This window comes from Mesorhizobium sp. B2-8-9 (genome assembly GCF_006439475.1).
Taxonomy (GTDB): domain Bacteria; phylum Pseudomonadota; class Alphaproteobacteria; order Rhizobiales; family Rhizobiaceae; genus Mesorhizobium.
In genome coordinates, this window is sequence record NZ_VFTQ01000023.1 from 57466 (window position 1) to 103175 (window position 45710).

Consider the following 45710-nt stretch of genomic DNA (forward strand, 5'->3'; position numbering starts at 1 on the left):
GCGCTTTTGACCGGCAGGCCGTCCTCGCGGTTCAAAATCTTGAAATGGACTTTCCCGGCTTCGGTGGTCGCTCCAACCAGCTTCACGCCGCAAGTGACCGAACCAACTTTCAGGAAGCCCTTCCAAACCGCGCGCGGCGCCGCCATGTCCGTACCTCGCCAACCAAGTCACAAGGGGAACAGCTAGCGCCCGGCATGGTTACCCGCCGACCATTGGCGAAAAGGGCGTTGACCGCTGCGGAGGGTCTTACACTCTCCCAACTGTTGCTATGAAGCAGGCATGAAGACGATAGCGACTTACGATTCGGGTGCCAGCTCCTTCACCCTGGAGAAAGGCGTCTGGCGAGGAACGTTCCCGATTGCGGACCTGCCGAAGTGGGTGACTTTCTATCGCCAGCAGATGGAGCGGTATCCTGCACAGGTGGCATCCTACGCAGAGGACGCGAAAGCCCTTGAGGCGCTCGCGACGGAATTGCGTGGGCGGCAATGAAAGAGCCCGCACCGGGGGGGAACGATGCGGGCTCATGTCGGGAAAGGGCCAGCGCCCCGACGCGACGCCGTGGGATGCTCGGGGGACGCGTCGCAGCTACCCAACATCGGCGTGAGGAGAATGTTCCGTAGGGATCAATGCGCTCGCTTCAGGAAGCGCGCTTCTCGCAGGAGCGATGCCCAGTCAGTGCTGATCATCTCGATAAGCTTGTCGTCTCTTGCCTTGCGACACATCGGAAACTCCATAAATCACGCCGAACTGGATGTGAGCGGGAAGGTTTCCGGTGCGGATCAGGCGTAACAGAAAGTGAAAAAAGCCCGCCGACCGAAGCCGACGGGCCCTCTTCCCTCAAACTAGCTTGTGCTCCGCTTCCCGGATGGTGCGCCGAATCCAGAAACCCCGCACAAGGCTTTTCCTAATGCAGTTCTGACCGGGCTGTAGCCCGGGAGCAACGACGAGGGGAATTCACCGCCCGCACTGAGTAAGGACACTGTCTAGCGCCCGAGCGGAAGTTTTGAAACTGACAGCAGTTCAGCCTCGTCCCTGATCCCCGCCAGGTAGTTGGCCAGAACGCGAGACGCGAGAGCTTCGCGTCGCTCGGGGGACCGATGTTTATCTTTCAATCTGTCGAACACGCGACCGAGTAGTGCGACTTCTGACGAACTGAAGATGCCTGCTCCTCTGGCTCTCGCAATAATTGGCATGAAGTCCCTCCCTAAATAGGTCGATCCCTCAAACCCCGCAAATCTGGGCTTCATCAACGTTAGTTGTCAACAAAAAGTCCGCCGGCAGAGCCGCGCTTGCCTAGTGTACCGTCGCATTCGGCCGGCACGCCATCGTTCTGTCAATCCTGTTCTGGTCGGCCGATGTCTCACTCTGCCGCTCCCACCAGGCTATTACCCGAAGGCTCGAGCGACGGGCTGGCACACTGTTGACGCCGGAAGCCGTAAACGTCCCCCAGTGCGGATGCGGCCCGATTTCACCGCGCCGTCGAAAACGACATGGTCGACGCCGGCCGGCAGTTGGTCGCCCTTCACGGCGTCCCAACACTGGCGCTCGTAGATTTCGAAGAGTTGGTCGCTCGAAATGCCCTTCACCGAACCCTGGCCTGGTATTTGCTCTTCCGACACGCGTCACAAATCCGCTAGGTCACCCTCTTCATAGTGGCGCCGCCCGGATCGGCCGGATGATTGCCGCAGCTGCCCTCATGCGCGAGCACGCAGGCGAGCGATTCCTGCATGCGATCATCGAATTTTGCTTTCGCTTGGGAACTTTCCGGCCCGTCGGCGATTGATGGCCGCGGCAGGGGGAACTTCAGATTTGGATTGCTTCAACAAGCTTGAGCAGCTGATCGACGCCGGCAGCGCCAACCTGGTCGCGGAGTCGCGCGCGCTGCTTGCCCAAATCCAAGGCAAGTCGCACGAACTGACTCAAGCCGTGGATGAATTCCTGCTCGACATCATGGCGCTTGAATTCCTGCTCGAAGCCGAGCGGGAAGCATTCCATAGTCCGGCACGAAGACTGGCACGCATGCGCCTGACGATGGTGAAACTGCACTCGACTTAACGGCTGTTCGCCCCGGCCAGCTGCCGTCGACGCCGCCCCGCAGGTCTATGATAGCCGTGCCTTCCGGCTCGAGATTGGCGCCGGTCACGACCTTTTCGATGATCTGCTTGGGCACTGTGCAAGTCGGACCAGCGGATAGCGACTTGCGATCCGGATTCCGGCACCTTCCTTGGAGAAGGGCGTCTGGCGAGGAACGTTCCCGGTCGCGCAGTTGCCAAAGGGCTGAAGTTCTATCGCCAGCGATGGAGCGGTATCAAGCGCATGCAGCCAATTGGAAACAGCGCGTCCCGCCGCGGCTGTCCAGGGGGAACGAATTGCCCTACATCGCGTTTTAACGGGTTAAGCAAAGAGGGTTGGGGATGAGTGAACTGCCGGTGGGCACAGTTATCGCCGAGGGAAATTCCGGTGTTGACTGGGACTTTGATTATCGGGATTTCTTCGAGAATGGTGCCGTCGCATTGCACCTGGTCAGCGCAGATGGCGTGATTCTTCATGCCAACAAGGCTGAACTCGACCTGATGGGTTGTCCCGCGGAGGAATATGTCGGGCGCCACATTGCCGAGTTCTATCCTGACCACGAGGTGATTGAAGATATTTTGGGGCGCCTTGGGCGTGGCGAAAAGATCGTGAGGTATCCGGCCCGCGTGCGAGCCTCCGACGGATCGATCAAGCACGTCGAAATCACGTCTAGCGGCCATTTCCGCGATGGCAAGCTGATCAACACACGATGCTTCACCGTCGATGTCAGCGACCTCGAGCTAACCCGCAGCGAGTTGAGGCGCAAGGAGAGCACTTATCACCAAATCCTGGATGCGCTACCCGTCGCTATCTACACGACTGACGCGGACGGGACGATCACTTACTACAACCGCGCGGCCGCGGACCTGGCTGGCCGCAAGCCCGAACTCGGCAAGGACAAATGGTGCGTCACTTTCAAGCTGTTCACGCCCGACGGCAACGAACTGCCTCACGACCAATGCCCGATGGGGATTGCGCTCAAGGAGAACCGACCCGTATACAACCAGCGGGCCATAGCCCAACGCCCGGATGGGTCATTCTTCCCGTTCCAGCCTTATCCAACGCCTATCCGAGACGAGACCGGCAACCTGATTGGTGCGGTCAATATGTTGCTTGACCTGACCGAGCGGGACCGGGCCGAGGACGTTCGCAATCATCTGTCGGCCATCGTGGAATCCTCGTTCGATGCGATCGTCAGCAAGGATCTGAACACGATGATCAAGAGCTGGAATCACGGTGCCGAACGGCTGTTCGGCTACACAGCCGAGGAGGCCATCGGACGATCCGTGACGATGCTGATCCCCGATGACCGTCAGGACGAGGAGCCCCGCATCATTGAACGCATCCGCCGCGGCGAGCGGGTGGAGAGCTATGAAACGATCCGGCGGCGAAAGGATGGCAGCCTCGTCCCTGTCTCGCTGACGATATCGCCGGTGCGCAATGCTGCCGGGCAGATCATCGGCGCTTCGAAGATCGCCCGGGATATCACCGGAACAAAGGAGAGCGAGCAACGTATCCGCATGCTGATGCGCGAGGTCAACCATCGGGTAAAAAACCAATATTCGGTTATTCTGTCGATGATCAGAGAAACCAACAAGCGCGCAGATAATCCCTTAGCTTTCGAACGGCAGGTTCGTGAGCGGATCATGGCTCTGTCACGCTCGCACGATCTCCTTGTTAGCGGCGACTGGAAGGGAGTGACGGTCTTCGAACTCCTGTTGTCGCAGGCCGAACCGTTTGGCAGCGGGGAACGAATCTCCATGTCTGGACCGACCATTGTTCTCAACCCCAATGCGGTTCAGCACCTCGGGATCGCCTTTCACGAACTGGCCACCAATTCAGCCAAATATGGGGTGCTTTCGGGAGACGAGGGAGCGATTTCGGTAAGCTGGGGGATTTCCGGGTCAGGAGCTAAGCGGCTATTCCAGCTTACGTGGAGTGAACGAGATGGCCCAAAGGTTCAGACCGTTGGACAGGGTGGATTTGGATCGGTGGTGCTGAAGCGGGTTGCTCCCGAGGCAGTCCTGGGCAAGGGCAATCTAGACTACGACGAACGCGGCATCGTCTGGACGCTAACGACGCCTCTGGCTGCCGTGGAGGCTTCGCTTGGCAGTGCGGATTAGCCCTGGATCCTCGGCAGGCTGCCCATAGGCAGGCCGCGCCGGGTTAAGCGCGAAAACCCCGCGTGCAGCCCGGCTGCTCGACAAGCGTCTGACGACGTTTTTGGGCGGGAAGCAGCGCGCGGCTGTCGAAATCGACGCGCCAATATTTGCGCGATTTCTTAAATGGGCCAAATCATCATGGCGCCTTGAGGGGGGTTCATCGGAAACGCCGATAGCACTCGTCCTCGAAGGCGCGCCAAGGCCATTATCGAAGATTGAGCGCTCCGGCAAACTGTTGTGGCGCTCTCCGGCTCCAACCGGTTAGGTAGCCCGCTGCGGCGTGCCCCGCTCGGCATAGGTTTTGGCGACCATGTCCGCATGAGCTTGCGGTAGTGACGGGCGAGCAGCGCGACAGCGTCGTGCCTTCCGCTCCGACGATAAAGGTCTCGGTCACGGGTTCGCAGTTTCAAGGTCCAGGACTTCGGTGTGCGCGCCAAATGAGACGATGGGGCGGGTCTCGGCGCGGCTTTGCAGTTCGCGCAGAACAAGCATCCGCAGCACCATTTGGGCGCCGGCCGGCGGCGCGTCGTTGCCCAGCCGGGTTTCGAGCGCTTTCAACTTGTAGTCTTCGAGCTTTGAGACACGATCGCTCAGGGCGTCGATCACGTCGCGAAGCCTGCTCATCAACTCCAAAGACACCAGCATTAAAGCGCTCCATACATAAGCCATTTCTAATATATACCCACGACCGGTTTACAAATGTTGAGTTGGGGCGACTGTCGCCTCCGCAACCAGCGAGAACAGCGACAAGAAGAAATCAGCCGGCACGACAGCGCCGCCTTCCGTCTTGACCGCGACGGCGGTCTCTCCAGGCTTGCGGTCGGAGTATTTTAGCTGACTGGGATAAGCCGCTGCTCGTTAAGCAGCGTGGCCAAAGCCGTTATGACCTGCGGCATGAAAAATGGCTTCGAGATCATAATGCTGTCGGGCACACCTTTGACCGGCCATTCGTGGGCGCTGTCGCCGCTCATGTAAATAACAGGCATGATCGGGTTGACTGCGCGCACGTACCGGGCCAAATCCCACCCCGATTTGCCGGGACCCAGTCGGATGTCGGCGATGAGAGCTCTAAACCTTTCGGGTTCTGCGTCGAAAGCGGCCAGTGCGCGCTCGGCATTGCTTTCCGAGCAGACCTTGAACCCTGCTTCCTCTAAACCCGCTTCGATTTCGAGGAGGATGAGAACCTCGTCTTCAACGATCAGAATCTCGCCCTCGCCCATGGTTGGCCGGTCCCCATTTGATCCAATACGCGTTTGATACGCTCTCGGTTCCAGATAAGTAATCGTTTTTTTCTGCGGACTCGCGGCCCCAACGATGTGAACGGACCGACTTCAGCCCGGCAACGAGAACAGCGAGGCGAAGAACTCGTCCCGGTGCCGGAGCGGGCGACTTCTACAGCTTGACGGCAATATCGGACCAGCTGACCGACGCCGACGCGGTTGAGGCAAGCGCGTTCGTCGCTGACTGACTGAATGACATTGAAGCCGAAGACGCTGCCGTCGTTACGGATGACGGGCTACGGCGCACTGGCAGATTGAGCGCCGCGCGAGGACGTTGCGTGCCGAGGCCGCCGAGCTTGGCGGCAGCAAGCGTATCTTGGATGAGACGGCGATCGTCAGCCGTTTCCGGCTGGTCCATGTTCTGGCCCGACCGTAGAGCTTGACCAATTGCGAGAGCCAGACATAGCGCCGCTCCTCAAACTTCTCTCATTCCGCCCCACCCACACAGCAGAAAACCGACGGCATTCCCACCTTTCCGACCGCCGTCGGATTATCGTGCGACTGACGCGCAGGATGTAACCATCGCAGAAGAGCATCCTATCGGCGTCTCGGCTCAACGCTCGCCGGTCCTGGGCCATCGGAAAGCTCGGTTAGGCCTGCTCCTTCTTCGCTTTCGCAAAGCCGCGGTCGGTTGCGATGAACCGTTCAAGCATCGGAGCGATCAAGCGCGATGGATCGGCAGATGGCCGCCCGGTCTCGCGCCCGAGGATCTCTGCGTATTTCACCAGATCGCGATGCAGGGGCGCCGGGAGTTCCACCGTAATCTTGACTGGCTTGTCGTCGGCAATCGTTGCGAGTTTCAACTTGGCCATGTCAGCCTCCGTATGGTTCAAGAGCAAGGTCGCGGGTAACGAGGACGCGAACGGGAAACCCCGGCCGGATCGTGAGCGTCGGCGCGATACCGAGTTGGCGCTGAACGACCTGTTGGCCCACCTGGCTGACGCTATCGGAAGCGCCGCTTCGCAGGGCGCGCACGATATCGCTGTCTTGATCGGAAGAACCGGCCTGTGCGCCAACGCTCAGAACGGTCGACAACGCCGCGGCCTTGAACAACTCGCCCCAGTGATAGTCGACGGCATCCTCCAGGCCGGCATAGCCCTGAGCGTCCGCGCCAGGCTGCCGCTCCAGCACGATGGAGCGTCCGTCGGGGAAGATCAGCCTGTTCCAGACAAGCAGCACGCGGCGCTGCCCGGAACCAATTCCGCTGTCGTACTGCCCAATGATACGAGTGCCTTGCGGGATGAGCAATGAGCGCCCGGTGGGACTGTCATAGACATTTTCGGTCACCTGAGCGCTGATCTGCCCGGGAAGGTCCGAGCGGATGCCGGTAATGAGCGCGGCCGGGATCACGGCACCGGCTTGAAGCACATAGGGTGACGCGGGCGGCGTGATGTGATCCGGGGCCACGGTCCGCCGGTTAGCGGCGGCGGACAGGAAGGAAAGCTGGCGATCCTGCGCACTTGGCTGACCGTACTGACCGGCAAAGTCGTTAACAGCAGGAGCCGACGCTTCGGCGGGCCTGGGATCTCCTTGCCCTGTCTGGAAGAAGACGCGCGAGGTTCTGGCCGCTTCCTCATCGGCTCGTCGGCGCTGCTCGGCTTCGTCAATCGCGGGGCTTGCGATTGAGGGCGGCACGACCGCCTGCCCGTTGTTCTGAGCATCGAGGATCGGCCTGCCGAGATCGCCAGGGAGCGGCGGCCCAAGGATCGGGCCGGCATAGTCGCGCGGCAGTGTTGCCAGTCCATCGGCGGGCGGCCGATTGGAGGTTGGGTAGAGCTCCTCGCCCTGCTTGAGCGTGTTGGCATCCTGCAGAGCGTAAATCAGCGCACCGCCGACACCGAGCGAGGCGACGAAGCCGATGCCTGCGAGCATCTTGCGCGACAGACGCGTCACACGCGGCGGGTCGGCGCGAAGCCGCATGGGTTCGACGGCCATGTTCTTCTCGTTCATGGCTGCGGCGCTCCCGTGTGCGTTGCGTTCGGCAGCTTTGACGCGGCGCTGTCGGTTGGGCCCCGCCGCAGCCCATCGGTTCTTCTATCGACACGCACGATCCTGACCGCCTGCTGCCGTTTGCCGGCGCCAAGACGCAGTTCGGCCGCACCAAAAAGGCGATCGACGATGAGGATGTTTTGATAGACGCGGCTGTTGGTGATTTCAGCCTCGCCGTCCGCGCCGATAACGAAAATCGGCGGCATCTCGCCTTGCACGATGCCGCGTGGAAACTCGATGTATACCCTGCGGCCGTCGTCGTAGGCGTTCACCGGCTTCCAGGGCGGGCTGTCGCCGGTGAGGCCGTAGCGATAGTTTCGGACTGTAACGTCCGGTATGACCGGTGTTGTGGCGACCGTTTGCAGAAGGCTCTCTTTCAGAGCTGGGTAGGACCACGCAACGGCGGGCATGTAGGGCTTCACGCCTGCCCGTAACTCAAGCATATAGCTGCGCCGGTCCGTGGCGATGATAAGGTTCGTTGTGATGTCCGCCCGCGAGGGTTTCACCAGGACGTGGACGCGTCGGGCAATGCCGGACCCGCTTTCGGTGTCGCCGATGATCCAGCGCGCGGTATCACCAGCCGCGATCGGACCGTCTCCGGTCAGGCTCTCGCCCGGCTCAAGCGCGATGTCCGTTATCTGGCCAGGTGACGCGTAGACCTGATAGAGCGCTCCTTCGCTCCATGGGTAGATCTGAATCGCGTTATAGTAGCCCTCACGGCGCGGTTCCACGCGCGCCGCGGCGTTTGCGTTCTCGACACGGGCTGCCGGCGTTTGCCCGATGGCGCCGCCCCGCGCGGGCGCCCAGCCTGGTGGCACGCGAAGAGGTTTCGGCCTTTGGTCGGTCGCGGCGGCCGGAGCCGGCGGCAACGGCGGAACATAGGTATCGTAGCTGAATTTCGGCGGCTTCTTCGCAGGCGTGGCGCAAGCCGCAAGCAGCGTCGTCCCCGAGACCAGCATGGCCGATAGAAGATGTCTCGAGAAAGTCGTGCCGGAAACAAGACGCGATGTCGGGCTCATTGGCTCATCTCCCGCGACCAGTTGATGGCGTTGACGTAAATGCCGAGGGGATTGGCGCGAAGCCGTTCGGCGTCGCTTGGCATCTGCGTCACGATTGTTAGGATCGCGGTCCAGCGCTCGGTGCCTGAAAGCTGACCGTTTTCGTAGTGGTGCTCCATCCAGGCGACACGAAAGGAGCCCGGCGAGGCTCTGATCACCGAAGAAATGTCCACCGCGACCTGCTTATTGCCGACCTTGGAGAAAGGATCCGCAGCGCGAGCATAGTCGTTGAGCGCCGCAGCACCCTGGTCGGTGGTCCAATCATAGGCGCGCAGCCAGTCCTGGCGCAGGATGATCGGGTCAGCGGGGATGGAGCGTACCTGCTCGATAAAGCGGGCGAGATGCCACGCGATCTGCGGATCGGTCGGCTTATAGTCGGCGGTTGCGGGCTCAATCGCTTGAGCCTGGCCGAGCTTATCGACCTGCACGACCCAGGGCACGACAGTGCCGCGGCCCGACTCCCAGACCAGTGAAGTGGCGAGCCCCGCCGACAGGATGAGCGACCCGAACGCCATGGCGCGCCAGTTGCGTGCCTGCACGCGTGCGGAGCCGATGCGTTCATCCCAGATCTGCTGCGCCTTTTGGTAAGGTGTTTCCGGTCGAGGGCTCTTGCCGTAGTGGACGGCGGGGCGCCTAAAGATGTTCATGGGTCATTCGCCTTCAGAAAGAGAAATCGAGGCTCCGCCGCCATGGCTGTCACCGGCGCGCACCGCGTGGGCGGCGGTCTGGGCGCCGTGGGCGAGGCGTTGGGAGCGATGCAAGCGTCTGGCCCATTCGGGCTCGCCTTGAGCGCTGGGTGGCTTGCCCGCGCTGGATGGCTCCGCCGCTGTTGGCGCAGCGGCGCCGCCAATCGTTCCCATGGTCGACGAACCGCCGGTGATTTCAGCGGCCGAACGGGCGCCAGTGGCGAAGTTCGAATTAAGTGCTTGAGCGGTGCTTGCGGCGGCGCGCCTGAGTGGAGAGGCTGCCGCCGAAGCGCCAGCGCGCGCAATGCCGCCGAGACCGGAGGCGACGCCTGCCGCGCCAGACTGGCCGGCGGCGCCAAGCCTATAAGCGGCCGAACCGCCGCCAGCGAGTGACGTCCCGCCACGCGCGGCCGACGCCGCTCCCTCCAATGCGGCTGCCCCGCCTCGCGTCGCGAGGCTGGCTGCTCCGTAGCCTGCAACTGCGATGCCACCCGCGGCCAGGCCAGTCCCGACTGCCGCACCGGCGCCGAGCTGCGGTCCACCCGCGACGAGGCCGTTGGCGATGCCGGGACCGAAGATGCCGAGGCCAAGCAGCGACAGCGCCGCCAGCACGATCGCCATCGCCTGGTCGATGGTGGGGTTCTCGCCGCCGAAGCCTTGGGTGAATTCGCCGAAGAGCGTGGATCCGATGCCGATGACCACGGCAAGCACCAGAACCTTGATGCCGGACGAGATGACGTTGCCGAGCACGCGTTCGGCCATGAAGGCCGTCTTGCCGAAGAGGCCGAAGGGGATCAGCACGAAGCCTGCCAGCGTCGCCAGCTTGAACTCGACCAGCGTCACAAAGAGCTGCACCGCCAGGATGAAGAAGGCGAGCAGGACGAGCGCCCAGGCAAAGAGCAGGCAAGCGATCTGGATGAAGTTTTCAAAGAAGGAGATGTAGCCCATCAAACCGGAGATCGCCTCAAGCAATGGTCGTCCGGCGTCGAGGCCGGTTTGCGCCACCTTGCCCGGGTGCAGCAGGTCCTGTGCCGAGAAGCCGGTTCCACTCGCCTTGAGACCGAGGCCGGAGAAACTCTCGAAGACGATTTGGGCGAGGCCATTCCAGTTCGAAATCAGATAAGCGAAGACACCGACGAAGAGCGTCTTCTTGACGAGCCGCGCGAGGATGTCGTCATCGGCGCCCCAGCTCCAGAAGAGCGCGGCAAGCGTCACGTCGATGACGATCAGCGTGGTCGCGACAAAGGCGACCTCGCCGCCGAGCAGGCCGAAACCGCTGTCGATATAGCGGGCGAAGGTGGCCAGGAATTGGTCGATGACGCCGGTATTGCCCATGTCTAGCGGGCCCCGTGCAGGGCAGGATCTGGCGACGGCGAAGCGGCCGGCTCGCTTGTCGAACGCCCCAATGGCTTTTCGAGACCGAGAAAGCGGTCACGCTGTTCGGCCCACAGCCGCGCGCATCCATCGTCACGCAAGGCAGCCTCGCCGAGGACCTGGCAGCGGCGCAGGCCATCGCGAAGCGGAGTAGGCACAGAGGCCGCCGGTGGGTGCTGGCCCTCCCCCACCGGCTTGTCTTCCTTCCGGCTCATCTCGAGCGCCGTCGCCGTCATGGCGACGGCGACGAAGACGACGGCCACGACGCGAGCGAGGGTTTTGCCGTCCATGGCGATCGACCTCAGCGGTTGAACATCTGGACGGAGCCTGCCTGGTAGCCGGATCCAGGCGTCAGGAAGCGTCGGCGTTGCTCGCGACCCTGGTCGACGGCCGCGGCACGTTCGGCTGCGGTCAGCGCCTGGGCGCGACCGTTGGTGGCTATCAGGGCGGTCAGGTCTGCAAGCTGCTGGCCCTGAAGCGCAAGCAACTGGTTGCCGGCTTGCGTCGCCTGCAGCGCACCGGTCGCCGACTGGCTGGCGCCGACCAACGCCGACATCTGCGCGCGGCCGGTGTCGATGTTTGAGACGACACCCGCCTGGACGCGCATTGCGTCCTGGAGGCCGCCCACCGTGTTTTGCCAGCGCGAGCGCGCATCCGCGACGAGTTGCTGGTCGGAAGCAGTGAGCGAGATGCTGCTGTATTGCTGCTGAAATGCCTTGTCGACCTGCTGGACGTCGAAGGCGATGTTCTGTGCTTCGCCGAGAAGCTGTTGCGTGCGCTGCACCGACTGTTGCAGTTGCTGCAGCGAGTACAAAGGCAGGCTCGCCAGGTTGCGCGCCTGGTTGATCAGCATCTGGGCCTGGTTCTGCAGGGAGGTGATCTGGTTCGTGATCTGCTGCAGCGAACGCGCGGCCGTCAGGATATTCTGGGAATAGTTCGATGGATCAAACACGATGAAAGCATGCGCTGGCGCAGTTATCATCGGCGAGATCGCAACCGGCGTGGCGAGCGTCGCTGCGACCACAAGAAGGACACGCCGGCGGCTTTGACGAACAGTCATGGTTTGGAATCCTTTTCAGGTTTGGGAATGAGGTCGGCGGCCCAGCCGACGTCGCGGGCACGCAGCCACGCCGACAGGAATCCGTCGCGGCCGTGCTCGGCGATGATGCTGCCGATCAGGGCCTGATCGCTCTTTGAGGACGCGGCGCAAAGCGCAAGCCCGATCTCGGACAGGCCGAGCTCGAAGAGACGATTGCCGCGACGGGACTGGCAGTAATAGTCGCGCTTGGGTGTGGCTCGCGCCAGGATCTCGATCTGGCGGTCGTTCAGGCCGAAGCGGCGATAGATGGCGGTAATTTGCGGCTCGATCGCGCGTTCATTGGGCAACAGCAGCCGGGTTGGACAGCTTTCGATGATCGCCGGCGCGATAGCGGAATTGTCGATGTCGGAGAGTGACTGGGTGGCGAAGACGACGCTGGCATTCTTCTTGCGAAGCGTCTTCAGCCATTCGCGCAACTGCCCGGCGAACGCGTCATCGTCGAGGGCAAGCCAGCCTTCGTCGATAATGAGCAGGGTCGGACGACCGTCGAGCCGGTCGCCGATGCGATGAAACAGATAGGACAGGACGGCCGGCGCGGCCTGCGTGCCCACCAGACCTTCGATTTCGAACGCCTGCACGGATGCCTGGCCGAGGTGTTCGGCCTCTGCGTCGAGCAGCCGGCCGTTCGGGCCACCGACACAATAGGGACGAAGCGCCTGTTTCAGGTCGTTGGCCTGCAGAAGCACGCTGAGCCCGGTGATGGTGCGCTCCTCGACCGGCGCCGAGGCGAGCGACGTCAGCGCCGCCCAGATATGCTCCTTCGCCTCCGGCGTGATCTGGATGCCCTCGCGCGTCAGGATCGCGACGATCCAGTCGGCCGCCCAGGCGCGCTCGTAGGTTTCGTGAATGCGGGCGAGCGGCTGCAGCGAAACGGACGCGTCCATGCCTTCGGTGAGATGACCGCCGAGATCGTGCCAGTCGCCGCCCATGGCGAGCGTCGCCGCGCGGATCGAGCCGCCGAAATCGAAAGCGAAGATCTGAGCATTGCGGTAGCGGCAGAATTGCAGCGCCATCGCCGCCAGCAGCACCGATTTGCCGGCGCCGGTCGGGCCTACGACCAGCGTGTGACCGACATCGCCGACATGAAGAACCAACCGGAACGGGGTCGAGCCTTCGGTCTTGCCGTAAAGCAAGGGAGGACCGACCAGATGCTCGTCCCGTTCCGGCCCCGCCCACACGGCAGAGAGGGGGATCATGTGGGCGAGATTGAGCGTCGAGATAGGCGGCTGGCGGACATTGGCATAGGCATGCCCGGGCAACGAGCCGAGCCAGGCATCAACAGCGTTGACGGTCTCGACAATGGCCGTGAAGTCTCGGCCCTGGATGACCTTCTCGACGAGCCGCAGTTTCTCGTCGGCCACGCGCGGGTCGCTATCCCATATGGCGACGGTCGCGGTGACATAGGCTATGCCCGCCATGTCGGCGCCGAGCTCCTGCAATGCGGTGTCGGCGTCAGCCGCCTTGTTGGCGGCGTCGGTGTCGAGGAGTGCCGATGCCTCGTTGGTCATCACCTCCTTCAGGATCGAGGCGATGCTCTTGCGCTTGGCGAACCATTGCCGCCGTATCCGGGTCAGAAGGCGGACAGCCTCGACCTTATCGAGCAGGATCGCGCGGGTCGACCAGCGGTACGGGAAGGCCAGGCTGTTGAGGTCGTCAAGCAGGCCAGGTGTGGTGGCGGTCGGGAAGCCGAGGATGGTAAGCACGCGGAGATGCTTGTCGCCAAGCCGCGGTTCGAGCCCGCCGGCGAGCGGCTCGTCGGCCAGCAGCGCATCGAGATAGATCGGGATCTCGGGGACGCGCACCGAATGACGCTTGGTCGAGATGGTCGAATGCAGGTAGGTGAGCGTTTGGCCGTCGTCGAGCCAGTGGCATTCAGGCATGAAGCCGTCGAGCAGAGAGAGCACACGCTCAGTCCGGTCGACAAAGGCGCGGACGATCTCGCCAGGATCCGCGCGCGACTGGTCGCGACCCTCATAAAGCCAGCCCTCGGCGCGCGTGGCGTCTTCGGGCGGCGGCAGGAGCAGGAATGTGAGAAAGTAGCTCGATACGAAATGAACCCCCTCCTCGTCGAAGTCGGCTTTGCGCTCGGCATCGAGCAGGCCGGAGGCCGCATTGGGAAACTGGGTTTCCGGGTACGACGCCGCTTCGTGGCGCTGCGCTTCGACGAAGATGCTCCAGCCCGAGCCGAGACGACGAAGGGCATTGTTGATGCGCGCTGCCACCGCGACAAGTTCCGCCGCTACGGCGGAGTCGAGATCGGGTCCGCGAAATCTCGCGGTGCGCTGAAGGCTGCCGTCCTTGTTGAGCACGACCCCGGGGGCGACGAGTGCCGCCCAAGGCAGAAAGTCGGCAAGGCGAGCAGCAGTCCGGCGGTATTCGGCAAGGCTCATCATAGCGGCACCCTCAAACCGACAGATGTCCAGGCAGCCGCAGGTGCCGGCGTCCGACTTCGAAAAAAAGCGGATCGCGCCTGGCAGCCCATACCGCCGTAAAATGTCCGATTGCCCATATGAGAAGACCGACCAGCCAGAGCCGCAGCCCAAGACCGACAGCGCCCGCCAGCGTGCCATTCAGGATCGCGATTGCACGCGGCGCGCCTCCGAGCAGGATCTGCTCGGTGAGCGCCCGGTGCACGGGCACCGTCCACCCCGGCACGGCGTCGAGCTGTTCGAAAGCGGTTGTCATCAGATCAGCGCTCCGCCGCCGAACGAGAAGAACGAAAGGAAAAAGCTTGACGCCGCGAAGGCGATCGAAAGGCCGAAAACGATCTGGATCAGCCGCCTGAAGCCACCCGAACTGTCGCCGAAGGCCAGCGTCAGGCCGGTGACGATGATGATGATGACGGCGATGATCTTGGATACCGGTCCTTCGACCGACTGCAGGATCTTCTCGAGCGGCTGTTCCCACGGCATCGAGGAGCCCGACGCAAGGGCGACCGGCGCAACCATGAGGTTGAAGGCAATGGCGGCGCCGACCGCGGCCAGGCTGGCCTGGCAGCGCGAAAGCAGGCGGATCATGAAATGTCTCCTGTGTTGATCGGTGTGGCTTCAGCGATGCGATAGTCGCCATCGGGGGCCAGACCCTCGACCCTGACCAGTTCGATAAGCCGTCGCGCCGCGCCGCGTCCGGCGAGCACGGCGACAAGGCCGATCGTTTCGGCGATCAGCGCACGCGGCACAGTGACGACGGCCTCCTGGATCAGCTGCTCAAGTCGGCGCAGAGCGCCAATACCGGAGCCCGCATGAAGGGTGCCGATGCCACCGGGATGCCCGGTGCCCCACGCCTTCAAGAGGTCCAGCGCTTCGGCGCCGCGCACCTCGCCGATGGGAATGCGATCGGGCCGCAGGCGCAGCGAGGAACGAACCAGGTCGGAAAGCGTGGCAACGCCATCCTTGGTGCGCATCGCGACGAGGTTGGGGGCGGCGCATTGCAGTTCGCGGGTGTCCTCGATGATGACGACCCGGTCCGTCCCTTTCGCCACTTCGGCGAGCAGCGCGTTGGTCAGGGTGGTCTTGCCCGTCGACGTGCCGCCGGCAACGAGGATGTTTGCCCGGCCCGCAACCGCGGCGCGCAACACAGCGGCGTGGCCACAAGTCATGATGCCCGCCGCGACATAGTCATCGAGCGTAAAGACGGCGACCGCAGGCTTGCGGATCGCGAAGGCCGGCGCGGCGACCACGGGCGGCAGCAGGCCTTCGAACCGCTCGCCGGTTTGCGGCAACTCGGCCGAGACGCGCGGGGAACGGGAATGGACCTCGGCGCCGACATGATGGGCGACCAGGCGCACAATCCGCTCGCCAGCGGCAGGCGCGAGCGTTTGCCCCGTATCGGCCAGGCCCTCCGTGAGCCGATCCACCCAGATGCGGCCATCCGGATTCAGCATGACCTCGACGATCGCGGCGTCGTCCAGGAACCGGGCGATGGCGGGCCCGAGCGCGGTGCGCAGCATACGCGAGCTGCGCGAACGTGCTTCGGTATCATTGTGCAAGGTAGCCATGCTGTCCCCGTTTGGCCCGGGAACTCATCGAGCAGTTCCCGGTCGGATGAGCAAAAGAGGCCTGGAGCAGTCCGATTCAACAGCTTTCGACCGCCGTCGTAGCACAGCGAGCAAAAACCGGCGAACGGCGGCGCAGAGCTCAGGAAGCTTTAGGGCCAGCGTATCGCGGCGTTCCAACATCGGCAGAATGTGAACTGACGCAATGATACGTACATGTTTATTGACACATGACTCCGACCGGGTTTATGAAATGGCCTGGCAGTGGCGGCGATCGTCCTTTCCACGGCGCGGAGGATTGTCATGCGGTTCGGTCCCGAGGGCTCGGTTTCGCGGCGCCAGAAAGGCGCTTCCAAATATGCTCGAAACGCCCCGACGCTCGCTTCGCCGCGCCCCTTGACGGCAGGGGGCGGCGAAGCTTCATGAGCATGCTCGACATCTGGCTGGGGATCCTGCAAGGGCTGCACATAACGGCAGCGGTCACCGCCTATGGCTTGGTCTTCGCGGTGCCCTTCGCGCTTGTTTTCGGCGTCGCGCAGTTTGTGACGACCGGCTTGACACGTTTTCTGGTCACGGCAGTGATCGAATTCTGGCGCAGTTCGGCGGTCGTCGTCCTGCTCTTCGTCTTCTACTACGTTCTGCCGGTCATGGGGATCACTCTGTCGGCGATGACCGTCAGTGCGTTGGTGCTCGGCCTCAATAGCGGCGGCTACGCCAGCCAAGCGGTGCGGGCCGGGCTCCAATCTCTTCCTGCCGGCCAACGCGAGGCTGGAATGGCGCTCGGCCTCTCGCGCCCGGCGATCCTGCTTCTGATCGAGCTGCCCCAGGCGTTGGTCGCCATGAGTCCCACATTCGTCAACAACCTTATTCAGCTCGTCAAGGCGACTTCCCTTGTCTCGTTGGTCACGTTGACGGACATGACTTTCCGCGCCAAGGAAATCTCGCAGACCGAATACGACCCGGTCGCGATATATTCGGCGTTGCTGCTAGCCTTCTTCGTCGTCTGTTATCCGATCGCGCTCGCCGGCCGCTGGCTCGAGGCGCGGGTCAATCCCGAAAGAGGAGCGCCTCGTGGGATTTAACCTCGACTTCGCGCTCTCGACCATCCCGATCATAATCGGTGCGATCGGGACTACCCTGCTCGCCACGGTCGTGAGTTGCCTCGGTGCGTCGGCGCTTGGCTTCACTTTCGAAATGATCCGCCGCGGGGGTGGTGCGCCCGGCCTCGCTGTGCGCTTCCTGATCGACTTCATCCGCTCGACGCCGGTCTTGGCCTGGCTCTATTTCCTGTATTTCGTCCTGCCCTTCTACGGGATCCGGCTTGGCGCCATGACGGTGGGCATATTGGGGCTAAGCCTGTATTACAGCGGTTATCTGGCGGAGGTGTTCAAGGCGGGCATCGACGCTATTCCGAGGGGCCAGCAGGAAGCAGCCAGAGCCTTGTCGCTCAACCGTCGCGACACGGTCATCTTCGTCATCGCACCCCAAATGCTGCGCAACATCGCCGCGCCCCTGGGCAACTACCTGGTTTCGATCCTAAAGGCGACGCCTTATCTCGCGATCCTGGCCGTGCCGGAAATGCTCGGGCGTGCCTTCGATATCGCTTCCGAGACCTATCGCTACGCGGAGCCGCTGACCGTCGCCGGCGTTCTGTTCCTCGCCCTGGCGCTGATCGTTTCTTATGGAGTGAAGCGCATCGAGAAGCTCCTGCTTGCGAGCGGGCGCCGCTGATGCTCGCCCGGCACGCGCCTGCGACCTCGACGCTTCAGCCCTCCCCGCTCGTGCGGATCGACGGTCTCAACAAGTGGTTCGGTGCCCTGCACGTTTTGAAAGACATAGATCTGACCTTACGGCCGGGTGCGCGCGTCGTCGTCTGCGGACCGTCCGGGTCCGGCAAGTCGACCTTGATCCGCTGCATCAACGGTCTCGAGCGTTTCCAAAAAGGGATTATAGAGTTTGAAGGCAGAAGTCTGGGAAAAAGCGATCGCGATGCCGCGACGGCGCGCCGGCTGACAGGCATGGTGTTCCAAAGCTTCAATCTCTTTCCTCACCTCACCGTGCTTGCCAACTGCACGCTGGCGCTGCGCCGGGTCCTCTTGAAGTCGGCGCATGAGGCCGAAGAGATCGCCATGCGGCATCTGACGGCGGTGCACATCCCCGAAAAGGCGCGCGCCTATCCGGCCCAGCTGTCGGGCGGCCAACAACAGCGGGCGGCGATAGCGCGCGCTCTGTGCCTAGATCCCCGTATCATGCTTTTCGATGAACCCACCTCGGCGCTCGACCCGGAAATGATCAAGGAAGTGCTCGACGTCATGATCGTGCTCGCGAAAACCGGCGTGACCATGGTCTGCGTAACGCATGAAATGGGTTTTGCACGCGAAGTCGCGGATGAGATCGTTTTCATGGACCAAGGCAGCATCGTCGAGCACGCGTCTTCCAGCGATTTTTTCTCTGGAGCCGCTCATCCGCGCGCCCGGCTGTTCCTGGATACCGTCCTGAGCCATTGAGAGCTGATACCTCTAACGTCGCGCACGCAACCGCGGCGCGATCGTCAACATGACGATCAGACCGGTGCCGGCATCGCCGCGCGGACTACCAGTCCGGCGCGAATGCGTAACCGGCAGAGCGGACGGTCCGGATCACATCGCTTCCCACAGATGCCCGAAGCCTTTTGCGCAACCTGGCAATATGAACGTCAACACCCCGTATATCGGTTGCGGCGGCGTGTTCAGGCCATGCGGTCGCGACCAGTTCCTCCCGGCTGAAGACCTTGCCAGGTTGCGCCAGAAGGCTGCGCAACAGCTTGAATTCGATCGGCGGCATAACGATTTCTTTTTGCCTGAAGAAGGTCCGGTGCGTCTGTCGGTCCAAGCGGAAATCGCCCTGCACCAGATCGCCTGTCTTGGTTTCGCGCGCGAGCTTCGCGACACCTGCTCTGCCATGCAGCCAGGTCAAAAGCTGCTCGGGCGCAAACGGACGCGAAAATATCTCGTCGACGCCCGCCTTGATAAGGTCCAGGTGCAGTTTACCGGAACGAGGCGCGACCAAACCTGCAAGAGGCGTTGCTCTTGTCGCTTCGGACGACTTCAGCGACAGGCATTGCTTGGCGATTGCGCGGTCGCCCGGCTGACAGTCCAGGATAACGGCAAGCGGCATGTCGACCTTGATGGCACGCGCAATCTCCTTGTCTGCCGTGATCAGGCGGGTTTCAAAGCCGGCTACTGAAAGGATATGCCCGAAAACCAGAAAGAAATCCGGGTCCTTCGAAGCCATCAGGACCAGCGGCATCATGAGTCCATCAACCGAATTCGGTGCACCATAGCGCTGACTACCGCGCAAATGGGCGCGATGACAATATCCCCTGGCGGGCAAGCTTCAGCTGCCGGTGCAATCAGCCTAACTTTTATCCGCCAAAATGACGCCGTTGATGCCGTAAGCGCGGCGCGTCTGCTCAATCGCCTCAGGCGTGACATCGATCAGCAGCGCGATGATATCGCCATCCGGATGCTCGAGAGCATTGCCGAGTTCGTAAAGCGTCCAGCCAAGCGCACGCAGGCGTTTCGGCCAGAATGTTTCGCACACCACGCTGATCTGTCGAATCCCCAGACTTTGCGCCGTCTCGAGAAGGCCGCACAGAACAAAGCCGGCGATCGGCGACGAGGCCCCGTGCGTGCGAAGCGATGGGACGACAAAAAACCGCGTCCATTCGAAGATATCAGCCGCTCGCGGAGGCGTGCCGCCGGCGAGAACCGGGAAGACCTCGCTCATGAGATGCGGCTGCAGGGTCGGTACAAGACGCGAGCCGCCGACGATCCTGCCGTTGGTATCGAGCGCCAGAACATAAAGGGCGTGCTCGTTGTCGAAGGCGTCGATCTCGATGTTGATGGGCCGGGCGACGGCGCGCCAGCGTCTATGCTTGACGTAAATGTCGTACCGGATACGAAAATAGCGCTCCAGCACTTTTCTATACTGCTTCCTGTTTTCCCAGGTGACCAGATGAATACGGACCATGACGCCTCCAAAAGTGGAGGTCGTAGGAAAACACGCTTCATGCCCGTATGATGGTATTCAGGTATTGCTAAATCTGGATTTCCTGTCGCCGCAGAGCTTTGACGATGGCATGCGAGACGTTGGCTGCATCGAGCTTGCCTCGAATGTTGCGCTGATGGCTCTCAACCGTGTTCCTTGTGACGCCCAGGATGCAGGCGATGTCTTCGTTCGATTTGCCTTCGGCGCTCCACTCCAGGAGTTCGCGCTCGCGCGGCGTCAAGGGCGCGGCCTCAACGGACTGGCCCGGTTCTTCCAGCCCTGACAGGCGTCGGAACGTATGCACGCAAAGCGTCTCGATGAACGGCACGACGCTCGGCGCTATTTCAATCCGATCGCCCGCTGCCGTGACGACGCCTGGGCCCGCCAGCGGCACGTGGACGGGAACACAGAGGCCTTGGCCCATTCCGAAATCCGCCGCTTCGTCCATCACCAGCTTTGCGCGCGCAACAAGCTTTGCCGGCGGCAGTTCCTCCCACAGGAACGGCTTCGACGAATGCCGGCACTGCGCGACGCAGGGATCATGCGAAAAGTAATCCTCTGACATGTAGCGAAGATACCATTCGGGCGGCCAACCATCGACCAGGATCTCTCGCTTCCAGTCGGTGTCGTGCGGCACCGGCAGGCCGGTGATCAGAAAATAACGCAGGCCGTAACGCTCGATGGCAGAGCGGAACTCTTGGAGGATACCATCCACCGAGCACGCGGCATCGATCCTCGAGATCGCTGCAAACAACCCGACAAGACTATCGATCTCCATCGGCAGACCTCGACAAGAGTCAGGCCCCGTCCCGGCCAGAAACTTACGGTCACAGATGCGATATATTCAATGGGACTTGCGCCGAATGTACACTTCAGGAGTCAATTAGCTGGCACAAAGATAAAGAGCCTGAAAGCCGTATCAATGCTGGCTGAACAGACCGCGCTTCATTCCGCTGACTTTGGGGTCGTCTGCTTTGTCCCGCGGACTGCTCGCCGATTCGATGGAACGGCCGCGATCAACTCTTGCGGCTCGACATCCAAAGCCTTCGCCAGGATCTCGACTGTATCCAGCGTGGCGTTTCGCCGACCGGCCTCGACGCTGCTGATATAGGCTCGCGTGCGGCCCGAAACGAAAGACAACTGCTCCTGAGACAGTTTTCTTTCTCTCCGTAGCCGCTGCACGTTCAAACCAAAAACGCCGCGAAGTTTCATCAAACAACGGATGCTACGACGCGCACTATGGTGCGACACACTATAGTGCACATTCCGCATTGACAGCGGTGCTGTTGGCTGTTTGAAACAACCAGCGAATTCATCGTTTCCTGACACAGGAATAGCCATGCCGAGCCGGCCGTTTCGCGACCTCGCGCACAACAGTTCCGTGCATTCCTCAAGCGACATTAGCCGACCCGGAAGGGAAGAAAGCCGGGTTCTGGAATTCGTCTGCATCCGATGCGGTGCCGCCTACCCCGCCGATATCACCATCGACTCCAAAGGGTGCGCGCGGTGTCAGGAGACCGCACCCGCAAATCTTCGGCCGGTTTATCCGGATCCTCCCCCTCATCCTCTGGACGGCGCCACCGCCTCGCGCTCGCTATGGCGTTTTGCGCATATGCTGCCTTGCACAGCCGCGGATGCAGTGAGCCTTGGCGAGGGTTTGACACCCTTGCTTGCCGCGCCTCGCATCGGCGCGCTTCTCGGCGTGCCCAACCTCGCAATCAAGGACGAAGGCCGGAACCCGACCTGGTCGCATAAGGATCGCTTCTCGACCGTCGCGGTGAGCGTGGCGCGCGCACGTGGCGCGAAGGTCGTCGCGACCGCGTCTTCTGGCAACGCCGGCGCTTCGCTGGCGGCCTACGCTTCCAGAGCCGGGCTGAAGTGCGTTGTCACTACTTTCGCCGGGTCGGCCGGCGCGATGCTGGCGCAGATCCGAAAATATGGCGCGACGGTGCTGCCCTTGGTCAACAAAATGGACCGATGGTCGCTGCTGGAACAGGCGGCTGGCCGCTATGACTGGTTCGTCGCCTCGCCCTATCACGGCCCGGTCGTCGGCAGCCATCCGCTCGGCATCGAGGGCTACAAGACGATCGCCTACGAGATCGTCGAGCAATCGGATGGCGCGGCGCCGGACTGGTGCGTCCTGCCGGTCTGCTATGGCGATGCGTTGTCCGGCCTGTGGGCGGGTTTTTGCGAGTTGTACGCCCAAAGGACCATCACGCAGCTGCCCCGTCTCGTCGCCGCGGAGGTGCACGGGTCGTTGGCGGACGCCCTTGCCAGCGGTGCCGATGCCTTGAGTGAGCGCAAGATGCTCTTCGACAGTCTTGCCGTATCGATCGGCACGCCGCGCAGCACGTTCCAGGCTTTGAAGGCTCTGCGCGAATCCGGCGGGCACGCGGTCCCCGTCGACAATCATGGCCTGATCGCGATGCAGGAACGCCTTGCGCGCGACGAAGGAATCTTTGCCGAACTGGCGTCGGTCACGCCGCTGATCGCCATATCGACGTTGAAGGACCAAGGGGTCATCGCAGCCACCGACCGCGTCGTGGCCGTCGTGACCGCCAGCGGTCTCAAGGACCTCGATCGGTCCACTGGATCGAACGAACACGATCGGATCTTCCGGACGACCCAAGACGCCTGGGGCTGGCTCGACAAAAGCGGGCTGGATCTCGCCTCATAGATTCTCCACCGCACCGATAGCCGAGGGCACTGCACTTGCTGCCTGGGTTTTGAGCACATCGTCGAGACTGCGCCGCAGCCAAAGAAAGCGCGTCCATTGCGTCTCTGCCGCCGGTGCGATTGTCGTCAGCGTCCTCGGCTCAGACGGTTCCTTGCAGGGCCAGCCAGGCAAGGTTGCAAGCCAGTCGTCATTGTAGACGGTCTCGGCATGGCGATGGCCTTCGTCAGGCATGATGACCGCGACCTGTGCGTCCGGAAGGGTCGTTGCAGCCCACCGCGCCACCAACGCAGCGGCGCCGCTGGTCGGCCCCATGAAGATGCCGTGCTCGCGCAACAAACGGTGCGCGCTCAGATACGCCGGATAGGCGCCGACCCAATGGATCTCGTCGACAAGCTCATGCCTGACGTTTTTCGGCAGAACGCTGTTGCCCAGGCCCCGCAGCATGCGTTTGCCGATGGGCTGCCCAAACAGAATGCTGCAATGGGTATCGACGGCAAATACCGTCAGATGGGGAAAGACCGTACGCAGAAAGGACGCGGTGCCGCATAGCGAACCGCCCGTCCCGACGCAGCCGACCAGACAATCGACCTTTCCCATTGCCCGGATGAAAAGTTCAGCCAGCCGCGCATAGGCAAGCCAGTTCCCCGGACTGTCGTATTGGCGGGTCCAGAAGCCGTCCGGCTCCGTGGCCAGGATTTCCTGCAGGCGCTCGAGCCGACCAGGCTGATTGCCGTCGCCGCGTGGATCGTCGAGCGCTATGACCGTGGCGCCGATGCGCTCCAGCCGGGCTTTGTATTTGGCATCGATAAGCGTCGAAGCGGTGACGAGGGTAAGGCGATAGCCACGCGCCGCCGCGAGCAGCGCCACCGCCATGCCGAACGTGCCGGACGTCGTCTCGACGATGTGGGAGCCTGCCTTCAATTCGCCATTCGACGCAGCCCAATCCAGAATGTAGCGGGCCGGCATCAGCTTCATCAACGGAAAAGCCGCCGCCACCAGATTTGGCGCCAGGCGAGCAAGGCGTGGGGTCTCAAGGTCCCTGAAATAGTCGACTGCGAGGGTCACCATGTCCAGCCCTCCGCATTGACCAGATGGACCTCGACGTCCTTGAAGCCGGCGCGTCTTATCTGTTGTGCGGTCAAAGCTGCCCGTCGCTTCAGGTTCGATGCGAAAAGATCGAAAATCAGACCAAACAACGAGCCGCTATGGGCGACTTGCACCCCGCAGGCCCCGGCTCGCCTGGCGATTTCGGCGATCTCGTCGAACCGTTGTTTCGGCAAGTGCCGTTGACTGATCACGGCGCTGGCCGAGGCGGCGCGTCCGAGAAGATTTGGATCCTGACGGTAAACCGCGCGCGCCACCAGCGCCCGAAGCACGCCGAATTCCTGGATTTCGGCACTGTCGTAGCGCGCCGGCGGCAGCTGCAATGTGTCGACCGGGACGCCGCCATTCGCCTTGAACCCGACCAGTAGCAGCGGCGGCAGCGAGCCGCCGAAATTCTCGATCACCGTGCCCTCGCGTTGCGCGAACAAGACCGCATGCTCATCGAATGCGATCGCGTCGCTGGCGCGCTCGGCGGCAACGGCGAGACGCCCGATGCTCGAGGGCCGCAACTGGACCTTGAGGGCTGCAGCCACAGCGCGAATGGAAGCGACGACGTCCGCGGTCGATGAGCCATAGCCGTGCCCCACGGGAATCGAGCTTTGAAGTGTCAGCACGCCACCACTGGTCACATTCAAGAAATCGAGCGTGAGCCGCGCCGCTGCCGACGCCTTGATCTTATGATCGGGGTGGACAATGACCGCATCGCCATCGGTTCTGGCAAAGGTCGCCTCGGACCTCAAACCGGCGATCGGCAGCGTGACCAGCCCGCGATGAAGGCGCCCGCCATCATCCTTGAAGACGCCTTGGATGAGCTCGCCGTGATGCGCGATCGCCGCTCCCGTCCCGATCGCAGAGCGCAGCGTTTCACGGCTCATAGGATCGCCGCCAGCCATTTCCATTCCCCCCATGGTTTTCTCGCAGCGGAGGAGAATGGCGCCGACGGCTGATGCCCGCCCTCAAGGAATTCCGGTATTGACGGCTTCCTGTCGAAGGAGCCGGCCGGGAGGCGGGTGATCGATGGTCAGGCGGCGGAGCCGAGGTGCCTCAGCGGCCGGCCAACCGAAACCGCCTGCGCTGCAGCCATGATACCTTGCGCATCGATCGCGTAATGCCGGTAGAGATCGGCGATCGTGCCGGTCTGGCCGAAATGCTCGACGCCCAAAGCGCGTGTACGGTGGCCATGGACCGACCCCAGCCAGGCGAGCGTCGCGGGGTGCCCGTCCAACACCGTCACGATGGCGCAGGACGCCGGAAGACCGGCAAAAAGGCGCTCGACATGACTTGAAGCGCGCGGATGGCCGTACTGGCGCGCCCGGGCCGCGGCTGACCAGCCGGCGTTCAGCCGATCGGCCGAGGTCACGGCCAGAAGCCCGACATCGCGCCGATCGCCGGCCATCAATCCCAGCGCCTGTACCGCTTCCGGCCCGACTGCGCCGGAATAAGCTATCACCAGGTCGGCGTTTGGCCCGGGCGGGCGCAGCCAGTAGGCGCCATCGACGATGTCGCGCGCCAGCTTACTTTCCATCGGGCGTGTCGGCTGCTCGATCAAGCGCGTCGAGAGCCTCAAGTAGACCGAACCTCCAGTCTGATCTCGCAGCCAGGTATGGTCGTCAGGCTCGGCTTCGCCGGTACGCTGCATGTAGTCGAATGCCCAACGCAGGATGATTGCCAGTTCATCGACATAGGCAGGCTCGAACGTCGCCAGACCGTCCTGCGCCATGCCGATCAGCGGCGTGGCGATCGACTGATGCGCTCCGCCTTCTGGAGCCAGCGTCACGCCGGAGGGCGTCGCCGCCAGGATAAAGCGGGCGTCCTGGTAACAGGCATAGTTGAGCGCATCGAGACCGCGCTCGATGAAGGGATCGTAGAGCGTGCCGACGGGAAGCAGGCGCTCGCCGTGAAGCGAGTGCGATAGCCCGAGCGCCGAAAGCATCGTGAAAAGGTTCATCTCCGAAATGCCCAGTTCGATATGCTGTCCCGACGGCGCAAACGTCCAGTTGAAGGTGGAGGGAATGCGCTCCTGGCGGAAAATGTCCGCCTGGTCGCCGCGCGCGAACAGACCCCGCTTGTTTACCCAGGCGCCGAGATTGGTCGAGACGGTGACGTCGGGGGATGTCGTGACGACACGGCTTGCAAACTCGCTGTCCGATTTTGCGATCTCGTGCATCAAAAGCCCGAAACCTTGTTGTGTCGACATGGCCGGCTGAGCGCCGAAGCCGATGCGCGCTGGCACCGGAACAGCTGGGGCTTTGTGACGACGCGGGGCTGGCTGCGCAAAAGGCGACGACGCGAGGAAGGATCGTATCGCAGCCTCGTCATAGGCAAGGCCCTCGAACATGTCCCATTCGCGGCCCTCGCGGACTCCCATGCCTTGCCGCAGCACGTCGACCTGCGTCGGTGTCATCAGTCCGGCGTGATTGTCTTTGTGGCCGGCCAGCGGCAGGCCGAAGCCCTTGATCGTATAGGCGATGAAGCAGGTCGGACGATCATGTCCGCGCGCTTCCTCGAACGCATCGATGATGCTCGCCAGATCGTGGCCGCCGAGGTTTGCCATCAGGGCCGCAAGGTCGTCGTCGCTGCGCTTCTCGATCAGGCGCGTGACCGGACCCTGATCGCCCAGATCGTCCAGCAGGCGTCTGCGCCAGGCAGCGCCGCCCTGGAAGGTCAGCGCGGAATAGAGCTGATTGGGGCATGCATCGATCCAGGTCCGCAGCTTTTCGCCGCCCTCTTCCTCGAAGGCTGCCTGTTGCAACGTCCCATGTTTCAGGATCACCACATCCCAGCCGAAGTTGCGAAAGATGGATTCGAAACGCTGCCACAGGCCTTCGCGCACTACCGCGTCGAGGCTCTGCCTGTTGTAATCGACGATCCACCACGTGTTGCGCAGGCCGTGCTTCCAGCCCTCGAGAAGCGCCTCGAAGATATTGCCTTCGTCCATTTCGGCGTCGCCGAGCAGGGCGACCATCCGGCCTTCCGGCTGGTCAGTCTTCCAGCCTTTTGCCCTGACATAATCCTGGACCAGGGAGGAGAACAGGGTCTGCGCCACGCCCAGTCCAACCGACCCGGTCGAGAAATCGACATCGTCAATGTCCTTGGTTCGGGACGGATAGGATTGCGCGCCGCGATAGCCACGAAAATCCTGCAGCTGCTCGAGCGTCTGCTTGCCGAACAGATATTGGATGGCATGGAACACCGGGCTGGCATGCGGCTTGACGGCGACGCGGTCCTGCGGCCTCAGGATCTGGAAATAGAGCGCCGTCATCAAGGTCGACGCGGACGCCGACGACGCCTGGTGGCCACCGACCTTGAGGCCGTCCGTCGACGCCCGAAGATGATTGGCGTGATGGATCATCCAGACGGCCAGCCAGAGAACCTTGCGCTCAAGCTCGGAAAGGATCGTCATCGTCGGCTCCTGTGAAATCGCGGCTCAACGATACCTGCGTCGATCTTCCGAATGTGACTATTCTTGCGCAAACCGATCGATGATATTGGCTGATCCAGCCAATAACGGCGCCCGAACGAGGCAAGCATGCCAAATCCAGCGCTCGACGCAATTGACCTGAAGATCATCGCCGCGCTGCAGAAGAACGCCAAGGCGACTTCGAACGACCTCGCCGAAGCCGTCGGTCTGTCGCCCTCGCCTTGCGCGCGGCGCGTCAGGCTCCTGGAGAGCGCCGGCGTCATCAAGGGCTACACCGTGGTCGTCGACCAGAAGAAGCTCGGCCTGCCGATCAGCGCTTTCGCGTCGATTAAGCTTGAACGGCAACGCGAGGACGATCTCGACCGTTTCTCGCAGGCCGTGCTGCGCTGGCCGGAGGTTGTCGACTGCTATCTGATGACCGGCCAGCGCGATTACCTGATGCGCATCGTGGTGCGCGACCTCGAGGCCTATGAGCGGTTCATCAAGGACAAGCTGACGCGGCTGGACAACATCGCTTCGATCGAAAGCAGCTTTGCCCTGGGCCAGGTCAAGCGCTCGGAAGTGCTGCCCATTTGAACGAGCAAGTATTCTGCGACGGCCCTGGCGGCGGCAACTGAAGCGAGGCTGGGCACCCGTCACCTACCAGGGTGGCATTTCACCCACAGATGCATTCCCCTCGTGCCACACGCGAGAGCTACGGCAATCCCTATTTCGGCCTTGCCGACACATGTCAAACAAATTTGCCAAGTGCCGACAGGTACTCCGTTATCCGACGTTCAGCTACGCTGGGCACCATCAAGATTCCGGCTGCCGTGGCTGTAAGGGACGTCGGCCAAGCAAGCTTTATTTCGCTGCTCGATAAGAACGGGAAAGCGCTTCTTCACTTGGACGTAGGCTTCCAATCGACTCACGTTTCCGAAACTCTTCCGATCTGATTCATCGGAGAAGCCGGTGCAAGTGTTGTCCCACAGGGACCGGGATCATGTCCACGCCGCTTTGTTCTCCGCCACCGCGGGTTGTACAGGAATGCAAAGCAATCCAAGCGCTTTCCAAATTGACAAGCGGTCGAATTGCTTTGCTTGCGGTGATGCCGACTGTCAATTTCTGGCGTCGCGATATGCTCATTACGGGCGACATAGGCGGTCAGCGATCATCAAGAGTCTGCGTCCAAGCGGCAAAGACCGCCGCCAGTCACGGAAACCCCTAACCTTCATTGAGCGCTCGGTTGCGCATGCAGAGATAGGCTCAACCTTGCCAGCTTTTCTCCATGCTCGTTGCGGATTTCGATGAACAACTCCTGGCCATTGAGGTCCTTAAGGAATTCTCTCGTCAGGTCTACCAAACCTTCTATGGCCTGATGACGCGCGCTCCCGATCCCATCGCATTCGATGCCTACCTCATCCTTGAGGACAACGTCGCGATCACCGCTATCAAAGAAGTATCTCGCCATCGCACCAGCTCGCCATCAGAATGTTGTTTCGGTCCTTTGATGCAAGTAGGTGGCGTCAAAATCTCCGGCTCGGACGAGCCCGGCCCAATCAACAGCATGAAATCGGGTGCCCTCGGTAAATATAAGGCCGTTGCGTCGCAGCTCCTGAAGCACTCGGTTCACGTGGACAGTTGACAGGCCCAACGCGTCGGCAAGGGCTGCCTGCGTGACCGGGAGATTGGCTACATGATCTTTGATAATCCCCATCGAGTGAAGGCGGACGATCAGTTCGCACAATATGTGAGCCATACGGGTATAGGCGTCGCGCCTTCCAACGTTGGTAACCCATTCTCGGTATATCGCTGCGTCGATCAGCGTCGAGCGCCAAAATATAGCGGCTATGGAGGCATGTCGGTCGCAGATGGCTCGCATAGCATCATGCCGCATGAAGCCCAGACTGGCGCGCGCGAGCGATGAAAAGGTGCAGTCCAGAACCGAGAGATGCATACCGTGCAGATCGGGAACATCTCCCGGAACAAAGAAGGACGTGATCTGCCGTTTGCCCTCGCCGGTAAGCTTGGTGGATCCCACCAAGCCCTCCAACACCACAAATGAATGAGTAGGTCGATCGCCCTCGCGTACAATATCCTCGTTTGCATGATAGTCCCTCTTTGAAAGCGGAATGCCTTCTAAAATAGCTATATCTGACTGGGTCAGATCGGAGATGTTCTGAAGCTTACGGATCAAAACGTTCGGGGAAAGGACATGTGCCAAGTTGGATGACCAGGTTGAGTTGCGTACCGAACCTGGATCAGGCGCTAATGTTCCATTTGGCGGGCGGCTTTGCTGCCAAGCGCGAGCTTGGAAAGTCTTACGAGCGCAGTCCCGGCGGCCGCGGCTTGTTGGTGATGGCTTTGGCCTCTCGCACGAGCGAAGACCAATTCGTGCCGAGTAGAGAGACCAACTCTCGCGCTTGTGCCTTGGTAATGATTTCTTCCAGAAGCCTCTGCACGAGGTCGCGGCCCGAGGTAATCGGCATAAGCGTGGTTCCAAAGAGGTATGATTCACAACGCTCGGTAACGACGCCGTTCGATGTTCGTTCCGCTCATCCGTTGATTTCTAAGCGGCGTTCGCGCCTGCACCGCCCCCCCGGCGGCTGCCAATCCATATAGGCGGGTGCCGGAGCGCACAGACGCGATCCTTCACGTCCTGATCTTCTTTGATTGTGCGGGTGGGATCGAGCTGTTGCGTTGGGGTGACTGGCGGGCATTCGTGATCTGACGATGAACGGACGGAGGGAAATTCAGTAAATCCCTACGACAATGACGAGTATGATTCCGATCGCCGCTAAGGTCATGACCGCGACCATGGCGGCCTCAAACGGACCGACGCCATTTCTCACGAAATTCATGGTGCCTCCCCGCACGCCACTATGCCTTTCCTGAACCTCCAAGCTAGGCCGTGACCTGTTCCCGCAGAATAACACATGTTATCGGGGCATAAAGAAACCGTTCTAAGCTTGCGCACCACTGAAATTGCTGAAGTCGAGTCTTGGCGAGAGCTGCGTCGCCTCCATGCTCAACGAAGTTTTCGTGAGCTCTAGAAGGCATCATCGTCTCGTCACCGATAGTTTGTGCACCCGGAACCTTTGCATCGCGGTTTGCGTGCATGGACAGAATTGATCCTGCTCCAACGGCCTCTCGCCCGGAACAGGAGTCTTGGCGGCATTAGATCGGAAAAAAAGAATGAGACTATCATAGGTAATCGCGAGCCGTACCTGACGTTGCGTAAACGCTGGATCAACGGGCTTTTCGGGAGCGGACGTCATGCTGTATCCAGGTCGGTTTTTGGAGGCGAGCGAAATCGAGATGCTAGCTCGGGTTCTTCGGGCGATCTGCGCTGAGCGCGGCATTTTATCCGCTTCGGAACAAGGGGAACGCTTGGCGTCCCATTTGCTCAAGCTTTTTATGAACGGCTTGACTGGGGAGCACGAGTTGCTTGACGCCGAGAGGAACCTGGCTCGACGGCATGGCCAGTCGCTCCAGCGGCTTTCTGGCGGTCACGCGTGGACGAGGGAGGCCGCGTGAATTCGACGTGGGTCATTCAACTCGCTGAAGATATGAAATTTTGGCGCAACGCTGGAATCAGGCCCAATACGCCACGAGATCGGTGCCGCAATCGCTAGAGCGGCTGAGCGCAACAAAAGCATGCTCTCGGGTCCAGATTTGGAGCGGTTCCGATAGGCGGCAGAAGGGCCAAATATCGCCACTCGTTCGGATTGCGCGGCATGCGATTACTAGCGCCCAAGTTTGGCACGGAGCGCGATCATACAGTTCAGTTTGCTCGGGTCCGGGGGGACAGAAGCGCAGTGGCCTTCAAGAAATACAGCGGCGTGTACGCGCCTTGCGATGTCGACATCCTTCAGAGGGTATTTGACCAACTGTGCAGAGAGCGACGTCTGACCCTCAAAGACGAGGAGCAGAGGGAACATCTTGCGTGCGAAATTATTGCAGCCTTCGATAGGGGAATAACTGACGAGACGGAATTGTGGAAATTGTTTTCAAAGCTCCGCATTGCCAAGAAGGCCTAGTCTAGGCACCTGCCAATATTTGGCCGCCTAGGTATGGACATTAGCGTCCGAGCGGCAGCTTTGAGGCCGATGCCAATTCTTCCTCGTCTCCAATTCCTGCCTGACAGTTTGCTACAGCGCGAGACACGAGCGCTTCACGTCGCCGAAGCGATTGACCATCGGTTTCAATCTTCGAGCACGCGTGCCAACAAGGCGATCTCGGCCGAACTGAACACGCCAGCTTGGTTAGCTCCTTGAGAAATCGGTATGCAGAGCTCCCTGAGCGGAATACATGAGAAACTAGTCTCATTTGAGGTTTTGACGCAAAGCAAAAAACCGCTGCGGAAACCTAAGGCGCGGCGACGCGCCATCTCAGAACACGAACGACCGAAGAACTCTCGAACGCGAGACACCAAAATCCAAGAGTTGATCTCGCGCAGAGCACGGTGCGCCGGTCAGGGCTTCCAGCCGGATGCCCACGTCCTTGGCTGCAGCCTAGGTTCTTGGAACACACCACGCCTGGAAATGAAATCTTCAGGATAGTTTGACACCCTTGGCCTTTACGGAACTCCGGGTGGGGTCCGAATGGATGATCAGGAGAAAGCGTAAGGGCTCTCGACTGTGTCAAATCTTACGCACATCGATGTGCAGGATGATCCTGCCTTAATTGCTGAAGTCGACCGGCTTCTGGCGCGCCGAACGCGCGACATCCGCCTCAGAGGTGAGGTCAGGCGTCTGTTTCGGGCACGGGTCTGGTCGCAAACGGCGAAGATCATCCGTGCCTGGATGATCTGGGTGGCCGTATTGGATCTTGTGACGCTGGCGCTCAACATGCTGGTGCTCCCAACCGCAATTGCGCAATCTATGCTCCTGCCTGGAGCCATTATCCCGCCTGCCGTCATCGCAGTGGTGCTCATATGGCGGAAGCCGCGCCCTTCTTGGCTCGAAGGGGGTTCGCTGATTACAGGTATGTTCCTGATTTTGCTGTCCGTGGCCTTGGTCGGCGTAGCCGCTGGCGGCGAGTTCTATGAACGGCAATTGAACGTCATGCTGTTCGTAGCCATTACAGCTATCATCATCTTTGGCATCCCGCTCGTCTGGACAGTCGCGATTGCGGCGCTGGCGCTCGGACTGTATCTCGTGTTTCAGGTGCAGAATCCGGCCATTGAGCATGGCAGCGCGATCGATGGAACGCTGTTCTTCGCCAGCGGTCTGTTCGCGACGGTTGCAGCCCGTCGCATCATGACAATTCTCGCTCAAAAGAGTCTCCTGTTTGAGTTGCGCGACCGCCGCAGGGTCGCCGAATTGGCCAAGGCGAACGATCGGCTGGAACTGCTGGCGAAGACCGATCCGCTCACGGGCATCGCCAACCGGCGCTGGATGACGGAAACGCTCGACCATCTGTGGGGAACCGAGCAACGCTGCCTCGACGGGGCCGCGATGCTGATGTGCGACATTGATCACTTCAAGAAGCTGAACGATCACCTCGGCCATGCCGAGGGCGATCGCTGTCTGGTGGAGGTCGCCAACATTATCCAGGAAAACGTCAGGCGCGATCGAGATCATGTTGCCCGCTACGGTGGGGAAGAGTTCCTCGTGCTGCTGCCCGGGGTGACAGAGGAAGAGGCTGTCTCAGTGGCTGAACGGGTTCGTAAGAGCGTTGAGGCCGCCGCTTTGCCCAACCCAGGATCGCGCGTCTCGCGCAGCGTCACTCTCAGCATTGGAGTTGCAGTTCAGACCGCTGACGAAGCCATTTCACCGGAACAGCTACAGCGTCACGCAGACGCCGCACTCTATCTGGCCAAGCAAATGGGCCGCAACCGGGTCCTGGTTCACAGACTGGACCGAGCGGGGCGCAAACACATTCACTCGACGCGTTGATGCCTCGATCGACGCCTTCGTGCGCGTTTTTTCTTGACACTCTAGGTAGGGAGCGGAAACTTGAAAATGCGCATGGTTCGTGGGGAGGACCGTCGTGGAAACCAATGTAGAATCTGATCGCCGACCGGCGCTGCGTCTTTCGGCATCGTTGCTTCTGGTGGGGCAAATACTCTATGTGATCGTTACGTTGTTCCATGCTGGCGGGGACGCCAACAATCACCCCGTTATTTTCGAAGGGTATGCCGCCAGCGGCGCTTGGGCTGTCGTCCATGTTGCCCAGTTCGCTTGCACCGCCATCCTGCTCGCGGGTCTCCTGACGCTGTTCTTTGGCCTTAACCTTCAGGGCGAAACAGCCAGGTGGACCGGGCGATTTGGCGCGGTTTTGACAGTGGTGAGTTTTGCTCTGTGCGGAGTCGTGCTGGCGGTCGATGGGGTCGCACTTAAGCAGGCCGTGCTCGCTTGGGTGAAGGCTCCCGAGGCAGAGAAGGCGGCCCGTTTTGCAACTGCTGAGGCCATCCGTTGGCTGGAATGGGGAACGAGGAGCTACGCAGCTTTTGCGTTGGGGCTCGCTTTTGTCCTCCTCGCTGTCACAGTTGCGCGAACGGCGAAAATTCCGCGGCCCATCGCGTACCTGATGGCGCTCTCCGGGCTCGCTTACTGGGTGCAAGGCTGGACCGCCGGTTCTGACGGCTTTTCACAAGCGCACGTCATCGGCATCGAAGTGGCGGAGGTCTTAAACGTTGTTTGGGCCGCGTGGCTACTCGCCTTCGCTTCCAAGAAGGGTGAATTGAACGCGGCAAGTTAAGCGACTTCTCACTATGCCACCTTTCGAACAGCAGCCCTGAATGGATGGTCGATGGTGAAGGCGTCCGGCTGGATTCCCCGCTCGATCTGAGTCCATGTGACAGGATGGGCAATAGGAAAGCCGGGCCGCGCTCGTGGCGAGAACGTACCGACTGCAGTATTGCCGCGCCCGTTGCGAAGATAGTCGAGGAAGATGCGACCACCTCGGGCGGCCGGATCGGCTGACAAGAGGTAACGGTCCGGCTTGGCATCAATGAGGCACTGGGCGAGCGATCTGGCCAATTGCCGCGCCTTGTCGTGGGTCGCACCCGAAGCCAGCGGAGCCGTCAGGTGAATGCCTTTGCCTCCGGTGAGCTTCGGCCAGCTCCGCAACCCAGCCGCTTCCATGATGTCACGTAGCGACAGCGCCGCCTCGATCACCGCATCCCATGGCACGTCTTCGCCCGGATCGAGGTCGAGCACGAGCTGATCCGGATGCTCGATGTCGTCAATAGTGGCGTTCCAAGGGTGTAACTCGACAGCATCCATTTCGACCAAGCCGAGGAAGCCGTCGAGATCATCCACCCAAACCCGGACGCCTTCGCCGCCTTCGCGTTTTTGCACCCGCAGCTGGTGCACCGACGCAGGTATCGGCGGCAGCGGTCCCTTATGGTAGAAAGTAGCCCCGGACGCATGGCGAACCAGCTTCAGAGGTCTTCGGCCCAGATAAACCAGCGCTCGGTCGGCCACCCGCCGCCAGTAGCCCGCAAGCTCTTCCTTGGAAGGTGCAACCGCATCGGGTAACAGCTGGAGAATGTTCTCGCGAGGCACGCCATGTTGGCCCTCCAACCTGCGCTTGGAGGGCGACGGCGGCTTCGCCGGGATCACCTGGAGATCCTCGCGCAATCCCTTGAACACGGCCTCGCGCAAGATGCCTCGGTCGGTCACGCCACTGAATTGCACCTCCGCCAGCACCTCCGGCCGGACCCACGTTGCCTTGGGCTTTTTGATGGGTTCCGATAGAGGTGATTTGCTGATGATTAGCGGATCAAGCCGCTCGCGAATCCGCCGGGCTGCCTCCAGCGTATAGCCGCTTTGCGCCTTTCCCGCATAGAGCAGCCGCTCGCCCTGCCATCTGCCGATATAGAGGGAAGCAATGCGGCGTGGTTGCGCGCCGAGCTTTTCGACGAAAGCGACAATCGGGAAGGTGTCGCTCTTGACGCACTTCACCTTGAGCCAGCTCGTTTGCACACCGGAACGGTAGAGAGAGTCAGCGCGCTTTGAGACCACCCCCTCCAACCCCATCCGGCAGGCATGGTCGAACACGTCCTTGCCGCTAATTTGCAGGTGTTCGGCATAGGTCAGTGTTGGAGCCGTTTCCTGCAGGAGCTTTTGCAGCGCGGCTTTCCGCTCGATCAGCGGCTGCTGTCGAAGGTCGCGGCCGTTGAGGTGCAGAAGATCGAACGCAAAGAACATGAGCTTCGGCGAGTTCGGGTTTGCCAACTCCCGCTCGAGAGCTTGGAAGTCCGGCAGGCCGGTGTTGCCGAGAACCACAGCTTCTCCGTCAATGATCGCGGATCGGACCGGCAGGTTCGCCGCCGCCTGGACGATACGCTTGTACCGATGCGACCAGTCATAGCCGCGACGAGTGAAGGCACGTGCCGCGCCACCTTCAACGATAAGCTCGGTCCGGTAGCCATCGTATTTGATTTCGTTCAGCCAGTCCGTGTCGGCAGGAGCGTTCTCGACCAGCGTCGGTGATTGGAATTCGATGAAGGCGAGGTGACCGGTCGATTTGCGCATGCTCTCGAACTCCTGGACCGGGATTCAAACCGGGCAGGAGCAATCGGTTCCGAAGAGTTTAGCAAAATTGAATATGATCCCCGCCGCCTGCGCGGTTGGCTGCTACCTCTGAAAGCTCATCGACACCTTGTAGGCGATGATCGTGCGCTGAGCCCTATCCGCTCAACGGCCAATCCAGCGGTGAGCCGCCTCTCGCTGCCTCGCGTCGGCAATATATTGTACATATTTTGTATATCTATATTGACATTGGCGGCCCTCAACGTAGCGTTGAAGGGCTGGGGCCGAACCCCTGCGCGCAACTTAATCTCACGGGAGGACTGCACGATGAAATTTCGAGCCCGATCGGCTGCCATTGGCCTGGCCTGCATCGCCTATGCCGCAATTGTTGGATCTGTGCTGCCGGCCACGGCGGAAACAACAAAGGAACGCGTCTTGAGAGAGGGCAGGATCGTGATCGGAATCCACAACCGCTCGCCTTGGGGCTACAAGAAGGAAGAAACCGGCGAGTTGCTCGGCTGGCATCCGGACCTTCTCAGAGCCGCGTTCGCCGACCTCGGCATCAAGCAGGTCGACTTCCAGGTCACCGAGTTCGGCGCGTTGATTCCTGGCTTGATGGCCGGGCGTTTCGATGCCGTGGCGTCCGGCTTGTCGATAACGCCGCCGCGATGCCAGCAGGTCGCCTTCGGCGCTCCCGACCTGAGGCAGGACGACGCGGCGATCGTACTCGCCGGCAACCCCAAGGCGATCCATAGCTATGCGGATCTTGCCAAGAAATCCGACACCATCATGGGCGGCGGCCGCGGCAGCAACGTCATCCAGAACGCCATCGCCGAGGGCGTCCCTCAGGATCGCATCCTGCAGTTTCCAGACATCGAGACCAACATCGCGGCACTGCGCGCCGGCCGCACCGACGCCGCGGTATTTTCTTCCCCGACGGTGATCGGGCTGCTGGCCGGCAAAAAGAACCCCGATCTGGAGCGCGCCAACCCATTCACGACCGACGAGAAGTCGATCAGCTACGTCGCGATCGCGTTCAGGAAGGATGATGGTGACCTGCGCGACCTTTACAATCAAGGGCTGGCCAAGGTCATGTCGAACGGCACGATTGCCTCCATCATGGCAAGGTACGGATTTGGCCCCACGGAAAACGTGCCGCCAGGATTGACGACCTCGCAGTTGTGCGGAGCCGCCAACTGAACGGGTCAGCAACGGGAAGCCGTCCAACAATCGACAGGACCTGAAGGCGCCGCGCGAGCTCCGCCGGCGCCTTCGCCCGCCTCACATCACTATCGCTCGGGATCGCCGGGTGGCGCGATGTCCTCGGGGATTTCCTGCCGCAAGCTCGGCCCCTTGGCCAGCCGCCTGCCAAGCGCGGAAACGAAGGCTTCATAACGCTCGCTTGCCTTGGCGCGCGCTGCCTGGGCCATCGGCTCAGGCAAGGCCGGAGTGGTGGCAAGCCAGAAGCGGATGAAGACCGCATGGCTTTCAACCGAGATGCCGACGTCGCGCTCCAACCGTGCGATCCGGCGATCGATCCGGTCGAGACGTTTGGAGATCGCCGCCTCCCGTTGCGCGTCGGCATCCGGAGAGAGGAACGAGGCGATCGCCGCTTCAGCGACGAGCGACTGCGAGCGATCGCGCCGGGCGGCATAATCGGCCAGCAATGCCATCACGGCAGGGTCGAGATAGACGGAAATTTGGACCTTCTTATTTCTCGATGGCACGACCTTCACAGCTCCATGCCGTCGTCCGGATCGAGCGCGATCTGACGCGCCACGCCCCGAACAAGGCGAGCCATCCGGCTGCTGCTCGATGCGAGATCATCCGTCTCGTCAGGCGCTTCGATCTCGAACTCGTTGACGAGAAGCAGCTCCGCCGCGGCCGGGAGAAGAGGATCGAGCTCGGGCTGACGTCGCAATTCGGACTCGGTCGATTCCTCCTGAACTTTCGCCACGGCAGTTGCGGCTGCCATCCCGGGTGGCGGAAGCGGCGACGGAAGCGCCGTCCAATCGTCAGGCTCCGGCTCGGCTCGAGCTGTGACAGCCGGTGGCGGCAGAATGCGCTCCCGCAACCGCGGGTCTTCGAAATAGCGCGCCTTCTTCGCCCGGATCGGCGGCGTGCCCGCCAGCATGACGATCTCGTCGCCGGCCGGCAGTTGCATGATCTCGCCGGGTGTCAGCAACGGTCGCGCCGTCTCCGAACGCGAAACCATGAGATGACCGAGCCAAGGCGAGAGGCGGTGACCGGCATAGTTCTTCATCGCCTTCAGCTCGGTCGCGGTGCCCAGTGCATCGGAGACGCGCTTGGCGGTGCGCTCGTCATTGGTCGCGAAGCTGACCCGTACATGACAGTTGTCCAAAATAGAATTGTTTGGGCCGTAGGCCTTCTCGATCTGGTTGAGCGACTGCGCGATCAGGAAGCTTTTCAAACCGTAACCGGCCATGAAAGCGAGCGCGGATTCGAAGAAGTCGAGCCGTCCCAGCGCCGGGAACTCGTCCAGCATCAGAAGCAATCGATGGCGATCCGTCCTGGCCTGCAGATCCTCTGTCAGACGGCGGCCGATCTGGTTGAGGATGAGACGGATCAGCGGCTTGGTGCGACTGATGTCGGAGGGTGGAACGACGAGATAGAGCGTCGCCGGACGAGGATCGGCAACCAGGTCGGCGATGCGCCAGCCGCATGCGCGCGTCACCTCCGCCACCACCGGATCGCGATAGAGCCCAAGGAAGGACATCGCGGTCGAGAGCACGCCGGAGCGTTCATTGTCCGACTTGTTCAACAACTCACGGGCGGCGCTGGCGATGACCGGGTGCGGACCGCCCTCCCCCAGATGCGGCGTCGTCATCATCGCGGCCAAGGTCGATTCGATCGGCCGCTTCGGATCGGACAGGAAGGCGGCGACGCCGGCAAGCGTCTTGTCCGGTCCGGCATAGAGCACATGCAGGATGGCGCCGACCAGGAGCGCGTGGCTCGTCTTTTCCCAGTGGTTGCGCCTTTCCAGCGAGCCCTCGGGGTCGACCAAGATGTCAGCGATGTTTTGCACATCGCGGACTTCCCATTCACCCCTGCGAACCTCGAGCAAAGGATTGTATGCGTCCGATCTTGCATTGGTCGGATCAAACAGCAGCACCCGGCCGTGGCGGGCGCGGAAGCCGGCGGTCAGAGCCCAATTCTCGCCCTTGATGTCATGGACGATCGCCGAGCCAGGCCAGGTCAGCAGCGAAGGCACAACAAGCCCGACACCCTTTCCCGAACGCGTCGGTGCAAAGCAAAGCACATGCTCAGGCCCGTCGTGGCGCAGATAGTGAGTTCCATAGCGCCCCAGCACCACGCCGTCGGGGGCAAGCAGGCCTGCCGCCTGCACCTCGCTCCTTTCGGCCCAGCGCGCAGAGCCATAGGTCGCGACCTTCGTCGCCTCGCGAGCACGCCACAGCGACATGCCGATCGCTACGGCGATCGCGATGAAGCCGCCCGAGGCGGCAATCAGACCCCCACGCGCGAAGATGGCCGGCGCATAGGCGTCGTAGAAATACCACCACCAGAAAATGGCGGGTGGATAATAGACTGGCATGCCGCCGATGACGAACCAAGGCGTTCCCAGCCGCTCCTGATAGCCCAGCTGCCAGGCCGACCATTGCGTCGAGGCCCAGATCGTGAGGAGCACGATCAGGAAGACCACGACAATCTGTCCCCAAAGCACTTTCGTTCCCGACATTCGCTTCTCCTTGTGGCGAGAGGTCAGCAAGGTGACGCGAGATGCAACAGCCGTCTGACGCCGATCGCATCGCATCGTGCCGTCGGCAAGGAAGACAGGGAATCGGGAAGCCCAAGAGCCAGGGGCGCGAGCGAGGGCGCTGTCCTCTTGGACTGCGCATTTGAGTAGCAGACATCATACGCGATTGCGTATATCCTGTAGCTATACGCATTTGCGTATGCGACAGATTTATACGCGATCACGTATATTGCAAAGCCATACGCGATCGCGTATATACGCTCCAGGAGACGACCATGACCCACCAGATCGCTCGCAACGAAAAGCAACTCGGCGCCATTCTGCGTCGCGCCCGCAGGCAAGCCGATCTCACGCAAGAGACGCTTGGCAGCCGGATCCACCTGCGTCAGGCCACCATGTCTCGTCTTGAAGCCGGCGAGCCGGCAGTGCAGCTCAGTACGTTGATGGCTGCGCTCTCCGCCCTCGACCTTGAACTCGTCGTTCGCCCGCGCAGCAAAAGCAGCGCGACCGAGATCGCGGACCTGTTCTGATGGCGCGGCGGCCGGCTCACACGCCGCTAAATGTCTTCGTGAACGGTCGGCTGGTGGGCGTGCTGCGCAGGCAATCCACCGGCGCCGTGGACTTTCAATATGCCCGCGAATGGCTGGACTGGCACGGCACCTTCCCTGTCTCGCTTTCGCTTCCCTTGCGGGAGGACCGCTATATCGGCGCGCCTGTAGTCAATGTCTTCGACAACCTGCTTCCCGACAATGACGGCATCCGCAAGCGTATTGCCGAACGTGTCGGGGCGGAGGGCACCGACGCCTACAGCATGCTTGCCGCCCTCGGCCATGACTGCGTCGGCGCATTGCAATTCCTGCCTGATGGCGTGGATCCCGGCAGTCCTGGCAGCAGCGAAGGCAAGCCGGTCAGCAAAAAGGATATCGCCGGGATAATCGCAAACCTCGCTGTCGCCCCGCTTGGCCTCGGCGAGGATGAGGATTTCCGCATCTCGATCGCCGGTGCCCAGGAAAAGACGGCGCTGCTACGCAAGGACAGACGCTGGTACAAGCCGGTCGGCACGGCGGCGACCACCCACATCCTGAAACCGCAGATCGGCAGGTTGCCGAATGGCATCGACCTCTCCAACAGCGTTGAGAACGAATATCTGTGCCTTAAGCTGATCGATGCTTTCGGCGTTCCCGCCGCCAAAACTGAGATCGCCGACTTCGGGGAGCGCCGTACCCTGATCGTCGAGCGGTTCGACCGGTTGTGGACCGCGGATGGCCGTCTCATGCGCCTTCCACAGGAGGATATGTGTCAAGCACTGTCGGTCCCGCCAACACGCAAGTACCAGTCAGAGGGCGGTCCCGGCATGCCGTCGATTATCGAGCTTCTTAAGGGCAGTGACAGGCCCGAAGACGACATCTCGCTGTTTTTGCGTGCCTGCATAATATTCTGGCTCATTGGCGCGACCGACGGCCACGCCAAGAACTTCAGCATTTTTCTCGGGCCCGGCGGGCGGTTTCGGATGACGCCGCTCTATGACGTGCTGACCGCGCAGCCCAGCCTTGATGCTGGGCAGATCCCTCGCAAGAAATTCAAGCTGGCGATGTCTGCCGGCAAGAGCCGGCATTATTCCATACATGAAATTGTGCCCCGCCATTTCATGCAGACTGCAGACATTTCCGGCGTGGGGGCGCCCCTGATGCGCAAGATTTTCGAAGACATCTCCGGAAATGCCGAGCGGTGGACCGAGGCCGTGATTTCGTCGCTGCCACGTCACTTTCCCGCACAGCTCGTCGAGTCGGTCAGATCGGCGATAATCAGGCGCGCGATAATCCTCGCCGAGACACGCTGATCAAGCCCGGAGGGCGGCCGGACAAAATTCAGGGCCACCCAACCTGGACATTCGATATCGACATCCCCCTGCGGCGCAGCTAAGCCTCTTGTCGGCACCCACCGGATCGCCATCTTCGGAATCTCCTGCCGCAGCTTCGCGCCTATCGCCAGGCTGTCGCGCGCCGTGACGAAGGCCTCGTAGCGTTCGCCCGCCTCCTGCACGCGCGCAGGCGCATAAGTTAACGGGCAGGCCGGCGCGACCGACCAGCGCGGCCCGAGGTGCCGCCGAACGCCAAGTCTGCATACCGCAATTGTGTCGCCGTCCAAGTCGTCAGCACCACGGCTCAGGAAAACCGTGAGATCTGCCCCCCAAAGGATTTTTCGCGGCCGACATGGCAGGATCATTCGTTCTGCTGCTAGAGACCTAGCCCGCGCTTGCGGGCAAAGCTCCAATCGACACCGCCATCGCCGCGCGCGCTGCCGCTGACACGCTGGCCAAGGTGCTTTTCGAGCGAAGGCGTCCAGGGCACGAGCTGAAAGCCGAGGCCATCGTCGATCATCGCGAAACGGCCGGACGCGAGCGCAAAGCGCTGGCTGTAGGTGCCGGACACGAATTCGCCGCTTGCCGCACGGTTGAACGAGCGGCCGGTCTGGGTCGCGATCCTGCCGCCCAGCGCGTCGAGCTCCCTGCGGCGCAGCGTGTCGATCAAGTTGCCGGCAAAGACGGTCCCGCCCGGCTGCCGCTCGGCCAGCCCCAGTCCGACCAAGTGCTCGACGCGCCGATCAAGCGCCTGGCGCACCTCGGCACCGAAGCCGCCGTCGGAAAGAGCCGCCGCAGGACGGGCAAGCGCCTGCCGGTCGAGCCAGGTCGCCCCCTCCGCAACCACCTGTCTGTCGATGTCGAGATCGGAGCGCACGGCAAGCGCCAGCCGCGGGCGTCCCTGAGCGTCCTCAAATTTGCGCAGTTCGACGACTGAGCCCGGCGCGCCGTCGCCCGTCGCCTCGAGATCGGCGAGCCGGACATGATGACAACGTCCGTCGACGCCATCGATGACCGCATAGGCCGTGCCCTTGAGTTCGTCATCCAGTCCGCGCTCGATCAGACGGCCGACAATCGTCTCATCGACGTTCTCAGCGGCAAGCACATAGCTGGCGCTCGGGCGTTCGATGTCGCGGACCGCGAATGCCCGATGCATGCGCTTGACGATGTCGCCGCGCTCACCCATCTGGCGCAGCGTCGCCTCGGCTCTCTCGCTGACGATCCATTGGCCAGGACCGAGCTGTTCAGCGAGGCCGAGCGTTTCCAGCCTGCGCAGCCGCCCGATCTTTGGCGCGATGAATTCGTCAGGCTGGCGACCGGCACGTGGCGCAAGATCGATGACACCGTTGTCGCCTGCGTCGCGGAGCAACTGGCGGTCGAGCCCGGTCCACCGCTCGGCCTCGACCTGGCGCTCGACGTGCCGGCGGATCTCAAGATCCGACCGGGGGCCAAGCTCCTGCGTGACGAGCTCGCTGGCGCGATCGCGCATGCCGCGGCTGATGTAGTCGCGCGAGATCACCAGGTCCTGGCCGTCGTCGGCCCGGCCGCGCAGGATGACGTGGACATGAGGATTGTCGGTGTTCCAATGATCGACCGCGATCCAGTCGAGCGATGTGCCGAGATCCTTCTGCATCCGGCCCATGAGATCACGGGTGAAGGATTTCAGGTCGGCCATTTCGACGGCATCCTCGGGCGAGACGATGAAGCGGAAATGATGCCGGTCTTCGTTGCAGCGCTTGACGAAATCCGCAGTCGACGCATCGTCGACCTCCGGTCCGAACATTCGGGCTTTCGTGTCGTCGCGTGTGACGCCCTCGCGGCGCAAATAATTGAGGTGGGTCGCCAGCGGCGCGCCACGTTTCGAATGGCGAACCACGCGGGTCTTGATCGTGCAGATGCGGGAGCGGCCGGTGAGGAAGCGGTTGGCTTGAAGGCTCGCTGCCCTGCCGCGTCCGAACTGCGAGCGCTTGCCTGTCCCGATCCGGCCTGACCGGGACACGCTGCCGCCAGCCTTTTGCGCTGCCGCAAGCGCCTGGGCGATGAAGGGCCGCGACGATTGAGCTCGCGTCGAGCGAATGCGGCCCGGACGGATACGGAACTCGTGCTCATCAGACACGGCGCCCGCCCTCACCTTGCCATAAGTACAGCAAATACAACAATTTGCATGTTCTCAGCACATTGCGCCGAGGTGCCGCAATGTGCGAGAAGCGGCAAAAAACCCAATAAATGCAACCAACCGACCGCAGCACAATGTGCGCCCTTTTATCTTGCCATCCTTCGGTTGTTGCCTTGTCGCCTTGTGCCCTATGCGCCTCGAAGCCTGCGACGTCCAAAGAGGCGCCGGGGCGCGATTTGGCGGAGACTTCATCATCGCCGCGATGTCCGGACGTAAGACCCGGTGAACAGTCGGCGCGGCTGCGAACTGGCCGCAAAAAGTTTGCGCACCAACAGTGACGATGAGACCTCGAAAGAAGCGTGCTCGCCGGACGAACGACTGGAACCGGCCAGGGACCCGGACCGCACTATGAACAGCGGCGCGAGGTTCCAAGTGATGGCCTTCGCATGACCGGCGGTGAGCGCGCCGGGCGCATCACCGCCGCGCCACAAAGGGCGAAGCTTCGTAACATAGGCGCGGGTTTCGGCCGGCAGCGGGCGGCCCTTTAAGGACGCTTCGTAGCGCGCCGGCCCCGCATTGTAGGCAGCGAGAAACCCCGGTGAACCGTATCGATCATAGAGCTCGCGAAGATAGGCGGTGCCGGCAAGGATGTTGTCGTGCGGATCATAAGGATCGCTGCCGAGCTGGTGACGCAGGCGCAGCTCAGCCCAGGTTTCGGGCATGATCTGCATCAGACCCACTGCCCCTTTTCGCGAGACGGCGCGCGGGTCGCGGGCGCTCTCGAGGTGCATGACTGCCCGTATCCAGAGCTGAGGAATACGGAAGCGATGCGACGCCTCGGCGATATGCGCGGCATATGGATCGTCCGCGGGCATGCGTGGCCCCGGGGCGCTCTGTGCAACGGCCTCCGTCATCGCGTGACAAAAAATCAGCATGCCAGCGACAAGCCAACGTGCTTGCCTCCGACCAGGCAACCAACTGACGGGGCGGCTTTCGTGCGCATATTTCGGCGCCGATGGCGCACTCATCGAGCACGCTCCGGCCGCGATTTCGGCCGGATCCAGCGCAGCGACCAGGAACCGTCGTCGGAGCGGAAGAGACCGGCGCGAAAGCGTCGGCCAAACAGCGGATCTTCCAATCGGCAGGACAGATAGTCGCCAGCCGTCTGCCCGGTTTCCTTCCAGGCCGCGCCGACCTCGGGGCCGCTGCCATCGCCGATGTGAATGCGAAAATCCGGCGCATTGCCGTTGGACGTCCTGATCGGGACAAGCGCCAGCTCGACGTCCACGAGCAGCGTTCGAATGCGTCCGGAGTAACCGGATTCCGTTTCCTGGAAGACGCCGATCTCGGCCATGGACAATCTCCTTCCTCTTGTTGGCTGTGCTGAATTTCAGTTCGCGGGAGCGAGCCAGGTGAAGTGGCCATCGCCCCTCTCGTCGGTCCAAAGCGGCATCGCGCGCCCAATGATCGAGCTCGCCGGGAACGGGCCGAAGTAGCGGCCGTCGAGACTGTCCTGGACATCCCGGTTCATGGCGAAGATTTGGTCGGCGGCGATGATGTGGCAGCCCTGCCAGTCAGGCAGCGCGCGTCCCTTGCGATCGCGCTCCAGTGCGGTGCCCATCGCGATCCCGTCGACCATGATAACGCCAGCAACGCGACAAACTTCCTGTCCAGGAAGCGCTTCGATGTGCTTCAGCATTGGCACACCAAGCGGAAGGTAACCGCGCTTGGCGGCGAACCGAGCGACGGTCTCCGGCGGTTCGATGACGGCGAGCGCGCCGGCCGTTGGAACGGCCATTCTCCGGATCGCATAGAGCCCGAGGGGTGCGCTGGCCGATGCGTTCCATAGCAGCAGCGGCGGCATTTCCACAGCAGCTGGAGCGACGATCGCGGCAACGGCCGCAAGCGTCACGGCCACGCAGGCGGCCCGGCTCATGATGTCGCTCGCTTGCGCAACAGAAAGGCCCGGTGCTGCTCGAGCGAATAGGCGCGCGGCGTTCCGCCGGCAACCAGTCGGTTGTGGGTCTGACACCAATAGTCAGGGGCGGCATCGACCGGATCAAGGCCGATCGCCTCGATCGCATCGATCAGTTGAAGAACCCGCTCAACCTTGTCCCAGCCTGCGATCTTGAGCAGGATCTCGGCGCCTGGCCGGACGTAAGGCAGCGTCTGGTAAGCTTCTGAGGGCAAGACGGCGCGCACGATGTCGATGCACGAAACGACGGTGCCAAAATCATTCGCCGCCCAGCGCACGAAGGCAAAAACACTGCCCGGCGCAAATCCCACGACGCGACGCCGCGTGTCGATGATCGTCTGATCGGCAGGGCGTCCGAAGCGGATCCGGTGCTCGATCCGCTTCTCGATCCAGATCAGCTCCACAGTCGTGAGGCCGGCGCGCGGCGTCGATTGAGGAAACCGCGTCATGCGTCGCCTCCACCGCGTCGGCCGACAAATCGCGGCTTCTGCTCCCCGCGGTCGATCCGCGGCTGCTCCGCAAGAATGTTAGATTGAGAGTTAGACTCCAAGTTAAGAGCGCGATTTTTCGTTTCGGGTCCGTTCCTTAAGGCCGATCGCGGTTCCCGAAAGCAC

Annotated in this window: 47 protein-coding genes (1 of these 47 running past the window's edge); 13 read left to right on the plus strand and 34 right to left on the minus strand. The window is 61.9% G+C overall.

What is annotated here, in order from left to right; genetic code table 11:
• Positions 1-146 carry the 5' end (the start) of a Ku protein gene (locus FJ423_RS23980; protein ID WP_140845519.1) on the minus strand. The gene continues 262 nt to the left of window position 1, outside the view, so only the first 146 of its 408 coding nucleotides appear in the window; the start codon lies at positions 144-146; its stop codon lies off the left edge, out of view.
• A 133-nt stretch (positions 147-279) separates the two neighbouring features.
• Here FJ423_RS23980 and FJ423_RS23985 point away from each other — a divergent pair, with 133 nt between their 5' ends.
• Positions 280-489: a hypothetical protein gene (locus tag FJ423_RS23985; RefSeq protein ID WP_140845520.1), complete on the plus strand. Its 210-nt coding sequence runs from the start codon at positions 280-282 to the stop codon at positions 487-489.
• Positions 490-1385: 896 nt separating this feature from the next.
• Here FJ423_RS23985 and FJ423_RS23995 read toward each other — a convergent pair.
• Together FJ423_RS23995 and FJ423_RS34655 are read right to left on the minus strand one after the other, a co-directional pair.
• Positions 1386-1619: a glycosyl hydrolase 108 family protein gene (locus FJ423_RS23995; protein WP_348642924.1), complete on the minus strand. Its 234-nt coding sequence runs from the start codon at positions 1617-1619 to the stop codon at positions 1386-1388.
• 14 nt (positions 1620-1633) lie between these two features.
• Complete coding sequence (locus FJ423_RS34655; RefSeq protein WP_281409005.1) at positions 1634-1729, minus strand: glycosyl hydrolase 108 family protein; 96 nt, start codon at positions 1727-1729, stop codon at positions 1634-1636.
• Positions 1730-1782: 53 nt separating this feature from the next.
• Here FJ423_RS34655 and FJ423_RS24000 point away from each other — a divergent pair, with 53 nt between their 5' ends.
• Together FJ423_RS24000 and FJ423_RS24005 are read left to right on the plus strand one after the other, a co-directional pair.
• Positions 1783-2055: a hypothetical protein gene (locus tag FJ423_RS24000; RefSeq protein WP_140845522.1), complete on the plus strand. Its 273-nt coding sequence runs from the start codon at positions 1783-1785 to the stop codon at positions 2053-2055.
• A 359-nt stretch (positions 2056-2414) separates the two neighbouring features.
• Positions 2415-4196 (plus strand): PAS domain S-box protein, encoded by a 1782-nt coding sequence (locus tag FJ423_RS24005; protein WP_140845523.1) that lies wholly within the window; start codon positions 2415-2417, stop codon positions 4194-4196.
• A 429-nt stretch (positions 4197-4625) separates the two neighbouring features.
• On the opposite strand, the gene FJ423_RS24010 is transcribed toward FJ423_RS24005, so the two are convergent.
• The 13 genes from FJ423_RS24010 to trbB form a co-directional block, all read right to left on the minus strand.
• Entirely contained in the window at positions 4626-4880 is a 255-nt protein-coding gene (locus FJ423_RS24010; protein WP_140845524.1) for a hypothetical protein, read from the minus strand.
• A 185-nt stretch (positions 4881-5065) separates the two neighbouring features.
• Complete coding sequence (locus tag FJ423_RS24015) at positions 5066-5455, minus strand: response regulator (protein WP_140845525.1); 390 nt, start codon at positions 5453-5455, stop codon at positions 5066-5068.
• Between the two features lie 650 nt (positions 5456-6105).
• Positions 6106-6327, minus strand: coding sequence for a DUF2274 domain-containing protein (locus tag FJ423_RS24020; protein WP_041002529.1), 222 nt, complete (start codon positions 6325-6327; stop codon positions 6106-6108).
• Between the two features lies 1 nt (position 6328).
• On the minus strand, positions 6329-7465 hold the full coding sequence (locus FJ423_RS24025) for a TrbI/VirB10 family protein (protein ID WP_140845526.1): 1137 nt from the start codon (positions 7463-7465) through the stop codon (positions 6329-6331).
• Entirely contained in the window at positions 7462-8523 is a 1062-nt protein-coding gene (gene trbG, locus FJ423_RS24030) for a P-type conjugative transfer protein TrbG (RefSeq protein WP_140845527.1), read from the minus strand. Before trbG ends, FJ423_RS24025 begins: the two co-directional genes overlap by 4 nt.
• A complete protein-coding gene (trbF, locus tag FJ423_RS24035) occupies positions 8520-9209 on the minus strand; it encodes a conjugal transfer protein TrbF (protein WP_140845528.1) in 690 nt (229 codons plus the stop codon). The genes trbG and trbF overlap by 4 nt, the downstream gene beginning before the upstream one ends.
• Positions 9210-9212: 3 nt before the next feature.
• Positions 9213-10583 (minus strand): P-type conjugative transfer protein TrbL, encoded by a 1371-nt coding sequence (gene trbL, locus FJ423_RS24040; protein WP_140845529.1) that lies wholly within the window; start codon positions 10581-10583, stop codon positions 9213-9215.
• A gap of 2 nt (positions 10584-10585) precedes the next feature.
• Positions 10586-10912, minus strand: coding sequence for a putative entry exclusion protein TrbK-alt (trbK-alt, locus tag FJ423_RS24045; RefSeq protein ID WP_140845530.1), 327 nt, complete (start codon positions 10910-10912; stop codon positions 10586-10588).
• An 11-nt stretch (positions 10913-10923) separates the two neighbouring features.
• A complete protein-coding gene (gene trbJ / locus FJ423_RS24050) occupies positions 10924-11682 on the minus strand; it encodes a P-type conjugative transfer protein TrbJ (protein ID WP_140845531.1) in 759 nt (252 codons plus the stop codon).
• A complete protein-coding gene (trbE, locus tag FJ423_RS24055; RefSeq protein ID WP_140845532.1) occupies positions 11679-14114 on the minus strand; it encodes a conjugal transfer protein TrbE in 2436 nt (811 codons plus the stop codon). Before trbE ends, trbJ begins: the two co-directional genes overlap by 4 nt.
• Positions 14115-14124: 10 nt before the next feature.
• On the minus strand, positions 14125-14406 hold the full coding sequence (locus FJ423_RS24060) for a VirB3 family type IV secretion system protein (RefSeq protein WP_019863699.1): 282 nt from the start codon (positions 14404-14406) through the stop codon (positions 14125-14127).
• A complete protein-coding gene (locus tag FJ423_RS24065) occupies positions 14406-14738 on the minus strand; it encodes a TrbC/VirB2 family protein (protein WP_140845533.1) in 333 nt (110 codons plus the stop codon). The genes FJ423_RS24060 and FJ423_RS24065 overlap by 1 nt, the downstream gene beginning before the upstream one ends.
• A complete protein-coding gene (gene trbB / locus FJ423_RS24070) occupies positions 14735-15718 on the minus strand; it encodes a P-type conjugative transfer ATPase TrbB (protein WP_140845534.1) in 984 nt (327 codons plus the stop codon). The genes FJ423_RS24065 and trbB overlap by 4 nt, the downstream gene beginning before the upstream one ends.
• 419 nt (positions 15719-16137) lie before the next feature.
• Here trbB and FJ423_RS24075 point away from each other — a divergent pair, with 419 nt between their 5' ends.
• From FJ423_RS24075 to FJ423_RS24085, 3 genes are read left to right on the plus strand one after another with little or no spacing between them, the layout of a single operon-like run.
• Positions 16138-16797, plus strand: coding sequence for an amino acid ABC transporter permease (locus tag FJ423_RS24075; RefSeq protein WP_140845535.1), 660 nt, complete (start codon positions 16138-16140; stop codon positions 16795-16797).
• On the plus strand, positions 16787-17446 hold the full coding sequence (locus tag FJ423_RS24080) for an amino acid ABC transporter permease (protein WP_140845536.1): 660 nt from the start codon (positions 16787-16789) through the stop codon (positions 17444-17446). The genes FJ423_RS24075 and FJ423_RS24080 overlap by 11 nt, the downstream gene beginning before the upstream one ends.
• Complete coding sequence (locus FJ423_RS24085; protein ID WP_140845537.1) at positions 17446-18222, plus strand: amino acid ABC transporter ATP-binding protein; 777 nt, start codon at positions 17446-17448, stop codon at positions 18220-18222. The genes FJ423_RS24080 and FJ423_RS24085 overlap by 1 nt, the downstream gene beginning before the upstream one ends.
• 85 nt (positions 18223-18307) lie before the next feature.
• Here FJ423_RS24085 and FJ423_RS24090 read toward each other — a convergent pair whose 3' ends face one another.
• From FJ423_RS24090 to FJ423_RS34825, 4 genes are all read right to left on the minus strand, one after another.
• Entirely contained in the window at positions 18308-19006 is a 699-nt protein-coding gene (locus FJ423_RS24090; RefSeq protein WP_140845538.1) for a response regulator transcription factor, read from the minus strand.
• 105 nt (positions 19007-19111) lie between these two features.
• Positions 19112-19675, minus strand: coding sequence for an acyl-homoserine-lactone synthase (locus tag FJ423_RS24095; protein ID WP_246680259.1), 564 nt, complete (start codon positions 19673-19675; stop codon positions 19112-19114).
• A gap of 118 nt (positions 19676-19793) precedes the next feature.
• Entirely contained in the window at positions 19794-20522 is a 729-nt protein-coding gene (locus FJ423_RS24100; protein ID WP_140845540.1) for a LuxR family transcriptional regulator, read from the minus strand.
• A gap of 167 nt (positions 20523-20689) precedes the next feature.
• Positions 20690-21193 carry a helix-turn-helix transcriptional regulator gene (locus tag FJ423_RS34825; protein ID WP_348642926.1) on the minus strand — a complete coding sequence of 168 codons (504 nt, stop codon included), beginning with the start codon at positions 21191-21193 and terminating at the stop codon, positions 20690-20692.
• On the opposite strand from FJ423_RS34825, the gene FJ423_RS24110 reads away from it, so the two are divergent.
• Positions 21084-22421 (plus strand): threonine synthase, encoded by a 1338-nt coding sequence (locus tag FJ423_RS24110; RefSeq protein WP_140845542.1) that lies wholly within the window; start codon positions 21084-21086, stop codon positions 22419-22421. The two genes, FJ423_RS34825 and FJ423_RS24110, sit on opposite strands and share 110 nt — an antisense overlap.
• On the opposite strand, the gene FJ423_RS24115 is transcribed toward FJ423_RS24110, so the two are convergent.
• The 3 genes from FJ423_RS24115 to FJ423_RS24125 form a co-directional block, all read right to left on the minus strand.
• The gene (locus FJ423_RS24115; protein WP_140845543.1) at positions 22416-23489 is read right to left on the minus strand and encodes a PLP-dependent cysteine synthase family protein; all 1074 of its coding nucleotides are present in this window, start codon (positions 23487-23489) and stop codon (positions 22416-22418) included. The two genes, FJ423_RS24110 and FJ423_RS24115, sit on opposite strands and share 6 nt — an antisense overlap.
• A complete protein-coding gene (locus tag FJ423_RS24120) occupies positions 23483-24418 on the minus strand; it encodes a kinase (RefSeq protein ID WP_246680261.1) in 936 nt (311 codons plus the stop codon). The genes FJ423_RS24115 and FJ423_RS24120 overlap by 7 nt, the downstream gene beginning before the upstream one ends.
• A gap of 128 nt (positions 24419-24546) precedes the next feature.
• Entirely contained in the window at positions 24547-26928 is a 2382-nt protein-coding gene (locus FJ423_RS24125; protein WP_140845544.1) for a transketolase, read from the minus strand.
• 126 nt (positions 26929-27054) lie between these two features.
• Between FJ423_RS24125 and FJ423_RS24130 the strand changes: the two genes are divergently transcribed.
• Positions 27055-27522: an Lrp/AsnC family transcriptional regulator gene (locus tag FJ423_RS24130; RefSeq protein ID WP_140721070.1), complete on the plus strand. Its 468-nt coding sequence runs from the start codon at positions 27055-27057 to the stop codon at positions 27520-27522.
• Positions 27523-28156: 634 nt separating this feature from the next.
• Here the strand turns inward: FJ423_RS24130 and FJ423_RS24135 are convergent.
• Positions 28157-28396 (minus strand): hypothetical protein, encoded by a 240-nt coding sequence (locus FJ423_RS24135; protein ID WP_140695510.1) that lies wholly within the window; start codon positions 28394-28396, stop codon positions 28157-28159.
• A 15-nt stretch (positions 28397-28411) separates the two neighbouring features.
• Positions 28412-29149 (minus strand): Crp/Fnr family transcriptional regulator, encoded by a 738-nt coding sequence (locus FJ423_RS24140; protein WP_140845545.1) that lies wholly within the window; start codon positions 29147-29149, stop codon positions 28412-28414.
• 2416 nt (positions 29150-31565) lie between these two features.
• On the opposite strand from FJ423_RS24140, the gene FJ423_RS24160 reads away from it, so the two are divergent.
• Together FJ423_RS24160 and FJ423_RS24165 are read left to right on the plus strand one after the other, a co-directional pair.
• Positions 31566-32825: a GGDEF domain-containing protein gene (locus FJ423_RS24160; RefSeq protein WP_181174886.1), complete on the plus strand. Its 1260-nt coding sequence runs from the start codon at positions 31566-31568 to the stop codon at positions 32823-32825.
• Between the two features lie 94 nt (positions 32826-32919).
• The gene (locus tag FJ423_RS24165; protein WP_140845547.1) at positions 32920-33630 is read left to right on the plus strand and encodes a hypothetical protein; all 711 of its coding nucleotides are present in this window, start codon (positions 32920-32922) and stop codon (positions 33628-33630) included.
• 11 nt (positions 33631-33641) lie between these two features.
• Here FJ423_RS24165 and ligD read toward each other — a convergent pair whose 3' ends face one another.
• Positions 33642-35411, minus strand: coding sequence for a DNA ligase D (gene ligD, locus FJ423_RS24170; protein ID WP_140845548.1), 1770 nt, complete (start codon positions 35409-35411; stop codon positions 33642-33644).
• Between ligD and ehuB the strand changes: the two genes are divergently transcribed.
• Positions 35370-36608, plus strand: coding sequence for an ectoine/hydroxyectoine ABC transporter substrate-binding protein EhuB (gene ehuB, locus FJ423_RS24175; protein WP_246680264.1), 1239 nt, complete (start codon positions 35370-35372; stop codon positions 36606-36608). The two genes, ligD and ehuB, sit on opposite strands and share 42 nt — an antisense overlap.
• An 89-nt stretch (positions 36609-36697) precedes the next feature.
• Here ehuB and FJ423_RS24180 read toward each other — a convergent pair whose 3' ends face one another.
• Both FJ423_RS24180 and FJ423_RS24185 read right to left on the minus strand, forming a co-directional pair.
• A complete protein-coding gene (locus FJ423_RS24180) occupies positions 36698-37135 on the minus strand; it encodes a CopG family transcriptional regulator (RefSeq protein WP_140845549.1) in 438 nt (145 codons plus the stop codon).
• 5 nt (positions 37136-37140) lie between these two features.
• Positions 37141-39126, minus strand: coding sequence for a conjugal transfer protein TraG (locus FJ423_RS24185; protein WP_140845550.1), 1986 nt, complete (start codon positions 39124-39126; stop codon positions 37141-37143).
• A 293-nt stretch (positions 39127-39419) separates the two neighbouring features.
• On the opposite strand from FJ423_RS24185, the gene FJ423_RS24190 reads away from it, so the two are divergent.
• Together FJ423_RS24190 and FJ423_RS24195 are read left to right on the plus strand one after the other, a co-directional pair.
• Positions 39420-39674, plus strand: coding sequence for a helix-turn-helix transcriptional regulator (locus tag FJ423_RS24190; protein ID WP_140845551.1), 255 nt, complete (start codon positions 39420-39422; stop codon positions 39672-39674).
• The gene (locus FJ423_RS24195) at positions 39674-40984 is read left to right on the plus strand and encodes a type II toxin-antitoxin system HipA family toxin (RefSeq protein ID WP_140845552.1); all 1311 of its coding nucleotides are present in this window, start codon (positions 39674-39676) and stop codon (positions 40982-40984) included. The genes FJ423_RS24190 and FJ423_RS24195 overlap by 1 nt, the downstream gene beginning before the upstream one ends.
• On the opposite strand, the gene FJ423_RS24200 is transcribed toward FJ423_RS24195, so the two are convergent.
• The 6 genes from FJ423_RS24200 to FJ423_RS24225 all read right to left on the minus strand — a co-directional run bounded on the left by FJ423_RS24200 (position 40906) and on the right by FJ423_RS24225 (position 45545).
• On the minus strand, positions 40906-41292 hold the full coding sequence (locus FJ423_RS24200; protein ID WP_140845553.1) for a hypothetical protein: 387 nt from the start codon (positions 41290-41292) through the stop codon (positions 40906-40908). The genes FJ423_RS24195 and FJ423_RS24200 overlap by 79 nt on opposite strands.
• A gap of 89 nt (positions 41293-41381) precedes the next feature.
• Positions 41382-43121, minus strand: a complete 1740-nt coding sequence (locus FJ423_RS24205; protein WP_140845554.1) for a VirD2 family relaxase/mobilization nuclease — start codon at positions 43119-43121, stop codon at positions 41382-41384.
• 251 nt (positions 43122-43372) lie between these two features.
• On the minus strand, positions 43373-44035 hold the full coding sequence (locus FJ423_RS24210) for a lytic transglycosylase domain-containing protein (protein WP_246680271.1): 663 nt from the start codon (positions 44033-44035) through the stop codon (positions 43373-43375).
• A gap of 110 nt (positions 44036-44145) precedes the next feature.
• A complete protein-coding gene (locus FJ423_RS24215; RefSeq protein ID WP_140845556.1) occupies positions 44146-44475 on the minus strand; it encodes a DUF736 family protein in 330 nt (109 codons plus the stop codon).
• Positions 44476-44511: 36 nt separating this feature from the next.
• Positions 44512-45057 (minus strand): S26 family signal peptidase, encoded by a 546-nt coding sequence (locus tag FJ423_RS24220; protein WP_140845557.1) that lies wholly within the window; start codon positions 45055-45057, stop codon positions 44512-44514.
• Positions 45054-45545, minus strand: a complete 492-nt coding sequence (locus tag FJ423_RS24225) for a DUF2840 domain-containing protein (RefSeq protein WP_140845558.1) — start codon at positions 45543-45545, stop codon at positions 45054-45056. Before FJ423_RS24225 ends, FJ423_RS24220 begins: the two co-directional genes overlap by 4 nt.
• Between the last annotated feature and the right edge of the window lie 165 nt (positions 45546-45710).

Bases quoted from the DNA above. Each gene is read 5' to 3' on its own strand.
- FJ423_RS23985 (WP_140845520.1), top strand. From the start codon at position 280: ATGAAGACGATAGCGACTTACGATTCGGGTGCCAGCTCCTTCACCCTG.
- FJ423_RS34655 (WP_281409005.1), bottom strand. From the start codon at position 1,729: ATGCAGGAATCGCTCGCCTGCGTGCTCGCGCATGAGGGCAGCTGCGGC.
- FJ423_RS24000 (WP_140845522.1), top strand. From the start codon at position 1,783: ATGGCCGCGGCAGGGGGAACTTCAGATTTGGATTGCTTCAACAAGCTT.
- FJ423_RS24005 (WP_140845523.1), top strand. From the start codon at position 2,415: ATGAGTGAACTGCCGGTGGGCACAGTTATCGCCGAGGGAAATTCCGGT.
- FJ423_RS24010 (WP_140845524.1), bottom strand. From the start codon at position 4,880: ATGCTGGTGTCTTTGGAGTTGATGAGCAGGCTTCGCGACGTGATCGAC.
- FJ423_RS24015 (WP_140845525.1), bottom strand. From the start codon at position 5,455: ATGGGCGAGGGCGAGATTCTGATCGTTGAAGACGAGGTTCTCATCCTC.
- FJ423_RS24020 (WP_041002529.1), bottom strand. From the start codon at position 6,327: ATGGCCAAGTTGAAACTCGCAACGATTGCCGACGACAAGCCAGTCAAG.
- FJ423_RS24025 (WP_140845526.1), bottom strand. From the start codon at position 7,465: ATGAACGAGAAGAACATGGCCGTCGAACCCATGCGGCTTCGCGCCGAC.
- trbG (WP_140845527.1), bottom strand. From the start codon at position 8,523: ATGAGCCCGACATCGCGTCTTGTTTCCGGCACGACTTTCTCGAGACAT.
- trbF (WP_140845528.1), bottom strand. From the start codon at position 9,209: ATGAACATCTTTAGGCGCCCCGCCGTCCACTACGGCAAGAGCCCTCGA.
- trbL (WP_140845529.1), bottom strand. From the start codon at position 10,583: ATGGGCAATACCGGCGTCATCGACCAATTCCTGGCCACCTTCGCCCGC.
- trbK-alt (WP_140845530.1), bottom strand. From the start codon at position 10,912: ATGGACGGCAAAACCCTCGCTCGCGTCGTGGCCGTCGTCTTCGTCGCC.
- trbJ (WP_140845531.1), bottom strand. From the start codon at position 11,682: ATGACTGTTCGTCAAAGCCGCCGGCGTGTCCTTCTTGTGGTCGCAGCG.
- trbE (WP_140845532.1), bottom strand. From the start codon at position 14,114: ATGATGAGCCTTGCCGAATACCGCCGGACTGCTGCTCGCCTTGCCGAC.
- FJ423_RS24060 (WP_019863699.1), bottom strand. From the start codon at position 14,406: ATGACAACCGCTTTCGAACAGCTCGACGCCGTGCCGGGGTGGACGGTG.
- FJ423_RS24065 (WP_140845533.1), bottom strand. From the start codon at position 14,738: ATGATCCGCCTGCTTTCGCGCTGCCAGGCCAGCCTGGCCGCGGTCGGC.
- trbB (WP_140845534.1), bottom strand. From the start codon at position 15,718: ATGGCTACCTTGCACAATGATACCGAAGCACGTTCGCGCAGCTCGCGT.
- FJ423_RS24075 (WP_140845535.1), top strand. From the start codon at position 16,138: ATGAGCATGCTCGACATCTGGCTGGGGATCCTGCAAGGGCTGCACATA.
- FJ423_RS24085 (WP_140845537.1), top strand. From the start codon at position 17,446: ATGCTCGCCCGGCACGCGCCTGCGACCTCGACGCTTCAGCCCTCCCCG.
- FJ423_RS24090 (WP_140845538.1), bottom strand. From the start codon at position 19,006: ATGATGCCGCTGGTCCTGATGGCTTCGAAGGACCCGGATTTCTTTCTG.
- FJ423_RS24100 (WP_140845540.1), bottom strand. From the start codon at position 20,522: ATGGAGATCGATAGTCTTGTCGGGTTGTTTGCAGCGATCTCGAGGATC.
- FJ423_RS24110 (WP_140845542.1), top strand. From the start codon at position 21,084: ATGCCGAGCCGGCCGTTTCGCGACCTCGCGCACAACAGTTCCGTGCAT.
- FJ423_RS34825 (WP_348642926.1), bottom strand. From the start codon at position 21,193: ATGCAGACGAATTCCAGAACCCGGCTTTCTTCCCTTCCGGGTCGGCTA.
- FJ423_RS24115 (WP_140845543.1), bottom strand. From the start codon at position 23,489: ATGGTGACCCTCGCAGTCGACTATTTCAGGGACCTTGAGACCCCACGC.
- FJ423_RS24120 (WP_246680261.1), bottom strand. From the start codon at position 24,418: ATGGCTGGCGGCGATCCTATGAGCCGTGAAACGCTGCGCTCTGCGATC.
- FJ423_RS24125 (WP_140845544.1), bottom strand. From the start codon at position 26,928: ATGACGATCCTTTCCGAGCTTGAGCGCAAGGTTCTCTGGCTGGCCGTC.
- FJ423_RS24130 (WP_140721070.1), top strand. From the start codon at position 27,055: ATGCCAAATCCAGCGCTCGACGCAATTGACCTGAAGATCATCGCCGCG.
- FJ423_RS24135 (WP_140695510.1), bottom strand. From the start codon at position 28,396: ATGGCGAGATACTTCTTTGATAGCGGTGATCGCGACGTTGTCCTCAAG.
- ligD (WP_140845548.1), bottom strand. From the start codon at position 35,411: ATGCGCAAATCGACCGGTCACCTCGCCTTCATCGAATTCCAATCACCG.
- FJ423_RS24185 (WP_140845550.1), bottom strand. From the start codon at position 39,126: ATGTCGGGAACGAAAGTGCTTTGGGGACAGATTGTCGTGGTCTTCCTG.
- FJ423_RS24190 (WP_140845551.1), top strand. From the start codon at position 39,420: ATGACCCACCAGATCGCTCGCAACGAAAAGCAACTCGGCGCCATTCTG.
- FJ423_RS24195 (WP_140845552.1), top strand. From the start codon at position 39,674: ATGGCGCGGCGGCCGGCTCACACGCCGCTAAATGTCTTCGTGAACGGT.
- FJ423_RS24210 (WP_246680271.1), bottom strand. From the start codon at position 44,035: ATGACGGAGGCCGTTGCACAGAGCGCCCCGGGGCCACGCATGCCCGCG.
- FJ423_RS24215 (WP_140845556.1), bottom strand. From the start codon at position 44,475: ATGGCCGAGATCGGCGTCTTCCAGGAAACGGAATCCGGTTACTCCGGA.
- FJ423_RS24220 (WP_140845557.1), bottom strand. From the start codon at position 45,057: ATGAGCCGGGCCGCCTGCGTGGCCGTGACGCTTGCGGCCGTTGCCGCG.
- FJ423_RS24225 (WP_140845558.1), bottom strand. From the start codon at position 45,545: ATGACGCGGTTTCCTCAATCGACGCCGCGCGCCGGCCTCACGACTGTG.